The organism is Kitasatospora sp. cg17-2, assembly GCF_054031055.1.
On the sequence record NZ_CM132923.1, the window covers coordinates 346,029 to 403,699 of the forward strand.

Genomic DNA, 57,671 nt, shown 5'->3' on the forward strand with positions numbered 1-57,671 from the left:
CCCGCGCGCCGGGGGCCCCGGACCTGGGGTGCAGGCGGGTCGCGGTCCGCCGGTACCGGGCCAGCTCCGGGAAGAGCCGCTCCACGTCCACCGGCCGCTCGGGTGTCGTACGGGTCATTCCTGTCCTCATCATCATGCCTGCACGAACCTCATGAGTCCGCCCCGGCATTCTGACATCGTTCCAGCAGGTCAGCGGCCGTCGATGCCCCGACGGCCGCTGGGGCCTCGACCTGGATACGGGCGTCCCGGAGCGGGCCCGGTCACCGGGCCGCAGGGGGCCGGGCGGGCCGTCAGCTCCTACTTCGGCGGCGACACACGGCTCGTGTCGCCGCCGAGTTCGGCGTACAGCTCGGTCCAGCGGCGGTCGGTGTCGGTCGGCGGCCTGCCGTCGCAGTAGGTCCTGGTCCCGTTGGCCGTGTAGAAGCGCATCATCTCCAGCACCGCCCGCGGGTCGGAGTTCTCCCTTCCGGTGTACTTGGTGCCGGGGTCCTGGCTCTGGTGCTGGAGGCAGGACGGGGACGGCGTGCCGGGCTGTGCGTCGAAGCTCCCGTTCGGCTCGGCTCCGCACGCCGCCAGCGGCGCGGCGGCGAGGAGGACCAGGCACAGCAGGTGCGCGCGGCGGGTGGTCACGGTGATCGGCCTCCGGTGGGGACGGGTGTTCACAGGGTCGAGGGGAAGCTGCGGACGACCAGCCCCACCCCCACGGTGAGGATGAGCAGAGCCGTCAGCAGGGCGCTGTACGGGGCGACGCGGCGCAGTCGGCCGACGACGGGGCCGTCCGCCGCGCCCCTGAGCCGGTCGCCCAGGCGGACCAGCAGCAGGCCGACGGCGGTGAGGGTGGCGGCCATGCCCAGGCCGTAGGCGAGCACCAGGGCCGCGCCGAAGAGCGTCCGGCCGAGGGCGACGGCGCCCAGCAGGACCACCAGGGCGGACGGGCTGGGGACCAGACCGCCGGCGATGCCGAGGCCGATGAGGCTTCGGCGGCCCGGTGCCGCCGGGTCGTGGTGGTGATGGTGGCCGCCGCCGAACAGGCCGTGCCGGTGGCCGTGGTGGTGCGCGTGGCCGTGGCCGTGCGGGTCGTCGTGGTCGTGCGGGTCGTCGTGGTCGTGGTCGTGCGGATGGTGATGGTCGTGCGAGTGGCTGTGCCCGTGGTCGTGCGAACGAGCGGCGTGGGCGTGGCCGTGCCCGTGCCCATGGCCGTGCGGCTGTCCGTGGTGCTCGTGGTGCTCGTGGTGCCCGTGCTGCTCGATCGGCGCGGGCGACGCGGACACGTGCGCGAGCTCCCTGCGGGGCTCGGTGTCCACGTCCTCGTGGGAGTGCAGGTGCTGCTCGTGCGCTCCGGCAGCGCGGGACCGCCGGAGCGCGTCGCGCAACAGGCCGGCGCCGACAACGGCGACCAGGGCGCCGCTGACCACGCCCAGCCAGCCGAGCAGCACGTCGCCGGCCAGCGAGGAGAACGCGGTCAGGCACAGGCCGATGACGAGGACGCCGACCGTGTGGGTGGCCGTGACGGTCGCGCCGACGGTGACGGCGTCGCGGGTACTGCCGCGGCGGCCCGCGAGGTAGGCGGCCATCACGGTCTTGCCGTGCCCGGGCAGCAGCGCGTGCCCGGCGCCCAGGACGATCGACAGCAGGACGGCGAGCAGTCCGAGGGGGACGGTGAGGCGTCGGGCGGCGCCGAGTTCCGTGAGACGGGCGTCGAGACTGCTGAGCCAGGCCGTCGGCCCGGATCCCTCCGCCCTGACGGCCGCCCCCCGGTCGGGTGCCGCACCGCCGCCGGGGAGCGCGCGGAACCGGGCGCGGGTGACGCCGCTGGGGCTGTCGAGCAGGTCGCGGGGGTAGTCCCGCAGTTCCTTGGAGAGCGATCCGCTCGGGACGTCGGAGTCCTGGACCGTTGCCCCGTCCCCCCGGACGGTGATCTCGTTCCATCCGACCCGGTTCGGATCGCTCCCGCCGGCGACGCGCACGGTGGTGCCGTCGGCCGGGAGCCGCAGTTCGGCCCGCAGCAGACACTCCAGGCGGCTGGTGCGCAGGCCCGCGGAACCGTCCTCGTACTGGAACCGGGCGGAGTCCGTTCGCCAGCTCAGCGCCGAGGTCGCCGGGTCGGCCGTCACCCGCAGGTCCCGTGCGGTCCGGTCGCACTGCTCGGACGCCCAGGCGGTGCGCTCGGCGTCGTCGACGGTGCCGTCGCCGTCGCGGTCGACCTTCGGTTGCTCCTGGAGGGTGGGGATCTCGGCTGCGTCGGTGACGGCGAGGACCTCGATGTCGTCGCCGTGGACGGTGAAGCCGAGGTAGTGGTTGAGGGAGAAGTTCCCCAGCGGATGGGCGCCGGCGGCGGGTGCGGCAAGGGCGAGCAGGCACAGCGCGCCTGACACCGCCGCACCTGTCCGGGCGAGAAATCGTGGGACCGCCACGCTGGGCCTCCGGGGAAGGGGCCGGCCACCGTGGCGAAGCCCGGCCCGGCAGGAAGAGGGGAAGAGAGAAGGGGCCGAGAGGGCCCACATCACCTTCGGGCTGCCGGGCGGCCCGGATCGCTCACCGTTCCGAGCCGTCCGCCGGGACCACTCGCACGGAGCAGCGCTCCCGGACACCGGTTCCCATCGGTCGAACACACGGTCCTCGCCGCGCTGCCCCGATGCCTCCCACGCCACGCCTCCTTGTTGCATCTGGCTTGCAATTACTTTGACTAGGCAATACAGGAGGCACCACGGGGACGTCTGCACCTGCGCGAGTGACATCGCTGACCCATCGGAGTGAGGCCACCCAACCACGCCTGCACCGCTGACGAAGCCCTCGCGGGATCCGGTCCACAGTGCGCAGTGCAGCTGCTCAGCCGAATCCCCCGCTCCGCCGCCGCGTTCGGCCCGGAGCGGCCACCGTCCCTTCACGGAAGCGAGCACCCCACCCGCATGAACCTCACGGTCCGACCTGCCCGCAGAAGCTCCCTCGCCCGCACCGCGGCGATCCTCACCACCATGGGCCTCGCGCTCGCAAGCACCGCGATCCTCGGGTCCGGCGCCGGCGTCAGCACCGCCTCCAGCCACCGCGAGGCGCCGCTGATCGCCGCCGACCCGCAGGTCGACAACACCGACGTCTACGCCTTCACCAGCCCCGACAAGCCGGACACCGTCACCCTGGTCGCCAACTGGCTGCCGTTCCAGGAGCCCAACGGCGGGCCCAACTTCTACCCCTGGGCCGACGGCGCGCACTACGACATCAACATCGACTCCCAGGGCACCGGCAAACCCGACCTCACCTACCGCTGGACCTTCCACACCGAGGACCGGCGCGGCACCAACACCTTCCTCTACAACAACGGCGTGGTGAACAACCTCACCGACCCCACCCTGCTGTTCCGCCAGTACTACACGCTCCAGGAGCTGCGCCCCGGATGCGACCCGGTCACCCTGGTCGAGCACGGCACCGCCGCACCCTCCGACACCGGCCGCGCCTCCATGCCGAAGTACGGGCAGCTGCGGCAGCAGGCGACCGTCCAACTGCCGGGCGGCGGCCAGACGGTGGCCACCCAGGCGGCCGACCCGTTCTTCCTCGACCTGCGGGTCTTCGACCTCCTCTACGGCGGCAACCTCTCCGAGGTCGGCCAGAACACCCTCGCCGGGTACAACGTCAACTCCCTGTCCATCCAGGTGCCCAAGAGTCGCCTCGCCTTCAAGGGCGACTCGGGCCGCAACCCGGTCATCGGAGTGTGGTCCAGCACCGAGAAGCAGACCCTCAAGCTCAGCCCCGGCAAGGCCGAACCGACCGGCAAGTTCGTCCAGGTCTCCCGTCTGGGCAACCCGCTCGTCAACGAGGTCGTCCTGCCCGCCGGTCTCAAGGACGCCTTCAACTCCCTGCCGCCGTCGGAGGACCACAACCAGCCCGCCGTGGTCGCCAAGGTGCTCAACCCCGAGGTGCCGCAGCTGATCCAGGCGATCTACGGCCTCCCGGCCCCGGCCACCCCGCGGACCGACCTCCAGGAGATCTTCCTGACCGGGATCGCCAAGGCCGCCAACGGCCCGCTCGCCGTCGACCTCAACTCCCAGCTGATGAACCAGGACATCGACCCGAAGCACTTCGTGCCTGCCGAGGAGCTGCGGCTGAACATGTCCACCCCGGTCACCGCCAAGCCCGACCGGCTCGGCGTCCTCAACGGCGACTTCCAGGGCTTCCCCAACGGCCGCCGCCTCACCGACGACGTCGTCGACATCGCCCTCCAGGTCATGGAGGGCGCCACCCCGGGCCACCTGATCGGCGCCCTCGCCGCCGGCGACAAGGTCAACACCACCGACAAGCCCTTCGGCACCGCCTTCCCCTACCTCGCGCTGCCGTACGACAAGGCCGTCAACCAGGCCAACTGACCCACCCCGCCGGGCGGGTGGCCGACCACTCACCGTCGGCCACCCGCCCGGCCGCCCGCACGATCACCCGCACCGCCGAAGGGCCCTCATGCGCCGCCTGCCCCTGCTGCTCACCACCCTCGCCCTGTGCGGCGGCCTGGCCGCGTTCGGGGCACTGGACCGCACCGGGCCCGCCGCCCCCCACTCGGCCTCGGACATCGCCGGGCCTCCGGACGGCCGTTCCGCCCCCGACAGTTCGCTGACCCACGCCATCAGCGCCGACCAGCAGCGCCTGCGGCAACTGCCCACCGACGCGGCAGCGTGGGCGCGCCTGGGCGCCGAGTACGTCGAACAGGCCCGCCTCACCGCAGACCCGTCGTACTACCCCAAGGCCGACGAAGCCCTGCACCGCTCCCTCGCCCTGGCCCCGCAGGCGAACGCCGACGCCCTCACCGGCCTCGGCGCCCTCGCCAACGCCCGCCACCTCTTCGACCAGGCCCGGGAGTTCGCCGAGCAGGCCGTCACCGCCTCACCGGCACACTGGCCCGCCTACGCCATCCTCGCCGACGCCCGCACCCAGCTCGGCGACGACACCGGCGCCACCGAGGCCGTCCAGCAGCTCCTGGACCGCCGCCCGGGCACCGCCTCCTTCACCCGCGCCGCCTACGACCTCGAACAGCACGGCCGCGCCGACGAAGCCCGGGCGGCGCTCCGGCAGGCCCTCGACGGCGCCTACGACCCCGCCGACAAGGCCTTCTGCCAGTACCAGCTCGCCGAACTCGACCGGAACTCCGGCCACGCCGAGGACGCCCTCGCCGGCTACCGGCAGGCCCTGCGCACCGACCCCGACCACACCCCCGCCCTCGCCGGCCAAGCCCGCGCCGAAGCCGCCCTCGGCCGGAACGACGACGCCCTGCGCGACTACACCGCCGCCGTCGCCCGCGTCCCGCTCCCCCAGTACCTCCTCGAACTCGGCGAGCTCCACGAAGCCCTGGGCCACCCCGAACAGGCCCGGGAGCAGTACCGGCTGCTGGCCGCCGAGCAGCAGCTCGCCGCCGCCAACGGCGTCGTCGACGACCTCACCCTCGGCCAGTTCCAGGCCGACCACGGCGACCCGGCCGAGGCCGTCCGCCTGCTGCGCGCCGAATGGGCCCGCCGCCAGAACGTCCTCGTCGCCGACGCCCTCTCCTGGGCCCTGCACCGCACCGGCGCCGACCCCGAAGCCCTCACCCTCGCCCGGCAGGCCCAGGCCCACGGCTGGCACAACGCCCTCTTCCTCTACCACCTCGGCACGATCGAACTCGCCCTCGGCCGGAACGACGACGCCCGCACCCACCTCACCGAAGCCCTCACCACCGACCCCGCCTTCCACCCCCTCCAGGCCCCCCTGGCCCGCACCGCCCTCACCGCCCTCCGATGAGGCACGAGCAACTCCCCGGGCGACATTCGGAGCCTGTTGGCGGGCATCCACTCGCTCTCTATGCGATGTGCTCCCGAATCATTTCGCCGATCCGCCGGGGAAGTCCGGGAGAGAACAATGCGTGGCCCATTCCGGGAACCGGCTGGAATCGGGAATGAGGGATCTCCCCGGCGAGGGCACGGCCGTGCGGCAGTGGGCGCACGGGATCCTCCGTGCCGTGCACGACCAGTGTCGGGGCCTCGATCGAGGACAGCAGAGCAAGGCGGTCTTCGGTCATGTGACGTCCGGCCAGATCGTGGTTGAGGGCCGCACCATGGTTTCCGGTCCAGTCGAAGGAGGCTTCCACGAAGCGCCGAGCGGAATGCTCGTCGAAAGGAAGGACGTCGCCGTTGAGTACTCGCCACGTCTCCAGATTCGCCGCGACGTATTCGTCGCGAGTCCCCTGCGGGAAAGCGGCGCGCTGTGCGAGGTGCACCAGGAGCCGTGCCGCGGGTGGCGGCAGGTCACTGGGATCGGGCGCCCGCCCGGCCATAGCGCGCACCCAGGCCGGGCCCGCGCTGTGGCCCATCGGACCGGTCATCATCGCGGTCAGAGTCAGTACGCGTTCCGGGCGGTGCACGGCCAGCCACTGACCGATCGCGCCGCCCAGGGACGCCCCGACGATGTGCGCGGCGGCTATTCCGTGACCGTCGAGCACGGCCGTCGCATCGGCGGCCATGTCCGCCAGCGTGTAGGGATGGATGGCGAAGTCCACGCCGGTGGACCGGCCGGTGTCCCGGTGGTCGTAACGGACGACCTGGCGACCGTCGGCGACCAGCACCTCCACCAACTCGTCCGGCCATCCGATGCCTGGTGCGGCGGTCCCCATCACCAGCAGGACCGCCGGGTCATTCGAGTTTCCGACCCGTTCCGTCCACAGCCGTAATTCACCGGATTCGACAAATAATTCAGCACTCGAAGTCATGGGCGCCAACCTAGTGAACGAGGCGCCAGTTTTCCATACCCTCAATGGATATGACTTTTCATTACTATTCTGATAGAATACTGACTAGTTCACCGGCTCCGAATGAACTGAAATGACCCCTGCCTCTTGCCGTCGCCCAGGGCAAGCAGGCCGGTGACCTCGGCGATCACTGCCGGGGAGGGCTTGAAGCATCGGGCGGACATCCTCCGCCTCCCGCACCGGGGCCCCGCCATCAGCACCAGCAGGCTCGCACCGTCCTCACCAAGACGGGTCGGGGAGGAGTGCCGCCGCTCGGCGACGAACTGATAGCGCAACGCCAACGCCCACCCCTCGACGTCCTGGCCGCACCGTGTCGCGAACGCGCCCGCATCCGCATCCGCGGCGAAAAGGGCATCCGCTGGGCGGCCGCCTCCCGACGCGTGCCGCGTGATCGGTCACGTCTGCGGGGAACAGAACGAAACTCAATGGCGAGGCCGCCCACCTCGTGCTGGAGTGGGCGGATGGATCACGAAGAAGTGCTCGCCCTGTTCGACCGCCGGATGAGGCGCGACGCGCGGCCCGACAGTGCCGGAGCCCGCGTCGAGCGTGACGGCGACGTCGTGCGGCAGGTCGGCGAGGAACACGACTGGAACGGCGTCCTCTGGTCGGACCTCGACGATGCCACAGCGGATGCGGCGATCGCGGCGCAGGTGCGCTACTTCGGCACGCTGGGGCGCGAGTTCGAGTGGAAGGCATACGCCCACGACCGGCCCGGCGATCTCGGAAGGCGGCTGCGGTCGGCCGGGTTCACGGCTGAGCCCGAGGAGGCGGTGATGGTCGCCCGGATCCAGGATCTGCCGACCGACATCGCGCTGCCCGAGGGCGTCCGTCTGCTCCCGGTGACCGATCCCGCGGGAGTGGATCTCGTGGTGGACGTGCACGAGCAGGCCTTCGGCACCAGCGGCGCCGGTCTGCGGCAGCGGCTCCTCGCCCAACTCGCCCAGGACTCGGACACGGTCAGCATGGTCGTCGCGATGGCCGGCGACCTGCCCATCTGCTCGGCGCGGATGGAACTGAACCCCGGCACGGAGTTCGCGGGCCTGTGGGGCGGCGGCACCGTGACCGCCTGGCGAGGCCGGGGTATCTACCGGGCCGTGGTCGCCCATCGCGCCCGGATCGCCGCCGACCTCGGCTACCGCTACCTCCAGGTCGACGCAACCGACCAGAGCCGCCCCATTCTGCAACGACTCGGGTTCGCCGTCCTGACCACCACGACTCCGTACGTCTACCCGCCCCAGCGCAACGACCGCGAGGCGTAGCGCGGCAACACGACCATCGGGCACACTCGGTGGACCTTCTCGGTCACAGCACCAGAGACCGCTCCGGGGCGTAGGCGCAAGCCGCCGCGTCACGAGAGCACGAAGTCAGGCCGTCTCGACCGGACACGGCCAGGCCTGGACCGGGCGAAGCGATCGTGTGCTGTCCGGTCGATCCGGACCGGCCAGTGACCGGGCGGTTCCTCGGCGGCGAAGAAGGACCCCCTGCTGCTCACAGTGCACAATCAGCGGGTGACAAGTTCCCGTACCGCGTCGCTGACGGCGGGGATCTCGTCGGGACCGGCCCACTCGTGCGCGTCGTGCTCGGTGAGGATGACCGGGCCGGTCCGAGTGACGGTGACCTCGAAGGTCAGCTGCCGGGTGAGGGCGCCGCTGCCGGAGGTGTAGTCGAAGTGCCCCAGGTACTTCTCGACCGCGTCGATCCGCAGGCCGGTCTCCTCGTCGACCTCCCGCAGCAGGGCCTGCTGGATGCCCTCGCCCTTCTCGACCTTGCCCGACGGCAGCTCCCACAGGCCGGCCATGAACTCGCCGGCCGGGCGCCGCAGGAACAGCAAGCGGTCGCCGTCGGCGATCACGGCGGCCACGACGAAGCGTTCCACCCCGTCCGTCTCGGCGGCGGCGCGGATCGTGTCCTCGAACGTGGGGTCGGCGAAGGGAGAGTTCACAGCAGCTCCTTGTGGTGGTCGCTCACCTTGATGGCCGCCCGGATGTACTGCTCGGCCGGCGGACGATCCTGTTCACGATGCCAGACCGGGAGCTTGATCGTGTGCGCGTGGGTGTGCTCGGCGACCGGGAAGTCCCCTGCCCGGTAGCGGCGGTGAGCGTGCGGGTGGCCGGGGAACAGCATGGCCGGGCTCTGGTACAGCGGTAGCTGGTTCAGCGGGCAGGTGGAGCCCGGCCGGTCGAACTCGACCGCGCCCTCGGCGACCAGGGCCTGGTGGAACCGCTCGACGCTGAGGCCACCGAGCTCCTGCGGGCGGTAGGTGAGCGTCAACCCGTACCAGGACGGGACCACTCCCTCGGGCATCGGGATGACCTCCAGCCCGGGGATCCGCGCGAACTCCTCGGTCAGGTAGCGGGCGATCTCCGCCCGTCCGACGAGGTAGCCGTCGAGGCGGCCGAGCTGGTCGTGCGCTATGGCGGCGGCCAGCGGGTGGATCCGGAGCTTGAGGCCGGACCCGGTGACCGCGTACTTCCCGAGCCGGTGCTCGGCCGGGATCTCGGACCTGGCCCGCTTGTTGTAGTGGCCGAACATCAGGAGCTGGTCGTACGTTTCGTCGTCGTCCGTGAGGACGAACCCGCCCTCGCCGCCGGACAGCGGGTTCGGACTGTTGAGCGAGAACGCCCCGGCCATCCCGAAGGTGCCGACCTTCTTGCCGCCGTGAGACGCACCGTGGGCGTGGGAACCGTCTTCCAGCAGCAGGAGGTTGTGCGTCTTGGCGATGCCCTTGATGACGAGCATCGCGACCGGCCTGCCCCACAGGTGGGTGACATGACGGCGCGGCTGGGCGGTGCCGGAGCTGACGGCGACCGCATGCCGGACCCCGAAGTAGTCCTGAAGGGCGTCCTCCAGGTCGGCGACGATGCCCGAGCGGCCCGGGACGGAGATGGCCGAGCGGAGCTGGGCCATCTCCGTCGGGACTGAGGAACGTGGCCCGCAAACCTCGCCGAACTGTTGACCAGCCGAACGGGTGATTTCGGCGATGGCTCCGCACTCCGCGGCCCACTCACCCCGAGGCCGTTCGCCGCCGCCCCGGCCGCGGTCGGGGCGGCGGCACTCGAACGGGTTGTCGCCGCCCGGGCACTGGGCTCCGCCCCTGCCGGACGCCCTCCGCGGTCGCGTGGAGGAGACCCCGGAGCACGCACCAGGGTGATCGAAAAGTCCCTGTTCGACCCGGGCTCGCCCGGGCGGAAAACCGCTTGAACGTCAGAATCGAACAGCACCATCATCAGCCGCCAGCGGCCACTTGAGCGCCGTCCAACTTCACTGCTTCAAAGCACACTTGTCGCGCACGATGCCGATGCCCGGCTCCGTGCGCTCGAACACCCCCGTTGCCGACGGTCTTGACTCGAAGCCGCACCGAGCCTCCTGACCGACCGGCCGCGGCCACAACCGCCCCGACACCGAGGAGCCCCCTCATTGATCGACTTCGAGGTACTCACCGAACTCGCCGCCGGCGAGGGCATCGAACGCATCGGCGTCGGCGTCGTGGTCCGCGACGCCTCGGGCCGGATCCTGATGATCCGCCGGGCGCCGCACGACGCCCTGCCGACGCTCTGGGAGTACCCGGGCGGCTACCGGCGGGCGGGCGAGACGGTGCCGGGCGGCGCGGCCCGTGAGCTGGCCGAAGGGACCGGGCTCACCGGCCTGCCGCTGGAGTACGCACGGCACCTGGACTTCACCGACCCGCGCGGCCGTCGCGTCCGCCAGTTCGTCTTCACCGGCGTCGTGCCGGACGACACCCCGATCACGCTCTCCCACGACCACGACGACCACCGGTGGACGGCTACCGACGCCCTGCCACCGACCACCGGCGGCCGACGAACGGTGATCGAGTGGCTCGGCCGGCAGCTGAGCGTCCCCGGCTGGCGGCCGGTCGGCGCCCACCTCGCCGGCGTCGCCCGACCCACCACCTACGGCAGCCTTCTGATCACCGACCCTCGGGGCCGCATCCTCGGACTGCGCCCGACCGTCGACCCGGCCGCATGGGACCTCCCCGGCGGCGACGTCGGGAGCGGCCGGACACCGTTCGCCACTGCCCTGACCGAGACGGAGAAACAGACCGGGCTCGATCTCGCCGCCGAGAATCCCGAGGTGGTCGCCCGACGGCGCCTGGTGGCCGTCATCCACGAGCAGGCCGGTACGCGATACCCCGTGCCGGTCTGCGGATACGTCTTCGACGGCGGCGTCCTGACCCCCGACCAGCAGGCGCGGATCCACCTCGACCCGGCCGAGCACACCGAGTTCCGGTTCGAGACGGCCCACGACTGGCGGTCGCTCATGGAGCCGGACCACTACCACCGGCTCCGGCAAGTGCTGCGCGCCCACCGCTCCGGCGTCCCGCTCTGCCTGGAACGCCCCGCACCGGAGGGCGACGACTTCGAAGGTGTCCTGGTCTTCGTCACCGACTCCGCCGGTCGACTGCTGATGCACCTGCGCGAGGACCGGCCGGGCATGCCCTGGCCCGGCTACTGGACGCCGATCGGCGGCTGGCGCGAGGGTGACGAGAGCGCCCGGGAGAGCGCCGTGCGCGAGGTCCGCGAGGAGGCCGGCATCGAGATCACCGACCTACGACCCCTCCCCGACCCCCACCACGGCCTCGGACTCCCGCTCACCCGCGTCCTGCACGCCGTCCGGACCGACTCCGGGCCGGACCTGCGGCTCGGCGACGAGGGACTGGCCGTGCGCATGGTCCCCCTCGACGAGGTGCCGCTGCTCAAAGTCCCGCCCTACCTGCGGCACTACCTGCCGCTCCTTGCCACCGCTGCCGACCCGACCTCCGGGAGGACGGTATGAACCCCGAGGACATCCGCCCCGCCACGCCCCCGGCTTCCGCATCGGAGCCGCTCACGCTGGTCGTCGGCGTCCACCTCGTGCTGACCGAGGCCGACCGGGTGCTGCTCGGCCGACGGCGCAACACCTCCTACGCCGCCGGGATGTGGCACCTGCCGGCCGGGCACATGGAGTGCGGCGAACCGGTCACCCGCTCCATGACGCGCGAGGCGGAGGAGGAGCTCGGCATCACCATCGCCGAGGACGACCTCCTGCTCGTCCACGCCCTGCACCTCCTCGACACCGACGACGGCCGCAGCCGGCTCCAGTTGTTCTTCCGCCCCACCCGGTACAAGGGCCGGCTCCGGAACGCGGAGCCGCACAAGTGCGGGGAACTGCGCTGGTGGCCGCTGGACGGACTGCCGGGCGACATCGTGCCCTACACCGCCCACGCGCTCGCCGGGATCACCCGCGGCAGCACCCTGTCCACCGTAGGGTGGACCGGATGAGCGCCGCCGAAGTCCCGGCCGACGTCGACCGGTTGCTGCGCGTGGCGGCCGGGCGCTACGAGCTGCTGGGTGTGCGCTCCCTCTCCCGCACCGGCCGTCCGGCCGTCTGGGAGGTCGTCGGCGCCGACGGGAACAGGCTGTTCGCCAAGCGCCACCGGAACCCACTCATGCACGAGCGCGAAACCGCCGCCTACCGGCTCCTCGCACCGGCCCTCGGCGGCGGCCGGGCACCGTCCCTGCTGGCCGAGGACACCCGCGCGCTGCTCGTCATCACGTCCGCGCTGTCCGGCACCCCGGTCGCCGGCACCGACCTCACCGTCGCCGAGGAACGGGAGGTCTACCGGCAGGCCGGGCAGCTCGCGGCGGTCGTCCACGCGCAGCCGACGGTCGGCGCCCCCGTCGGCGAGTCCCTGCCCTGGGCCCACGAACGCTCCCGGGCGCTCACCCGCGCCCACGACGCCCGCCTCCCGGCGGAGGACATCGCGGTCCTGGCCGAGGCGACCCGCCACGAACCACCGCGCACCGCGCTCGCCTACTGCCACGGCGACTTCGGCCCGCGGAACTGGATCGTGCGCCGCGACGGAGCACGACTGACGCTCGGGGTGATCGACTTCGAACGCAGCCACGTCGAAGCGCCCGCCCGCCGCGACCTGATGCGGCTCACACTCCAGCTCACCCCCCGTCGGCCCGACCTGCGAGCCGCGTTCACCGCCGGGTACGGGCGCGAACTCACCCGGGACGAGCGGGCGGCCTGCCGGGCGTGGGCCGCGATCGACTGCCCCGCCGCCCTGCGCTGGGCCCTGGACCACCACCACGACGAGGAGATCCTCGGCTACGCCCGCACCGTACTCGCCCTCCTGCGCGAACCGAACCCCTTCGCTTGAACACCCCCTTCCCCACTACCGGTTGGAGTCCCCGTGCAGTCCCTGCGTCAGGCCGTGTGCGTCATCGTCCACGACGAGAAGGCGGGCAAGGTCGTCTGTATCCACTACGCCAACGAGACCTGGTCCGCGGTGCCCGCCTGGACCGTCCCCGGCGGCAAGGTCGAGGAGGGCGAGCGTCTGGACGAGGCCGCCGCCCGCGAGCTGCGCGAGGAGACGGGCCTGACGGTCTCCCCCGAGGAGCTGCGGCTGGTCCACACCATCCAGGTCAGGGCCGGCTGGGACGGCAAGGGTCCCTTCCTGCTCTCGGTGTTCGCCGCGACGTCCTGGAGCGGGGAGCTGACCAACCCCGAGCCCGACAAGCACCTCGCCGTCCTCTGGACGGACGCCCGAGCGCTGCCCACCCCGATGTTCTCCACCTCGCACGCCGCCCTCACCGCCTACCTCGCCCGCGACGGACGGGGGTTCTCCACCCACGGCTGGGACGGCTCGGTGGACCCGCGCTCCCTGGTCGGGGCCTGAGCTGCCCGGACGCCGCCTCCCTCCGACCGCCCACCTCACCCCGGACCCACCTCACCCCGGAGAGCACCCGCCGATGAACCCCACCAGCACCGCCCGGGCCGCCGTACCCGAGGACGCCGACGAGCTGCTGCGCCTGCGCGTCGCCGTCCTGGACGGCGGCCCGCTCACCGACGAATGGCGCACCACCTTCCGCGACGACATGCGCGAGCGGCTGGGCACCGACCCCCACCTGCTCGCCTACGTCGTGCCCACCGCCGACGGCCTCGCCGCGTGCGCCATCGGCATCGTCTACCGCGGCTACCTCGGCCCCTCGTTCCCCACCGGCCTGTGGGGCCGCATCCACACTGTCGCCACCGACCCCGCCCACCAGCGGCGCGGACACGGCCGCGCCGTCACCACCGCCCTCGTCGAAGCCCTCAAGGACCGCGGCTGCGGATCCGTCGAACTACGGGCCACCGCCGCCGGCGCCGGCCTGTACCGCACCCTCGGCTTCGAACCCCTCGACGGCTTCATGACACTGCGCCCCGGCCCCGGCGGGTGGACGCGGTGAGCGCCCTCGGCCTTGCCCTCGGCGCCGACTTCAGAGCCGACGCCGCGCGGGACCTCGGCTCAGGCCGACATCAGCAGGTCCTCCGACCGGGTCCGCCCCGCCGGAGTGTTCGCCCAGGCACTGCGCGGAGGCAGTTGGACGATGCGGCAGCGGCACCGGCCCACCTCCGCCGCCAGTGCCTCGGCCTCGGCATCGTTCAGGCTGAACACGAAGAGCCCGGGGACCAGCAGGGTGGCGACCGATCCGTCGCGGACGGCCCGCAGCAGGGCGTCCCGGGCGGGCAGTCCGTCCGCCGGGCGCCTGCCGTTGTCGATGTAGACCACCGGTTCGGGCAGCCCCGCGTCCCGGGCCAGCTCTTCCAGCGCCCGCCGGTGGCACTCCATCTCGAACGCGTCGGCGGGGTAGGAGCGGAGGTAGATGGCCGGTCGCGGCGCACACTCCGCCCCGTGAGGTGTCTCGGACGAGAACATCGCTTCCACCTGCCTGCTTCCGGATTCCGTGCGGGTGCTGCCGTACCTCGATCAGACCGCACCCATCGCTACGTATTCCATGAGGACCCCTACGCATACCTACACTTAGTGACGGATGTGCCTACGACTGCTACGCAGGGTGAGGCATTCGAGGTGAGCCGAAATCCGGGCGGCGCCGGGCCGGGAGACCGCACCGCGCCGCCCGGACCGTGAGGCGATCTCGCGCATGTCACGACACGTTCGTGAGCAGCGTGTAACCGTCGATCCTGGCGGTCGTCCCAGCCTGGTCGGCGACCGTGCCACCCTGCTTGACGAGCGTGAGCGTGTGGCGGCCGGCCGGCAGGCCGGAAGCCTCGGCGATCACAGCCTGGGCGGTCCGGGCCGGCGCCCTGGTGTCGACGGTGCCCCTGCGGATGCCGTCGACGGTCAGTGCCAGGAGCCCCTGGTCGGGGGCCTTCTCCCCGATGACGCGCAATCCGGTCCCGGTGAAGGTGAAGGTGACGCCCGCGCCCTCGGCGGTGGTGATGTGGGCGTCACCGAGCAGGTTGCCGGTTCGTCCGCTCGCGGTGGTCCAGGTTCCGGTGTAGGCGATGGTGACGGGAGCGAGGAGGTCGCCGGTCTGGCTGTCGTTGCCGGTGATCGGCTCGGGTGTACGGGCGTCGGCGTGGGCGGGTTCCAGGCCGGCGGCGGCCACGATCGCCCGCGCGGCGGCGGGCCACCGACCGTCGGTGACGGTAGTGGTACCGGTGACGGTGCTGCGGGTGCCGTGGTTGGTGACACGGCCGGTGTCGGTGTGGTTGTCGTGGACGGTGTTGTCGCTGATCGAGGCCTGCCAGAGATTGACCCAGGCGCCGGTCACGGCCGTGACGACGTTGTGGTGGGTGTCCCAGTACGTGGAGTCCTCGTCGTGGTAGATGCCGTGGCCGCCGACCAGGCTGACGACATTGCCGGCGAGGACCGAGCGGGTGGGGCCGAAGCCCTGGCTGCCCAGGGTGTAGATACCGGCGCCGTCGTGCAGGACGCGCATGACGTCGTGGACGTAGTTGTCCAGGATCCGGTTGTTCCCGGCGTAGGAGGTTCCGTGGCGCGGGCGGGCGGCGCCGTAGCTCTCGCGGTCGGCCCAGCACCAGCCCCAGCCGAGGGAGATACCCGTGTACGGCGTCCGGGCGACCTCGTTGTGGGCGACGGTGGTGTCGGTGGCGTAGCCGACGAGGATGCCGACGGCGTCCTCGTAGTCCTGGCCGACCCGGGTGATCGCGTTGTCGGCGACGGTGTTCCCGCGCGTCCAATGGGTCGGGTCGGTCTGCCAGAAGTCGTCGAACTCGCCGACACTGATGCCTCCGCCCGCGGTGTCGTCGACGCCGTTGCCGGTGACGGTGCTGTCCTGGGTGGCGGCGGCCAGTTCGACGCCGACGCCGCCGACGTGGCGGACCCGGTTGTCGGAGATGCCGATGCGGCTCCCCCGGACGACGCGCACCGCGCCGGGTGTGTGGACGGCGCGGGCCGGCGCACCGGCCCACAGGACGCCCGCCTGGTTGTCGCGGTAGCCGTCCGGCCCGGAGGGCTGCAGCCAGGTCGCGTACGAGAACGTGATGCCGCGCAGGGTGATGTCGTGCACGGGGGCGACCACGTCGGGGGTGACGGCGAAGGCGTCGACGGTCAGATAGCCACCGGACTTCTTGACGATCGTGACAGTGTGCCGACCGGGTCGGAGACCGGCCTTCGAGAACAGCGTCTGGCGGGCGAGGCGTTCGGGGACACCGGAGGGCAGCGTGACGGTGCGGTTGAGCGCGACGGTGCGTTCGAAGGCTCCGTCGACGTAGACGTCGATGTCGCCGGAGTCCTTGAAGCGCTCGCCGAGTACGGCGATTCCCGTACCGTCGAAGGCGATGGCGACGGACGCCCCGTTCACGGAGGTGTACTGGACGTCGTCGTCGAGGTCGCCGTACGGGCGCGCGGCACTCCGGTCCCACGAACCGCTGTAGGTGGCGCGGGGGTCGGTGCTGTTGACGGGGGTGACGGGGCCCGGCGTTCCGGCCAGTTGCACGAGCCCCTCCAGGACGGGGAGTTCCACGTCGGCGCTCGCCAGGTCCTCCCCCGGGCGGGGGATGTAGTAGAGCTGCCCGGCCGACCGGTCCAGGTAGAACTGGCCGGGCCGGGAGAGGTTCTCGTAGGCGTTCTCGATCCAGGCGATACCCGCCGCGGCCTCGTCGGCCTTGTCGGTGCCGCCGAATCCGCGGTAACCGCTCCCGCTCTCCGGGTACGCCAGACTCGCGTACGGCGGTCGGCCCGCGTCGCCCCAGCAGGGCTGCGCCATGACGAACTCGGAACCGCCGCCCTCCCGGGGCCCGATCCGGGCGACCGGGCAGCGGAGGTGCTTCCAGGCGTTCCGGCCGACGACCTCGACGTCCGCCGGGTTGCGCCAGGACGTGTAGCGCCCGTCCGAGGTGGTGAAGCCCGTGGCGGTCCTGGTGAAGCCGCCCGGGTCGGCCTCGGAGCGGGTCCGCTCGGCCCGCACTCCGTTGACGTACAGCTGCCGGGACTCGGTGCCGCTCGGCACGGCGGCGCGGTGGAGGCCGGTCCCGGCGTCGACGAGGGTCCAGCCGGTGACCTTCCGGGCGCCGCTGAGGACCGGTTCCTCGCCCGGGTACGCCTGCCAGTGGACGGTGTGCCCGCCGGTGCCGGAGTCCTGCGGTGCGAGCTCGAAGGTCCGGTCGAGCCGGTAGGTGCCGCCCCTGAGCAGGACCCGGATGTCGGAGGCCATCCGCGGCGCGAGCGAGCGCACGAGGTCGCGGGCACCGACCAGGGAGCAGGGGGCGACGGCCGTGCAGGCGGTTCCGGTACCGGTCGGGGACGCGTAGTAGTCCTTGGTGGCGGGCGCAGCCGCGAGAGCCTTCGTCGGACCCTCCGCCCCTGTCACCGCGATGACGACAGCGGCCACGACGATCGCGAGGACGCGACCCGCCGTCCTGCGGCGCCTTCGGGTCCCGAGCCCCGCGGTGGACGTGCTCCGGCGCCCTGCGGTGGACGTGCTCCGGTGCCTTTCGATGGACGTGCTCCGGCGCCTTGCCGAGCGCAGTGGATGTGAAGCAGGCACAGCGGCCTCCGAATCGGATGCGGCGAACGTCTCCGAGGGCGGCTTCCCCTGCGGTGAAGCAGACCGGCGTGCTCCTACGACCCGCCCCGCCGGACACCTCGGCCCGACGGGCATCCTGGGCCCGATCCCGAACCCGGTCAACCCGTTCGGTCGAAATTCTGCACAATCAATCCATCATTGATCATTCGATCAATGAGCCACTCGTGAGCACACCTCCCGCGCGGGTGACCCGCCCCCGGATCGCGACACCTTCCCCCGCCGCACCGAACAGCCCTTCAACGGCAAAGCGATGAAGAACACTGCTTGCAAGATTGCGCTTCAATTGTGAAACAGCAACGCAAAGATGCAGCATGGGCACTCCCAGTGACCACCCGAGCGACCCCGCCGAAGCAGGAGAAATCGCAGGTCGGACGAGGTCTGCCGGGATTTCCGACGACGATCGCGAACGGCCGCGATGAACTCCGGTCGAGCGTCCGGTGAAAACTCGCTCCAGACCTTGCACCGGAGTTGTACAGACAAGCTAGCTTCCCTGCCCATGAGACTCCTCCGACGAACAGCGGGCGCCTGCCTGGCACTGTTCCTCCTCGTCCTGGGCTGTGCGCAGCCCGCCGCGGCGCACATCTCGCCGCGCAACGCCGAACTCGTCCTCACCACCCAGGACGGCCGCACCAGCGGCCATCTGACGGTCCATCACGACCTGGTCGCGCCCGAGCAGGCCGGAGCCTGGGCGACCGGGCTGCTGAACCCCGGCTGCCCGGGCACCGGCACCGGCACCGCGGGTGACGCCGGCGGTGTCGCCGAGGGCGTCGTCGTCGAGCTCGCCTGGAGCTGCCGGGTCGAGCGGCTCGACCTCACCGCCCTGCTCCGGCAGGGCGAACTCACCCGGGTCGTCGTCGAGCTCGACGGCAGTGTCACCGAGGCCACCGCGCAGAACCCGGTGGTGTCCGCCGCCGGTTCGCCCGCCCGGCCGGGCGCCCCGTGGGCCGCCATCGCCCTCCTCGGGACGGTCGGCGTCCTGACCCCGGTCCTGCTGTTCACCCTGCGCCCCCGCCATCGCCCCCACCGTCACGGCCGCGGCCGCGGCCGGGCGGTCACGGTGGCCGTCGTGTCACTGTCCTGTCTGGCCCCGCAACTCGCCACCGCGCTGCCCGCCGCCACCGGCACGACCGCGGCGGCCACCACCACCACCGCCACCACAGCCACCGTCACCGTCACCGTCTCCGGCACGGTGTTCGCCGACCGCAACGGCAACGGCCGCCGGGACGCCGGCGAGGCCCCGATGCCCGGGGTCGACGTCACCGACGGCGCGCTGTGGACCACCACCGGCGCCGACGGCACCTACACCCTGGCGGTCGACCCGGCCCGCCGGGAGACCGATCTCGTCAGCGTGGTCTCCCCCAACGGGTACACCCCGGTGCTGCGCGAGGACTTCGTCCCGAGGTTCTTCCAGCAGGTGCCCCCGGGCCAGGGTCCGCACACCGGTCTGGACTTCGCCCTCGTCCCGGACCGCAACGCGGCGAACCCCACCGAGAAGTGGCTGCTGGTCTCCGACCCGGAGGCCAGCAACACCGCCGACGACAAGGCCGCGAAGACCCTGCCGCAGTGGACCGGCCAGGTGGATTCGATGTCCCGGGTCGACGGCGCCACCATGGCGATCTCGACCGGCGACCTCACGGTGACCGACTACGCGGCCGACCCGCGCCGGCAGGGCGGCTACGACATCCTGCGCCGGGGCCTGACCGACGGCAGGCTCGGGATGCCCTTCTACCCGGTGATGGGCAACCACGACTTCGGCGCCCCGGCCGGCTCCACCGGCTACCCGGGCAGCCTGGAGTACTGGCGCCGCAACCTCGGCCCCGAGTGGTACAGCTTCGACCGCGACGGCCGGCACATCGTCGTCCTGGAGGACAACTACGACTCCGCCGGCCTCAGGCCGCAGCTGGACTGGCTGCGCGAGGACCTGCGGCGGCACGCCGTCGGCAAGCAGGTGCTGGTGTTCGCCCACCGCTCGCTGTTCACCCGCTGGGGCCCGGGCGCCGGGATGCAGCCGACCGTCGACGAACTCGCCCGCTACGACGTGCGGATGTTCGCCGCCGGGCACGACCAGCAGGCGGAGTTCCGCCGGGGCGCGTTCGCCCGCTCCGTCGAGGTCAACAACCAGGGCACCTACGGCATCGACGGCTCGCACCCGGACTTCAAGGTCCTGGACTTCGCCGGCATCACCGACCGGCCGAGGACCGCGGCCAACGAGGACACCGGCTATGTGACGGGCATCCACCGCCAGTTCGACGTCAAGGACGTGGTCACGCTGGTCACCCCGGCCCAGGGCGGCGTCTACGGCGACGGCGGACCCGTCCCGGTCGAGCTCTACACCGAGGACGCCGGCCGTACCCCCGACACCGCCGCGCTGACCGTGCGGGACGCCCACGGCACGGAGGTGCGCCGACGCGAGCGGATCGGCTTCGGCGGCTCCCCCGGCCGCACCGGCACCCAGAACTGCTACCGGGCCCCGGACGGCCGGACCGAGCCGTGCCCGAAGGCCCGGGTGTCCTGGACCTTCGGCGTCGACCAGGTCGGCAAGCTGCCGCCCGGCGACTACACCGCCGAGCTGACCGTGACGGACACCCGCGGCCGGGCCTGGCCCGCCGTGCGCAACACCTTCACCGTCGTCCCTGAGCAGCAGCTTGCCGACCCCGTCCGCGGCCGGGACTGGCTGCGGCAGGGCGGCGACGAGACCGGCCGCTCCACGAGCGGCGACGACCCGGGCAAGACCCTCGACGTGCGCTGGACGGCCAACACCGGCGAGCAGTTCAACCTCAACGGCGCCGTCATCACCGGTGACACGGCCATCGTCACCTCCCGGGCGTTCGACTCCCCGCACCACCTGGTGCTGGCGTACCGGCTCTCCACCGGCCGCGAGCTCTGGCGGACGTACGTGGACGGCGACGTCGAGTCGGCTCCGACCCTGAACGACGGCAAGGTCTACCTGACCACCGCCGTCGGCCGGATCTACGCCCTCAACGCCGCCGACGGCACCGTCGCCTGGCAGGCCGTCGAGCTGGAGGAGCAGCACGGGGCGACCGTTCGCCGCTACGGCCGGGCCGGCGGTCCGGTGAGCGTCTTCCCGCTGACCGGCGGCGCCCGCACCGTCGCCGTCTACCAGGACTGGAACCGGATCCAGTGCCGCGACGCCCGGACCGGTGAGGTCCTCGGCGGCTTCACCGGCGCCACCAACTGGGGGCAGTTCCACAGCACCGCTGTCCGGCTCCCCGGGACGGACACCGCGTACCTGCAGACGGACTCGGGCGCGACGGTGGTGGCCGTCGACCTGGCCGGCTGCCGCCAGCTGTGGGTCAAGGACACCGCCGGCGGGATCGACACCCACTCCTCCCCCGCCCTGACCGCGCCGGCCACCGGCTCCCCGCAGCTGGTGACGGTCACGGCCGACGGGGTGCGCGGCCACGACCCCGCGACCGGGGCGGTGCTCTGGCAGGCGAAGCTCGGTGAGGGCGTGTGCGAGCCCGGCAAGGCGCCGCTGACGGGTGCCGCGATCCGCGGCACCGTCGCCTACGTCGCCGGCCGGGACGGCCTCGTCCGGGCCTTCGACACCGCGGCGGCGGATCCGTCGAAGCCGCTGTGGGAGACCCCGGTCGGCTATCTGCCCGGCCGCAGCCCGCTGGACGACAAGGTCCGCGTCGCCATGGGCTGCACGGCCGGGGCGGGCTCGCCCACCGGGCAGGCGCTGGTCACCGAGAGCTCGGTATACGTGGGCACCCGGGACGGCCGGCTGATCGTCCTGGACCGGGTCAGCGGGAAGCCCGCCGCCGAGTACCGTCTCGGGGCGAGCCTGACCTCGGCGTTCGCCGTCAGCGGTGACTGGCTCCTGGCCCTCACCGACAACGGCACCGTGCACGCGCTGGCCGCCCGCCGGGAGCGGACCCCCGGGCGCCGCTGACCGTCCCCCGTGCGGGCCCGCCCCTCCCCGCACCGGGCGGGCCCGCACGGAGACCCAGGGCGGGCCCGCACACACGGAGACCAGGGCGGGCCCGCACAGACGGAAGCCCCGGGCGCCGCACCCTGGCGCCCGGGGCCTCCGGCCTTTCGGGGAGGGTCGTTCGGCCGCTATCCGCCGCCTGCGGGACACGCCGCCGTCGAGCCGCGGATCCGCAGCTCCGGATCGATCAACACCTCTCCCCCGGGCACCGCCCGGCCGCTGATCATCAGCTGCAGCGCCTGCGCGGCGTGCCGACCCAGGGTCTCCGTCGGCTGCCGCACCGTGGTCAACGGCGGCGCGGTGAGGTCCAGGAACGGCGAGTCGTCGTACCCGACGACCGACAGGTCGCGCGGCACCGACAGGCCGCGCCGGGAGGCGGCGGACGCCGCTCCGAGGGCCATCCGGTCGCTCGCCGCGACGATCGCGGTCGCCCCGCCGGCGATCAGATCCGCTCCCCCGCTACGCCCGCCGTCCACCGTGAACAGCTGCCGCGCCAACAGCGGACGCTCACCGTCCAGACCGTGCTTGCGCAGCGCGGCACGGAACCCGTCCGCTCTGCGGTCCGCCAGGAGGTTGCCCGCCGGGCCGGCGAGCATGGCGATCCGCCGGTGGCCCAGGGCGTGCAGGTGGTCCACCGCCAGCTCGGCCGCCCGCCGGTCGTCCGTCGAGTACGTGGGTGCGGCGGCGCCCCCCGCCCCGCCGTTGACGTTGACGAAGGGCACCCGGCGCTCGGTGAGCATCCGCTGGGCCGTGTGGTCCGCCCGGGCCATCGTGTTGCTCGCCGAGAGGAACACCGCGCCGACGATGCCGGCGCCCACCGTGGACTCGACGAAGATCCTCTCCCTGGCGCTGCCGGGCACCGCCAGGGAGAGCACGATGTGGAGGCCGAACGGCGACAGCTCGGCCTCGATCCGCTCGGCCAGTCGGGTGAACACGTCGTTGGCCAGCTCCGGCACGACGACCAGCACCAGTTCGCCCTCGGTCCGGCGGGAGACGTTGAGCGCGGTCATCGCCCGCTCGACCGCTTCCCTGGTCCGGGTGGAGACGCCGGACTTCCGGTTGATCACCCGGCTGACCGTCGCCTCGCTGACCCGCGCCAGCCGCGCCACCTCGGACAAGCCGATCCGCTCCGCCGCCCGTCGCTCCGCCACGTCCGACACCCCCTGGTCTCCGGAGGGCGGTGCCGTCGCTCCGGACGGCACCGCCCCTGTTCGCACCTGCTCAGGACCGCCGGACCCGCGCGATCCCGCAGCGGGGCACCGGCAGCCGGAACAGTCCGCTCGGCCGGATCCCCGTCCCGTCCCGCACGGTCGTGCCGTCCGGTCCGAACACCTCGATGTCGAGCGTCCCTAGACCGGTCGAGGTCCAGCCGAAGTCGAGCACCAGGTGGTCCTGCGCGGTGCCGTTCAGCAGCAGCAGCTCGGTGTCGTCCGCCCCGACCGGCACGGACCCCGCCCCGTAGACGCCGACGACCCGGACGCCCTCGTCGCTGCGGGCCGCGATCCACGGGTAGTTCTCGACCGGCAGGCCGGCCCGCAGCTCGCCCCGCAGGGCCACACTCTTCACGCTCTCCCACTGGGCGAGCACGAACTCCAGTACCCTGCGGTGCGGTTCGGGCAGGCTCGCGAGCCGGACCGAGATCTGCGGCACGCTGAAGAAGGCGTTCAGCAGCTGGCGCGAGGCCACATGGGGCTCGCCCGACGGGTCCCACATCATCATGTCGGAGTGCACCACCCGGTCCGCCGCCAGCAGGCGGGCGTCGACGATCGAGGCGCGGTTGGAGATCGCGTCGGCCGGGCAGTCGTTGGCCCGCAGCACGTTGCCGTAGGGGGCGATCGACGGGCTGACGTAGGGCTGGCGGAACTCGATCAGGGCGTCCGGCCGGCCCAGCTCGGCGAGGGCCGTGACCAGGTCGCCCATCCAGGTCTGCATGGCCACGCCCACGTCGGCGATGTCGCCGGTGGACGGCGCCGCCTTGTAGACCATCGCCTCGTCCAGGAAGTCGATCTTCAGCCCGTCCACGCCGTAGTCCCGGACCAGCCGGACACACGCCTCCACCAGGAACCGACGGGCCTCCGGCAGCCGGGGGTCGACGACGTTGGTGGCCAGGACGCCCTTGAACTCGGGTGCGAGATGGGCGAATTCCTCGAAGCAGTCGGCCTTGGGCCCGAGCAGCAGCGGGGCCACCCAGAGCACCACCTTCAGGCCGAGCGCGTGCAGCCGCTCCACGTGCGCGCGGAAGTCCGGGAACTTCTCCTCGTCCGGCACCCAGTCGCCGCAGCCCGCGTAGCCTCGGCCGTGGCCGTAGCGCTGCCAACCGTCGTCGACGAAGAGCGACTTGAGGCCGAGGGCGGCCGCGTGGGCGCCCTCCTCCTCCAGTCCCGCCGCATCCACGTCCTGGCCGAAGGAGTACCAGGTCGAGTAGACCGGCTCGGTGGCGAACCGCGGGACGGGCATCGACGGGACCTCGACCAGGTCGCCGAACCAGCCGCGGACCGCGCCGATCGCCCCGGTGTAGTCGCCGCCGGGGGCGGCAAGCGCCAGGCGCACCCGCTGCCCGGCGGTGGCACGCAACAGGGTGAGATGGACGACGAAGGCCTTCTCCTCCTCGGAGACGCCGAACCGCATCCGCACCTCCTCCACCAACTCGCCGAGGCCGAAGGCCAGCAGGCTGCGCCCGGCGTTGTCGTAGAGGCAGCCGACCGGCGCCGAGTTGACCAGGCTGGTGACGTCCTTGCACATCCAGTCCGGCAGGACGGTGCGGTGGTAGCGGGAGTTCGCGTTCCAGAAGCCCACCGCGTCGGCGAGCGGCACCTGGAGGGTGACGAGCAGCGGACCGTCCGCCCCCGCCTCGAACTCCACGACCCGGACCGGGCCGTCGTCCCGGATCCCGGCCACGGCCGCCGATTCGGTGACGGCCAGTCGGATTCCGTACGGGCTCTCGGACCACACGGTCACCTGGTCGGCAACGGATTCCTGAAGCATGGTGGTCTCTCTGCTTTCGTTTCGGGAGCGGTCGTGTCGGGTGCTGCGGTTCCGGGTGCGGTCACTGCTTCACAGCACCGGCGAGCATGCCGGCGATGAAGTGCCGCTGGAGGAAGAGGAACAGGCCGGCGGCCGGGAGCGCGGAGATCGCGGTGCCGGACAGGAGCTGGCCGTAGTCGGTGTCGATCAGGCCGTGCAGGCTCGCCAGCGACACCGGGATGGTGTAGGCGTCCGAGGTGCGCAGCAGGACCAGCGGCCAGAGGAAGTCGTTCCACGAGGCGAGGAAGAGGTAGATCGCGAGCGCCGCCAGGGAGGGCCGCATCGCGGGCAGGACGATCCGCCGCAGGATGCCGAACTCGCCCACCCCGTCCAGGCGTCCGGACTCCACCAGCTCGCGCGGGAAGCCCTGGAGGGTCTGCCGCATCAGGAAGATCCCGAACGGCAGGGCGAGGTTGGGCAGGACCAGGCCTGCCATCGTGTTGAGCAGGTCCGCCTTGACCATGATCTTGAACAGCGGCACCACGGTGAGGTTGAACGGCACCGCGAGCATCACCATGACCAGCGTGAACGCCAGGCCCGCGCCGCGGAACCGGTACGTCGCGAAGGCGTAGCCGGCCAGGGTGCACACCACGCCGCCGACCAGGGTGTAGATCCCCGCGGCCAGCACGGAGTTGAGGACCGCCCGGCCGAAACCGGCCTCGCCGAACAGGTGGGAGACGTTCTCGCCCAGGTGCTCGCCGGGCAGCAGCGGCGGGTTGCTGGAGAAGATCTCGGTCGTGCTGTGCGTCATGGCGACGACGAGCCAGTAGAACGGGAACACGAACAGCAGGGCGGCCGCGGCCACGGTGATCGTCAGGGCGAGCGCGCGCGGGTCGAGCGGACCGGCGGCGCGGGGCCGCGGGGACGGGCGGGCCGCGGCGCGGCGGCGGGCGGCGCTCACCGTTCCCGCCCCAGGACCTTGACCTGGACCAGCGCGATCACCGCGATGATCGCGGTCAGCACCCAGCCGATGGCCGAGGCGTAGCCGAAGTCGAAATACGTGAAACCGTTGAGGTACATGTACAGACCGATCGTGGTGGTGGCCCCGTCCGGACCGCCGTTGGTGAGCACGTACGGCTCGTCGAACAACTGCAGGGTGCCGGCGGTGGCCATGACCGTGGTGAGCACGATGGCGGGCCGCAGGCCCGGCAGGGTCACGTGCCGGAACTTCTGCCAGGCCCCGGCGCCGTCGGTGGCCGCGGCGTCGTAGAGCTCGTCGGGTATCGACTGGAGCTGGGCGAGGAAGATGACCGAGAAGTAGCCGGTGTAGTGCCAGAGCATCGCCAGGACGACGGAGAAGCGGGCGGTCAGCGGGTCGCCGAGCCAGTTGACCCGGGGCAGGCCGAGGTCCGCGAGCAGGGCGTTGACGGTCCCGAAGTCGTTGGCGAACAGCGCCCCGAACAGGATGCCGTACGCCACCAGGCCCATCACGATGGGCAGGAAGAACACCAGCCGCAGCGTGCGGCGCACGCGCAGCAGCGCCGAGTTGAGGGCGACCGCGAGCACCAGGGCGAGCAGCAGCATCACCGGGACCTGGACCGCTACGAAGAACGCGGTGTTGCGCAGGGCCTGGTAGAAGAGCTCGTCGCCGAACAGCCGGGTGTAGTTGTCGAGTCCGACGTAGGTCTCCTCGCTCCCGGTGGTGAAGGAGAGCCAGGCCGAGTACCCGAAGGGGTAGAGCTTGAAGGCGAGGAACAGCAGGGCCATCGGGAGGAGGAAGACGTACGGTGCCTGGCGTTCGCCGAGGCGGGGCCGGCGCTCGGGCCCGGGCCTGGACCTGGCACGGGTGGCCGTCCGCGGTGCGTGGTTGGACATGGGTACTCCGATGAACTCACCGGGGCCCGGGCCGGACGGCTCGCCGCCCGACCCGGGCCGATCGGTCACTTTGCGGGGTTGCGGCCGGTCTGCTGGGCGACCTGGGCGGCGGCCTTGTCGAGGGCGTCCTTGGGCGTGGCGCCCTTCAGCAGGACCTGGGTCTGCGCGGCCGTGTACGCGCGCAGTGCCTTCGGGTAGTCGGAGGAGTAGTTGGAGCGGCCCTTGGAGGTGGCCAGCAGGGAGACGATCAGCTCGTTCGGGGCCTGGCCGCCGTAGTAGTCGACGGCCTTGACGAAGCCCTCGGAGCGCTGCATGGGCCGGTTCGCCGGGAACAGCCCGCCGGCCGCGAACATCGCCTGCTGCGCGTTGAGGTCGGTCATCGCGTACTTCACGAACTTGAACGCGGCGTCCTTGTTCTTCCCGGCCTTGGCGAGGGTCAGGTAGGAGGAGCCGACCAGCCCCGACCGCGCCCCGCCGGTGTCGACCGCCGGGAGCGGCGCGATGCCGACCTTGCCCGACAGGGCCGGCGCCTTCTCCGGCAGGGCGCCCGGCACCCAGGACGCGGCCGGGATCGCCGCCACCTTCGACTCCGCGAACGCCGCGAACACCTTGCCGATGTCGCCCGGCACGTCCGCGATCAGGCCCTTGTCGTGCATCTGCTTGATCAGGTCGAGTGCGCGGACGCCCTTGGCGTCGTTCATCGCCACCCGGCCCTGGCCGTCGAAGTAGAAGCCGCCCTGGAGGATCTCCAGGAACTGCCACAGGTTCGCCGAGTCCGTCACCGTGGCCGACTCGTCCAGGGCCAGCAGCGGCACCCCCGACTTCTCCTTGACCTTGACGCCGGCCGCGATCAGCTGGTCCCAGGTCTTCACCTCGTCGACGTTCACGCCCGCCGCCTCGAAGAGGTCCCGGCGGAACATCAGGACCGAGGTGTACTCCTCGAACGGGACCCCGAACACCTTGCCGTCCGCGTCGCCGCCGGACGCCCAGGCGGCGTCCGAGAAGTCCTTCGCCAGGTCGCCCGCGCCCAGTGCGCCCAGGTCCTGCAGGCCGTCCTTGAACTTCTCCAGGTAGCTCGGCATGTAGTCCACCCCGATGTTCATCACGTCCGGCAGACCCGCGCCCCCCGCCGCCATACCCGTCGTGATCTTGTCCCAGATCGCCGGATTGCCGACGTCCTCGATCTTCACCTTGATCCCGGGGTTCGCCGCCTCGAAGCCCGGCACCGCGGCCTGCAGCTCCTTACCGGGCCCGGTCCACGTCCACACCGTCACCGTCTTCCCGCCGTCGGCCCCGGCCCCCGCCTCCGACGAGGAGGACGCACAGCCCGTCACCACCGACAGCACCACCACACCTGCGACCACACCGGCTGCCGATCTCAGCACACCCCGACGCGACACACCCACCACAACCAACCCCTCTCAACGGAACCACGAACTCCCTGCCAGAGCGCGGGCCTTACCGGACGCGTCCCTGATGGAGCTGAACACTAAACGTCTATGACGCAAGGATGCAATGACCTTGCAATCCATCGATGCAAGATTGCGACCTTTCTTGCCGGGGCAACGACAGCAGGCCCCCCGCCGGCGACATGCGCGGCAAGGGGCCTGGCGTACTTCGGGCAGTGCCGACGGGACACCGCGCATCGGCAACGAGGCCCGGACGACCGGACGGACGACCGGACGACCGGACGGCCTGGCTCGGCCCGCGCGGCGGGAACGCCGGGCGCGGCTGTCGAGCCTGCCGCCACCTGCGGGGTTCCCGGTACCACGGGCCCTGCCGCGGTCCCTCCAGCACACCGACCTCGGCGGTGCGTAGTCAATGCGGGCCACTACCTACGTTCACCCTCGGCCACCGGAACGGGCGCGGAGGCCACCCTCCGCACCCGCCTCCGCCCGCCTCCGCCCGCCTCCGCCCGCCTCCGCCCGCGAGGCGCAGCGGCCCCGCCGGTGCCGTTACGCGGCACTCCAGGTGAACTGCTCCCAGTTGCCGACCGACCAGCCGCTCACCCTGAGCGCGGCGTCCGGCTCGTCACCGCGGACGGTCACGTACCGGCCGCTGGAGAGGGCCTGGAGGGCCGCCTTGCCGTTGCCGAGGTCCACCCAGCGGAACTTCTCCCAGTCGCCGACGGCGGTGGAGTTCGCCAGCAGCGGGTTCCCGGCCCGGTTGGCCCAGGCCACCGCGTACTTGCCGGTGGAGCGGGCCTTCAGCGCCACCAGGCCGCCGCCCGCGTCGACGACGTCGAACTTCTCGGTGTCACCCACGGTCGCACTGGTCGCCTGCAGCGGGCTGTCGGTGAGATCGGTGTGCGCCGCGACCTGCTTGCCGTTGGACGCGGCCTTCAGGGAGACGGTCCGCCCGACCGGCGCACTGCTGCCCGCCGCCACCGCGGGCATCAGGGCCGCGCCCTTGCCGGCCCCCAGGCCGAAGGCGACGGTGCCGTTGGTCACGGGCAGGTTCCGCACCCACACCGGGCCCTCGGCGGTGACGTCGTACAGCCCGACACTGGTGACCCCGGTCCAGCCCGGCGGCAGCGTCCAGGTCTTGGAGGCATACCCGTTGGTGCTGTAGGCGGCGATCAGCCTGTCCTGCCAGAGGGCGGGGAAGAAGGTGTCGTCGGCGGTGCCGTGGCCCTCGGTGCCGACCTCCCGGCTCGTGCTGTTCCTGTAGAACCACTGCGGGAACGCCCGGACGGCGTCCTGCTCGACGCCGTTCCAGTCCTGCTGCTTGAGGTGGTTCTCGGCGCCGCCGAGCGGGGTGGTGGAGCGCAGGTAGGGCGCGTTGCCGGTCAGGGAGCTGTGCCAGCTGGCCGGCTCCAGACCGAGATGGGCGTCGGGCTTGTAGTTGCTGCTCCGGTCGAACTCGGTGGTGACGTCGACCCCCTGGGAGCGCCAGTACCGCAGAACGGTGCGCTGGGCCGCGGTCTCCTGCTCCCGGGTGAAGCCCAGGTACGGGCTGATCACCTGGTTGAGGCGGTTGGGGTCGACCTGGTGGAACGCGTCGATGTGCAGGGTGCCGGCCTGCCGCAGCTCCGGGACCATCGCCAGCAGAGCATCGATCCGGGTCTTCGAGCGGCCCTTCAGCCATTCCTGCCGGTAGGAGATGGCGTAACTGGTCTGCCCTGACCACACCTTGCCGGGGATCGGGTTGCCCGCGGTGTCCTTGGCGACGATGTCGTCGGCGAGGTAGGCGTCCCACAGCGGGCTGTCCTGGTAGGCGTCGAACATGTTGACGTGCAGGCTGACGGTGGTGTGGTACTTCTTCGCCTCCCTCATCAGCCAGCGCAGGCTCTCCAGCGCGGTGGCGTCCTCGGGCCGCTTGAGGTCCTCGTTCACCGCCGCCCAGGCCGGGTACTTGGAGTCGTGGCCCTCGTACTGCCAGCCGACCAGGTAGACGATCTTGTCGGCCCCGAGCATCAGGTTGTCGAGCTTCCTGATGTCGTCCAGCGCCTGGGCGAAGGTCCGGTACACCTTGGACTTGTGCGACGGATCGGTCGCGTCCTTCTCCGCCAGGAACATCTTGGTGAACGGCGTCCGGGTGTAGTCCCGCACGTACGGGCGCTCGGGGTAGTGGTTCACCGTCGAGTCGTACGGGTCGCCCTTGGGGTTCGCGGGGTCCCCGATGTCGCCGACCGGCGCGTTCGCGGCGGGCAGCGGCGCGCCCTGGGTGACGGTCAGCCGGGCGTCCGCCCAGTTCGCCTCGTCGGAGGTGTTGCCGTCACCCGCGTCGGTGACGACCAGCCTCAGCTTCTGCGCGCCGGTGAGGTCGACGTCGACACTCCTGGCGGCCGAACTGCGGTTCAGCACACCGCTGTCGAAGACCTTGGTGCCGTCCTTGAAGACCTGGAAGACCACGGTGCCGGCGGTCACCCCGGCCTGGGTGCTGAGGCCGACCACCGACTGGAAGCGCGTCGCCGCTCCGGCCACGTCGTAGACCGTCTCGAAGTCGGAGTGGGCGCCCAGGCCCGTCAGGTACTTGGTGCCGCCGACGATCAGCGGGCCGTTGTCGATGTTCCGGTTCAGGTGCGTGTAGCTGTAGCCCTGCGAGTTGGACTGCCAGTACAGGCCGCTCAGTTGGACGGTGGTGGTGGCCGCGGTCGCGGGCGCCGTGAGCGCCGGGGACCAGGCCAGGGTGGCTACGGCCGTGGCCAGGACGAGTGCGCGTCTGCGCATGACCTCTCCTTGTACGGGGTGCGGGGGCCGGGTCGGGGGTCGGTGAACGGGTCGGACGGCCGGCCGTCGCGGCGGCCGGCCGTCCGGTGGGAGGGTCACGCTCTAGACGGCGGTCCAGGTGAACTGCTCCCAGCCGCCGACGTCCCAGCCGGTGGCGCGCAGCGGCGCGTTCGGGTCGTCCCCGCGCGCGGTCACGTAGCGGCTGTCGCCGAAGGACTGGAGGGCGACCCGGCCGCTGCCGAGGTCGACCCAGCGGAACTTCTCCCAGTTGCCCTGGAAGCCCGACCTCGCCAGCAGCGGGTTGTCCTGCTTGTCCGCGGGCGCCACCACGAACTTGCCGTTCGCGCGGTTCTTCAGACCGACGTAGCCGTTGCCGAAGTCGACCACGTCGAACTTCTCCGTGTCACCGGCGGCCGTCGCGGTGGCCCGCAGGGGGGCGTCGGTCTGGTCGGTGCCGGCGGTGACCAGCTTGCCGTTCGAGGCCGCCCTGAGCGTGACCGTCTGCCCGACCGGCGCGTTGCTGCTCGCTCCGACGGTCGGGACGATCGTCACCCCCTGCTCGGCGCCCAGGCCGAAGGTGACCGTGCCGTCGACCACCGGGACGGACCGCAGCCAGCGCGGGCCCTCGGGCGCCACGTCGTACAGGTCGACGGTGGTGATGCCGGACCAACCGGGCGGCAGGGTCCAGGTCCTGGAGCTGTAGCCGGCCGAACTGAACGCGGCGATCGCCTTGTCGCGCCACAGCACCGGGTAGAACACATCGTTGCCGCTGCCGTGGTTCTCGGTGCCGACCTCCCGGCTGGTGTTGTTGTTGTAGTACCAGCGGGTGAGGTCGCGGACCGCGACCCCCTCCACCAGGTTCCACTTGTTGTTCTTGACGTTGTCCTCGTTGGACCGTGTGACGGTCTGGGCCCGCAGGTCGGGACTCGTGGTCTTCCAGATGCTGTCGGACGGGTAGTTGGTGCGCCAGCTGACCGGCTCCAGACCCAGGTGGTAGTCCGGCCGCCGCTGGGGCTGGTAGTCGTACTCGGTGGTGACGTCCAGGCCCTTGCTGCGCCAGTAGCGCATGATGGTGCGCTGCGTCGCCAGCTCCTCCTGGAGGGTGAAGCCGTTCTTGGGGCTGATCGGCGTCGTCGGGTAGAGCGGCGAGACGGAGTGGAAGGCGTCGATGTGGACGGTGCCGGCGTCCTTGAGCTCCGGGATCATCGCGAGCAGGCCGTCGATGCGCTGCTGGGCGCGGCCCTTGAGCCACTCCTGCTTGTAGTCCACCTGGTAGCTCTGCTGGCCGTCCGCGAGTTCGCCGGGGCGCGGGGTGCCGTCGAGGTTCTTGCCGATGATGTCCTCGGCCATGTACGTGTCCCAGAGCGGGCTGTCCTGGTAGGCGTCCAGCATGTTGATGTGCAGGCTGACCTTGGTGTGGTACTTCCTCGCCTCCCTCATCAGCCAGCGCAGGCTCTCCAGCGCGGTGGCGTCCTCGGGGCGCTTGAGGTCCTCGTTGACCGCGGCCCAGGACGGGTACTTGGAGTCGTGTCCGTTGTTCTGCCAGCCGACCAGGTAGACGATCTTGTCGGCACCGAGCATCATGTTGTCGAGCTTCTTGATCGCGTCCAGCGCCTGCGCGAAGTTCAGGTAGACCTTGCTGGTGTTGTAGTCCGGTCCGAGCTTCTGGGACAGGTAGATCTTGTTGATCGGCACCTGGCTGTAGTCGTTCATGTACGGGCGCTCGGGGTAGCCGTTGACCGTCGCGTCGTACGGGTCGCCCTTGGGGTTGGCCGGGTCGGGCCCGACGTCACCCACCGGCGCGCTCGCCGCCGGCAGGGCGACCCCCTGGGTGACGGTCAGCCGGGCGTCCGCCCAGTTGGCGTGGTCCGCGCTGTTCCCGTCACCCGCGTCGGTGATGACCAGCTTGAGCTTCTGCGCCCCGGTCAGGTCCACGTCCACGGACTTCGCCGCCGAACTCCGGTTCATCACCCCGCTGTCGTAGACCTTGACGTCGTCCTTGAACACCTGGAACACCACGGTGCCCGCGGTGACCCCGGACTCCGTGTTCAGACCGACCACCGACTGGAAGCGCGTCGCGGCGCCGCCCAGGTCGTAGACGATGCCGGAGTTCGAGTGGGCGCCCAGCCCCTTCACGTACTTCGTCCCGCCGACCATCAGCGGGCCGCCGTCGATGTTCCGGTTGAGGTGGGTGTAGCCGTAACCCTGGGAGTTGGACTGCCAGAACAGGCCGCCGTCCCCCAGGTAGAGCGTGGAAGTCGCGGCCGAGGCCGGCGCGGTCACCGTCAGCGAACAGGCCAGGCCCGCGACGGCGGTGCACGCGGCCAGCATGCGTCTACGCATGATGTCGTCCTTTCATGGGCGGAAGCGCCCCGTTCCCGACCGGTGCCCGGAAGCCGGGCAGCGGTCGATGTGACCGGAACATTAAGCTCCTGTGTCGCAAGGATGCAATGGTCTTGCAATTTGCAGATGCAAATTTGTGTTCGTTCTTGTGCGCAACGGTGACGTCCGACGACTGCGGAAGGGCCGCGCCCCCGATCGGCCGGGCCCCGCGACCGCACTCCGACCGCACCCCCGCGACGGGAAACGCGAACAGCCGTGCACCCGGAGGGGGCACGGCTGCTTCGACCTCGGCCGCTAGACAGGGCCTCCGCGAAGAGGCGGCTCCTCGGTGCCGGCCGCCGCCGCGAGGACGAACGCACCACGGGCCGTCAGCATGGTCCGCCGCCGCTCGGCCTCCTCCTCGTCCGGACCGAACACCCACAGGCCGGGCACCAGGACGAGCCGCACCGCACCGGTGTCCGCGGCGGCCAGCAGACGCGCCAGCGCCGCACCGGGACCGGCGACCGACCCGGGACGGTCGAGGAACAGCGCCGGTCGCGGCAGCCCCAGCCGGTCGGCCAGCTCCTCCAACTGACGCTGCTCGACGGCGGCCCGCCGTTCCTCCCCCGGGCGGCGGCACAGATAGACGGCCGTACCGGCCACCTCCCCCGCCCCCGGAACCGCACCCGGAACCGCGCCCGAGCCCGCATCCGCACCCGTCCGCCGTACGACAGCCATCGCGGCACCTCCAGTCCCGTCCGAAGGGACCCGCGCTCGCCCGCGTCGGCACCGCGCCCGCGGACTCCGGGCCCCGCTCCGATTCAGCCAGGCCCGGTCGCGCGACACGAGGGCGGCGGGGGCACGACTGGGGCTCGCGCGGGTCACGGCACGGGTAGTCGGTAGGTAGTGGGCGGGTCCGGGACAGGTAGTCGGCCGCACGATCGGGACCCGAACCGGCCGGCCGTAAAACTTCGCCTGCCCGATCCGTTGATTTACGTTTACTTATGTTGAATTATGAGGAGCCACTCACCGCCCCGGACGGTCGTCCCCGGCGGTGGGTGCCGTGGCGCCGCCGCACTGCCCCAGCCGGTGGCGCCGCACCCAGGCCCCGTCGGGTCCGGAGCATTCAGAACTCGGCCGTCGCGACGGAGCGGTGGTCCGAGCCCCGGTGCCCGGCGGGCGCGGAGCTCCGTGAGGGTCGGAGCGGTCCGCGGCCTCGGGGTCGACGGCTTCGCGCGGCATGCCGAAGCCGTCGACCCCGAGCACGGAGTCGACGGCCTGCGGGCACGCGGGGACCGGTCCCTACGGACGGGCCTGCGGCTTCTGCCGCTTGCGGGGCTTCTCCGCCCAGCCGCCCGTGGAGCTGCGGATGCGCAGCTCGGGGTCGATCAGCACCTCGTCCTCGTTCACGTGGTTGCCGCCGATCAGCACGTGCAGGGCCTGCGCGGCGTGCTGGGCGAGCCGCTCGGTCGGCTGGCGCACGGTGGTCAGCGGGGGCGCGGTGAGGTCGAGCATCGGGGAGTCGTCGTAGCCGACCACCGAGAGGTCGCCGGGCACGCTCATGCCGCGCCGGAAGGCGGCGTTGACCGCGCCGAGCGCCATCCGGTCGCTGGCCGCCACGATCGCCGTGGCGCCCCGGTCGATCAGCAGGTCGCCGCCGCGCCGACCGCCGTCCACGGTGAACAACTGCCGTTCCAGCAGGGCGTTCTCGTCGTCCAGGCCGTGCTTGCGCAGCGCGGCGAAGAAGCCCTCGATCCGCCGGTCGGCCAGCAGGTTGCCGGGCGGGCCGGCGAGCATGCCGATCCGCCGGTGGCCGAGCGCCGTCAGGTGGTCGATGGCGAGCTCGGCGGCGCGCCAGTCGTTGGTGGAGAAGGTGGCCGCCGGGATGCCGCCCGCCCCGCCGTTGACGTTCACGAACGGGACCCGGCGGTCCCGGAGCATCTGCTGGGCCGAGTGGTCGCCGCGCGAGAGCGTGTTGCTGGCCGACAGGAAGATCGCGCCCGCGATCCCCGCCCCCACGGTCGCGGCGGCGAAGTCACGCTCCTTGGAGCTTCCGGGAAGCGCCGCGCAGACCAGCGTGTGCAGTCCGAACGGCGACAGCTCCGCCTCGATCTGCTCGGCGAGACGGGTGAACACGTCGTTGGAGAGCTCCGGGACGATCGCCAGGACCATCTCGCCCTCGGTCGGCCGGGTCATGTTCAACTCGGCCATGGCCCGCTCGACCGTGGCCCGGGTCTTCGTCGACACCCCGGGCCGCCGGTTGATCACCCGGCTGACGGTCGCCTCGCTGACCTCCGCCAGCCTCGCGATCTCGGCGAGCCCGATCCGCGTCGTCGCTGACTGACCACTCACACCCACGTCGACCCCTTGCGCTTCTCTCCTGTGGACCGGAGCCCGGTCTGGAACCCTATCGTGGCCGCCTCCGGCTCAGGGCGCCGGGAAGCGGTCGATGTTCCGCTCGACCCAGGTCCGCAGGTGCGCGAGCGGAGCGCAGGCGTCGCGGCCGAGCCCGGTCAGGCTGTACTCGACCCGCAGCGGGACCTCGGCGAAGACCTCGCGGTCCACCAGGCCGTGCTCCTCCAGCCGGCGCAGGGTCTGGGTGAGCACCTTGGGGCTGACGCCCTGCAGCCGCGCGCGCAGGGCACCGAAACGCTGCGGTCCCTGCTCCAGCGCGCCCAGGGCGAGGGCGCTCCACTTGTTGGCGAGCAGGTCGAGCATGTCGCGGCACGGGCAGGCGGCGGCGTAGACGTCCTTCGGGGCACCGCAGTCGGCGGACGCCGCCGGAGCCAGGGGCAGAGTCGCTTTCGTCGTCATATCGCCATAGTACCCAGAAGGAACTAGTAGCCCTTGCGGGTTACCACTACCTGTTGCGTACCGTCCAGGTGACGGCCCCCGGGAGCCGGCGCCGGCCAGGTGCACCAGCCGTACCAGGGCCGTACCCGAGCCGCGCCCGCCCGCACCCGGGACCGGGACCAGGACGACACCCCGCACCGAAGGACACCGTGATGAGCAAGTACGAGATCCCCGCGACGATGCGCGCCGTGGCCTACCGCGCGAGCCTGCCCGTCGAGGACCCGGACAGCCTGCAGGACGTGGAGCTGCCGGTGCCCCAGCCCGGTCCGCGGGACCTGCTGGTCCGGGTGGAGGCGGTGGCGCTGAACCCGGTGGACCACAAGGTGCGCCAGAACGTCGATCCGCAGGGCGACTGGAAGGTGCTCGGCTGGGACGCCGCCGGCACGGTGGTCGCGGTGGGCGCCGAGGTCGAGCTGTTCGAGGTCGGGGACGAGGTCTACTACGCCGGGGCGATCGACCGCCCGGGCGCCGACGCCGAGTACCACGCCGTGGACGAGCGGATCGTCGGGCAAAAGCCCGCCTCGCTGTCCTTCGCCGAGGCGGCCGCGCTGCCGCTGACCGCGCTGACCGCCTGGGAGGGGCTGTTCGAACGCCTCGGCCTGGCCACCGTCGCCCCCGACCGCAGCGGCACCCTGCTGGTGACCGCCGCCGCGGGCGGGGTCGGCGCGATGGTCTCCCAGCTGGCCCGCGCGCTGACCGGGCTGACCGTCGTCGGCACGGCCTCCCGCCCGGAGAGCGCGGAGTTCGCCCGCCGGATGGGCGCCCACCACATCGTCGACCACCGCGAACCGCTGGCCGGACAGCTGGCCGAGGTGGCCCCGGACGGGGTGGACCTGGTGTTCAGCACGGTCGGCACCGACCGCAACCTCCCGGCCTACGCCGAGGCGCTGAAGCCCTTCGGGGCGATCGTGGCCGTCGACGACTTCGGCGCCCTGGACATCGGCGTGCTCAAGTCCAAGAGCATCTCGTTCCACTGGGAGTTCATGTACACCCGCTCGCTGCACCGCACCGCCGACCTGGAGGCCCAGCACCGCATCCTGGACCGGGTGGCCCGGCTGGCCGACGACGGTGTGCTCACCAGCACGGCGACGACCGACCTCGGCCCGGTGAACGCCGCCAACCTCCGCGAGGCCCACCGCCGCCAGGAGTCCGGCAGCACGATCGGCAAGACCACCCTCACCGGCTTCGCCGGATGAGCGTGCGCAACGGCAACCGCCGCCGGTAGCGCGAGCGGCGACCATCCCCACGACGACGACTCCCGAGGCCGACCCGGCCCCGGGGGTCGTCCTCCGCGGTGCCCGAGCAGCTGTTCAGGCCTTCATTGTGTTGACTTATGTTGATTAATGTTTGAGCATGATTGATCTATCGACGGAGGCAGTCCGTGGGCCCCGGATCCGGGCGAGGGAGAGCCAGGACCGGACCCGGCCGCCTTCCTCGACCAAGGGTCGCCGGAGGCGGCCGTACCGCACCCGCTGGAGGTCTCGTCATGAGTAAGTACCTGGTCACGGGTGGCGCCGGCTATGTCGGCAGTGTGGTCGCCGCCCACCTGCTGGAGGCGGGGCACCAGGTGACCGTCCTGGACGACCTCTCGACCGGTTTCCGGGAGGGCGTGCCGGCCGGTGCCGAGTTCGTCGAGGGCCGGATCCAGGAGGCGGGCCGGGTCCTGGACGGTTCCTTCGACGGCGTGCTGCACTTCGCGGCCTCCTCGCAGGTCGGCGAGTCGGTCGTGGACCCGGAGAAGTACTGGCGCAACAACGTGGCCGGTTCGCTGGAGCTGGTCTCCGCGATGCGCGCGGCGGGGGTGCGCAAGCTGGTGTTCTCCTCCACCGCCGCCACCTACGGGGAGCCGGAGTCGGTGCCGATCGCCGAGACCGCCCGCACCGCGCCGACCAGCACCTACGGCGCCACCAAGCTGGCCGTGGACCACCTGATCACGAGCGAGGCCGTCGCCCACGGCCTGGCCGCCGTCTCGCTGCGCTACTTCAACGTGGCCGGCGCGTACGGCAGTTCCTCCGGGACCACGCTCGGCGAGCGGCACGACCCGGAGTCGCACCTGATCCCGCTGGTCTTCCAGGCCGCGCTCGGGCAGCGCGAGCACATCGCGGTGTACGGCGACGACTACCCGACCCCGGACGGCACCTGCATCCGCGACTACATCCACGTCGCGGACCTGGCCGACGCGCACCTGCTGGCGCTGGACGCGGCGAAGCCGGGCGAGCACCTGATCTGCAACCTGGGCAACGGCAGCGGCTTCTCGGTCCACGAGGTGATCGAGTCGGTCAAGCGCGTCACCGGCCGCGAGATCCCGGTGGTGGTCTCCGGCCGCCGCGCCGGCGACCCGGCGGTCCTGGTCGCCTCCGCCGAGCGCGCCCACCAGGCCCTCGGCTGGACCCCGCACCGCTCCGACCTGGACAACATCGTCGCCGACGCCTGGAAGTTCACCCTGGAACGCCACTCGTGACCACGCTCCACCACGTCCGCGGCAGCGCACCCCAGAACCGGCGGGCCGCACCGACCGGGCCGACCTGATCGACGGACCCACCGCCCGCGACCGGCGCGGGACCGGTCCGGCGGTGCCCGGCGCGCCCGAGCGGCCCGTGGCGGCCAGGTCTAGGGTGGAGCCGTCGGCGCCGCCGGGAGTGGTACCGGCCTTGCACGGCTGGAGGTACCTCGCATGCCGGTCGGTCGGGTGCCGCAGGGCGGGCGCGGCACGGGTTCCGCGTTCGTGGGGCGCGACGCCGAGCTGCGGCACCTGGTGGGCCTGCTCGAAGCACCTCCCTCCGTGGTGATCGTGGAGGGCGAGGCGGGGATCGGGAAGTCCCGGCTCGTCCTGGAGGCGTCCGCGCTGCTGCGGGCCGACGGGGTGGGCGTGCTGGAGGGCGGGTGCCATCCGCTGCGCGAGCCGCTGCCGTTCGGACCGGTGGCCGACGCGCTGCGCGAGGCCGTTCCGCGGGCCGCGCAGGCGGGTCCGCTGCCCCGGGTGACGGGCGCGCTGGCGGCCCTGGTGCCGGATCTCGCGGACCTCCTCCCCGAGCCCGCCGGCGAACCGGAGGCGGTGGGGCAGCGCCCGACGGTCGCCGCCGGGGTCCGTGCCGTGCTGGCCTCGGTCGCACCGGTGGTGCTGGTGGTGGAGGACCTGCACTGGGCGGACGAGGCGACCAGGGACCTGCTGCTGCTGCTCGCCCGGGACCTCCCCGCGCAGGCCGCGCTGCTGCTCACCTACCGGGCCGGGGACCTGCCGCCCGGCGTGCCGCTGCTCGGTGCCCCGTACAGCCCCCCGGCGGGCACGGCCGGCACGGAGATCGCCCTGGCCCCGCTGGCCGAGGCGGACCTCGCGGCGATGGCGCGCGGCGCACTCGGCGCGCGGGCCACGCCCGAGCTGGTCAGGGCCCTGCTGCACCGCAGCGGCGGCCTGCCGCTGGTCATCGAGGAGGACCTGCTGACGCTCGCCTCCACGGACGTGCGGACACCGACGGAGCTGGGGGTGTCCCGGAGCCTGCGGGAGATCATCGGGCAGCGCCTGGACCGGCTCCCGCCCGCGGCGGCGGCCCTGGCCGGAGGAGCCTCGGTGCTGGCGGTGCCGGCCTCCGAGCGGTTGCTCGGGCGGATGGCCGGACTGCCCGAGGAGGAGACGGCCGACGCGCTGACCGGCGCACTGGCCGGGTCGGTGCTGCACGAACTGGGCCCGGACCACTACGGGTTCGCCCATGTGCTGGCGGGCCGGGCGGTGTACGAGTCGCTGCCCGGGCCGGTGCGCACGCGACTGCACCGCAGGGCGGTGGAGGCGCTCCGGGAGCTGCCGGAACCGCCGCTGGTGCAGATCGCCCACCACACCCGCCGGACCGGGGACGTGGCGGAGTGGCTGGAGCAGGCCGAGGCGGCGGCCGTCCGGGCGGAGTCGATGGGAGACCTGGGCACCGCCGCCGACCTGCTGCAGCAGGTGCTGGAACAGCCGGGTCTGGCGCCGGAGCAGGTGGCCCGGGCGGCTCTCGCGCTGGCCCGGGCGACGCAGTACGGCACGGACTACGGGCGCACCGTCGCCTCGATGCGGCGGATCCTGGCCACCCCCGGGTTGCCGGCCGCCACCCGGGGCGTGATCCGCAGAAACCTCAGCATGGTCATGTACAACCAGGGCGGGGACCGGGCCGGCTTCGCGGAGCTGAGGAAGGCCGTGCCGGACCTGGAGCAGGGGCCGCCGGAGCAGCTGGCCCGCGCCCTGGCGATCCTCGCCTCCCACGCCCCGGACGGCGGCACCGCGGCCGAGCAGACGGCGCTGCTGGAGCGGGCGACGGCGCTGGTCGCGGACAGCGAGGACGAGGACAGCCGCTCGGTCGTGACCTCCAACTACCTGAACGCGCTGGGCGAGCACCACGATCCGCGGGCACCGGCCCTCCTGGCCGGGCTGCCCCGGGTGCACGACAACCCGCATCTGGTCCGCTCCACCGTGATGACGCTCAGCAACGCCGTCGAGTTGACCCTCAACGGGGGCGACGACGAGGCGGCGGCCGACTACCTGCGGGAGGCCGGCGCGCTGGCGGCGCGCAACGACATGTCGCTGATGGTGATGTACACCGACTCCTACCGGCTGCTGCTGAGCTGGCTGGCCGGCGAGTGGGACGGCTTCGACCGCGAGGTGGAGGACTTCCGCCACCGGTACGTGCCGAACCCCCTGGTCACCGGAGGCCTGCTCGGCACCGCCCAGGGGGTGGACGCCGCGGCGAAGGGCCGTCACGCGCAGGCCGTGGCCCATCTGGAGACGGCGCTCGCCCAGGACGGGGCGACGACGACGAGCATCCCACCCGCCGCCGCCCTGGCCCGCGTCCGGCTGGCCGCGGGCGACGTCGACGGCGCCTGGCAGGCCCTCACTGGTCCGCCCGACATGCTCGGGTTCGTGGTGCGGCGCGAGTGCTGGACCCACTCCTGGGACCTGGTGCCCACCGCCGTCGAGATCCTGCTCGCCCGCGGCGAGCGGGCCGAGGCCGAGGAGCTGGCCGGGCAGCACGCCGCGGGCATCGTGGGCCGGTCGGCCCCCGGAGCGGTGGCGGAGGCCGCCCTCTGCCGGGGCCTGCTCGCCCTGGCGGAGCGGCCCGCGGAGGCGGCGGCGGAATTCGACCGGGCGCGGGCGCAGTGGCTGGGCCTGGGCCGCCCCTACCCGGCCGCACTCGCGGGCGAGCGGGCCGGCGCCGCCCTGGCCGACACCGACCCGGCGGGCGCGACCGCGCGGCTGAACACCAGTGGCGAGGTCCACCGGCGGCTCGGGGCGACCAGCCACGAGGCGCGCTGCCTGCGCCGCCTCAAGGACCTCGGCCAGGTGCCCGCCCCGCACATCGGCCGCCGGACCGGCTACGGGGACCGCCTCTCCCCCCGCGAGCAGCAGGTCCACGACCTCCTCGTCCACGGCGCCACCAACAAGGACATCGCCGCCGCCCTGTTCCTCTCCCCGCGCACCGCCGAGCACCACGCCGCCGCCGTCCTGCGCAAGCTCGGCACCACCCGCGAGCAGCTGGCCCAGCCTCAGGACCCCCTGTTGCCGTAGCGGCGGGGCGGTCCCGGCGGCGGTGCCCTCGCCCGGCCGGGGCTCGTCGCCGTGGAGAACCGCCGTGTCGGAGCCCGGTGGCATGCTCACCGGCCATGGACACCCAACAGTTCTGGCAGCTGATCGAGGAAGCCCGTTCGCAGGTGCCGACGCCCGACCACGGCGACTCCGTCGTCGAGCGGGCGACAGCGCTGCTCGCGCTCCGCCCGGTCCAGGAGATCGTCGCTGTTCAGCGGATCCTCGGGAGCCTGATGGCCGACTCCTACCGAGCGCCCCTGTGGGGCGCCGCCTACCTGATCAACGGGGGATGCTCCGACGACGGGTTCGACTACTTCCGCGGCTGGCTGATCACCCAGGGCCGGGAGACGTTCGAGCGCGTCATCGCCGATCCCGACGCGCTCGCCGGTCTTCCGGCGGTCCGTGCTTACGCCAGGGACGGGCTCGACATCGAGTGCGAGGACGCCCTGGGACTGGCCTGGTACGCCCACCGGGCGGCGACCGGCGAGGACCTCCCCGGCGAACCGTCCACCTGCCGCCTTCCGGAGCTGGACCCGGACTGGGACTTCGACTTCGAGGACGGCGACGAGCTGGGCCGTCGGCTGCCCCGTCTGGCGAAGCTCTACGCGGACTAGCGTCACGGACGGAGGGGTCGTCACCGACCCACGTGCCGATCCCGACCGGGGGGAGACCGGGCGGCCGGCGCGCGGCAGGGCACCGTGCGCCGACCGCCTCGGGCATCGGCCGACGGCGTCGGTCAATGGCATCAGTCGATGGCGTCGAGGACCTTGCCCAGGTCGACGAACTTGAAGCCGGTCGCCTCGCGGTCGCCGTCGCCGGGGGTCTCCTTGCCGTCCTGGACGACCAGCAGGCCCTTCGGGTACTTGGAGCCGAGCGGCTCGTTGAGGGCCGCGGCGCCGTCGCAGACCTCGGAGCCGTCGAGGGTGGTGGAGGCCGCCGTGATGCGGAAGGCGCCCTCGAACTCGTTGTCGTCGTCACGCTCGCGGTCGTAGGCGACGAAGGTGTTGTCGCCCTGGCTGGAGGCCAGGAGGTAGCCGTCGCCGTCCGGCTCGGTGACCAGGGTGAGCCCCTCGACGTCGGCCGTCAGACGCTTGCCGCCGTAGCCCGGGTCGGCGCCCGGAGCGCACTCCTCGGTCCCCGCGTCGTACGTGCCGGGCACGCCGTACTCGCGCACCTTGTCGATCAGCTCCGGCGTGCCGGTGAGGCCCGCGTCGATGCGCCAGATGCCGACGTCCTCCTGCCCCGCGTACAGGGTGCCGTCCGCGGGGTCGACGACCATGCCCTCGACCTGGGGCAGTTCGCCCGGTTCGGCACAGGGCGTCCAGGAGGTGCCGTTCGGCAGCCGGAAGGAGGACGGCAGGTCGATCGTGCGCACCTGGCGGTAGTCCACCGTGCCGTTCGGGGTGGCGATCAGCTCCAGCAGGGCGATGCGGGTGCGATTCCGCTGGCTGACCACCGCGTAGGAGCGGCCGGTCTTCCGGTCCGTCCAGGTGGCCAGGCCGTAGGCGGTCTTCTGGCCGTTGATCTCGGCCTGGTCGGCGGAGAAGACCGGGCGCGCGGCGGGGTCGGTGATGTCGGTGAGGGGGCCGCCGGCCCTGTCCCGGTCGATGCGGTAGATCCGCAGCCGGTCGTTGCCCCGGTCGCTGACCACCGCGATGTCGGCGCGGGCGCCGGACAGTTGCAGGCCCTGCACCAGGTCGACGTTGTTGAAGCGGCCGGGGGCGTCGTCGGCGCCCGGACCGGCGGGCGCGGGGATCGACTGCACCTCACGGGCGTCCAGGTCGTAGACCCGCAGGCCGCCCTGCTTCGCGGTGGCGACCACCAGGCTGCGGCCCGGGTCGGCGCTGTTGCGCCAGATCGCCGGGTCGTCCGCGTTGGCGTCGCCGCCGGCCTCGTCGTCGTACAGCGGCGCGGTCTCGGCCTTGGGCCGGACACTGCCGATCGAGGAGGCCCGGGCCGGGAGGGAGACGGAGGCCGCGAGGGCCGTGCAGAGCACGAGCATGGAAGTGCGAGCGACAAGTCGTATCGTCATGGTTCTTCCTTGATGAGGGGTTTGCCCTGACGAGGAAGAAGTTCGCGGACGCATCTGTCATGCCCACATCCAGATGGTATCCGATACCTGAACTCGCCGCGAAGAGTCCGGGGCGCCGGATTCGCCCGGGCGGACGCCGGCCCGAAGGTGGCCGATTCCCGTCCGTCCGGCCCCCGGAGATCGAAGTCGTCGGCGAAGTCCTGTGTGAATTCGTTGGTTTCTGTTTAGTCTTGTGCTCACTGGCGGGCCGCCCTCGGGGCCCCACGCTGCAGTGCCGCAGCAGACTCTCCCTCCACTTCCCACCAGAGAACGCTGGTTGACGACCCACATGCAGACACTCCCCTCCCCACCGGACGCGGCCGTGCGGCCCGACCGGTCGTTCAGCACCCCGGCGGTCGTCGCGTCCTGCATCGGCTTCGTCCTGATCGGAGCCCTCCAATCACTGTACGGACCGGCCCTGCCCGCCCTCCGCCAGGAGTACGGGCTGTCGCCGTCGGGTGCCGGACTCGCGCTGAGCGCCCACTTCGTCGGGGGCGTCACCGGGGTCCTCGGCTTCGACCGGGCCTTCGGCCGGATCGGCAACCGCGCCCTGCTCGGCCTCTCCTACACCCTGATGGCACTCGGCAGCGTCGCCTTCGCGTTCTCCCCCGGCTGGCCGCTCGCACTCCTCGGCGCCCTGGTCACCGGCTTCGGCTTCGGCGGCATCGACTACGGCCTCAACCAGCTCTTCGCGACCGGCTTCGGGCGGCGCGGCCCCGCCATGCTCAACATCCTCAACGCGCACTTCGGCATCGGTGCGATCGCCGGCCCGGCCCTGATCGGCCTGTTCGGCGCCGACCGCTACCCGGCCGTCTTCACGGCCTTCGCCGTGCTGGCGGCGCTGCTGCTGATCCCGCTCGGCGGCGTGCGCGACCGGCACCCGGGGGACTTGCCCGCCGACGCGGCCGCGGACCCCGCGAACGCCGCGGGCCCGCGGGCCCGGCGGACCGCCACCCTGCTCACCGTCTTCGTGGTGCTCTACGTCCTGCACGTCGGGGTGGAGGCCGGGGTCGGCGGCTGGGAGCCGACCCATCTGGAGGCCGTGGGCCACAGCGCCGCGTTCGCCGCCTCGGCGACCTCCGTCTACTGGCTGATGCTGACGCTGGGCCGCTTCCTGGTGGCGCCGCTGACGCTGCGCTGGTCGGAGCCCGTCATCATCGCCGTCAGCTGCGCCGGCACGGCTCTCTGTCTGCTGGCCGCCGTGCAACCCGGCCTGGCCCCGTACGCGTACGCGGGCGTGGGCCTGTTCATCGCACCGATCTTCCCCACCGGACTGCCCTGGCTGCGGCGCGCCGTGCCCGCGGCCCGGCGGGCCGGAGCTCTGGTGATCGCCGCGTCGATGGTCGGCGGGGTGGCGGCCGGCCCGGCCCTCGGAAAGGTCATCGAGCTGTTCGAGGTACGCGCGGTGCCGGCCGTGCTGTTCGTCCTGGCCGCGGTCTGCCTGGCGGCCACCTGGTGGCTCACCCGGGCCACCCGCGCCGCGGCCGGGGCCTCCGGCGGCCCCGCCTCGCCGCTCGGCTGACCCGCCCGCCCGCACCGCACCGCCGGGTGGCGACCTGCTCCGGTGCGGCACCGAGGGCGCCGGACAGCGTCCCGAGGGGCATGTGCGGGATCCTGATCACCGCAGCCTCCCACGTCGTGCCTCAGGCGGACGGCCGGTGCCGCCGCAGGGCCTCGTCGACGGTGGCGCGGACGGTGAACAGCGCGTCCGTCTCGGTGAGTTCCAGGGTCCGCACGGTCCGCGGCGACGGGGCGACCAGCACCAGCGGAACGCCCTCGGCCAACGCGCGCCGGCGGGTGGCAAGGAGCAGGTTCAGGCCGGTGGAGGTGAACAGCTCGACACCGGACAGGTCGACGGCGAGCAGGGCCGGGCGGCCGTCGAGGGCGTCCGTGAGCGCCCGGGCCGCGACGGGCTCGCTGTCCAGGACCAGGTCACCGGCGAAGACGCAGACGACGGCGTCACCGATCCGGACGGTCTCCGATCTCAGGCCGGCGGGCACGGGGCCCTCCTCAGGCCGGGGAGGCCGACTGGACGGGCGCACCGACGGCAGCGACGCCGGTGGCGGGCTCGGGGAACGCGGCCGCGATCCGCTCCAGCCCCTGCCACAGGTCGAGCGCCCGCTCGCGCAGTCCGACGGCGCTGCTGCCCGTCTCCACCGCACCGAGGTAGGCGTCGATACCGGTGACGGCGTGGCGCACCTGCCGTCGCAGCAGCTCGACCCGCCCCGCGTGCTCGCCCTGCTGGCCAGGGGCGCCGATGTGCTCGGCCACCAGGTGTTCGAGCCGCGCCAGTCCTTCCCTGCTGATCGGGTCCACGCGCACCACCTCCGGTCGGACGACCGCCGCGCGGATCCGCTGCGGGAGCGGCACGGGGCGGCTGTCCCTCCACTGTTCGCCCGTTCGGCAGACCTGTCAACCATTGCACGAATTCGCTGTCGTGTTTTGCCGGTCGTGAAAGATCTGTCCGGTAAAGATCCGCCCTAAGGTGGAGGGATGGAGAACGGCGCGGACACCGAACGGCAGTGGACCTTCCTGACCAATCACGCCCGCGTGCTGGTCCAGATCGCCCGCGACCCCGGCATCCGGGTGCGGGACATCGCGAGCCAGTGCCTGCTCACCGAGCGCGGCGTGCAGCGCATCATCACCGACCTCGAACAGGCCGGGTACTTGAGCCACGAGCGCCGCGGGCGCACGAACCACTACAGCGTCATCGCCAGCAAGCAGCTGCGCCACCCCGCCGACGCCGGTCCGACGGTCTCCGAACTCCTCGCCACCCTGCTGCGCTGGCCCGCCGACGGGCACCGCACCGAGGCGCCCCCCGCACCGGCGCCCGAACCGCCCGCCGTGCACTGAGGCGGGTGCCCGGCGGCCGGAGCCCTGCCGGTCCGGGACACGCCGGTGCCCGTCGGCCGGAACGGCGGACGGGCACCGGCAGCGCGGGGTGCGGCGGCTACCAGCGGTACCACCGGCCCCGGCCGCCGGTGGCGTTGGTCCCCCGGGCGATGAAGCCGAGCAGCCAGAGGGCGAGGACGACCAGGCCGACCCACCACAGGACCTTCACGGCGAAGCCGAGCCCGAACAGGAGGAAGACGAGCAGCAGGACCAGGATCAGACCGAGCATCGTACGGACTCCTCACACTGTGGGAATGGTTCGCGGCTCGGGTGCCCCGGTCCCGCAGGATCATGCACCGCTCCGGTCGCACCGCTTCCGTCGGGCACCGCTCCCGTCGTGCACCGCTTCCGTCGTGCACCGCTCCGGTCGTGCACCGCTTTCCGCCGGACCGCCCGGCCGCCGGCCCGGTGGAACGGGGAGCGCCCACGGCCCGGGCGCACGAACGAGCCGGTGCCGGGCTTTCCGGTTCCGGTAAGGACTGGGGTAGCCTCCCAGGCGGTACGTGCCTGTGTAGCCGGTCGGCCTCGGTGCCCCCGGCGCCGGGGTGGGCTCTAGAGAGGCGACGTTCGATGGCTGGCACAGCAACGCCCGACGGCTCGCGCGGGAGCGCGAGTCCTTCCGCCACCCAGGTCGGCGTGCCGGAACTGCGGCTCCTGCTCGCCGGTCTGACGGCGGTGCGCGACGGGGACTTCGGGACTCGGCTGCCGGACGACGCGGACGGTCTGCTCGGCGAGATCGCGACCGTGTTCAACGGCATGGTCGACCAGTTGTCCCGCTTCACCTCCGAAGTGACCCGGGTGGCCCGGGAGGTGGGCACCGAAGGGCGGCTCGGCGGTCAGGCGCAGGTGCCCGCCGTCTCCGGGACGTGGGCCGACCTCACCGACTCGGTCAACGCGATGGCCGGCAACCTCACCACCCAGGTCCGGGACATCGCCCAGGTCGCCACCGCGGTCGCGAAGGGCGACCTCTCGCAGAAGATCACCGTCGACGCGCGCGGCGAGATCCTGGAGCTCAAGAACACCGTCAACACCATGGTCGACCAGCTGGGCAGTTTCGCCGGCGAGGTCACCCGGGTCGCCCGCGAGGTCGGCACCGAGGGCATCCTCGGCGGCCAGGCCGACGTGAAGGGCGTCTCGGGGACGTGGCGCGACCTCACCGACTCGGTGAACTCCATGGCCGGCAATCTGACCGGCCAGGTCCGGGCGATCGCCCAGGTCGCCACCGCGGTGGCCGACGGCGACCTCTCGCAGAAGATCACCGTCAATGCCCGCGGCGAGATCCTCGAACTCAAGAACACCATCAACACCATGGTCGACCAGCTGAGTTCGTTCGCGGGCGAGGTCACCCGGGTCGCCCGCGAGGTCGGCACCGAGGGGCGCCTCGGCGGCCAGGCCGACGTGCAGGACGTCTCCGGGACGTGGCGCGACCTCACCGAGTCCGTCAACGTGATGGCCGACAACCTCACCGCGCAGGTCCGTTCGATCGCCTCGGTGACCACCGCCGTCGCCCAGGGCGATCTGACGCAGAAGATCCGGGTGGACGCGCGTGGCGAGATCCTGGAGCTGAAGGAGACCATCAACACGATGGTCGACCAGTTGTCCGCCTTCGCCGACGAGGTGACCCGGGTCGCGCGGGACGTCGGCACCGAGGGCAACCTCGGCGGCCAGGCCACCGTCCGGGGCGTCTCCGGCACCTGGAAGGACCTCACCGACAACGTCAACGTGATGGCCTCCAACCTCACCGGCCAGGTCCGCTCGATGTCCGACGTGGCGACCGCCGTCGCCCGCGGCGACCTCTCCCGGAAGATCACCGTGGAGGCCAAGGGCGAGGTCGCGGCCCTGGCCGACGCCATCAACACCATGGTCGACACCCTGTCGGTGTTCGCCGACGAGGTCACCCGGGTCGCCCGCGAGGTCGGCACCGAGGGCACGCTCGGCGGGCAGGCCCGCGTCCCGAACGTCGCCGGGACGTGGAAGGACCTCACCGACAACGTCAACTTCATGGCCCACAACCTCACCAGCCAGGTCCGCAACATCGCCCAGGTCACCACCGCGGTGGCCAACGGCGACCTCACACGCAAGATCGACGTCGACGCGCGCGGCGAGATCCTGGAACTCAAGACGACCATCAACACGATGGTCGACCAGCTGAGCTCCTTCGCCGCCGAGGTGACCCGGGTGGCCCGCGAAGTGGGCAGCGAGGGACGGCTCGGCGGACAGGCCGAGGTCGAGGGCGTCTCCGGCACCTGGAAGCGCCTGACCGAGAACGTCAACGAACTGGCCGGCAACCTCACCCGTCAGGTGCGCGCCATCGCCGAGGTCACCAACGCCGTCACCGCCGGCGACCTCACCCGCTCGATCACCGTCGACGCCTCCGGCGAGGTCGCCGACCTCAAGGACAACATCAACTTCATGGTGGAGTCCCTGCGCGAGACCACCCGCGCCAACGAGGACCAGGACTGGCTCAAGACCAACCTCGCCCGCTTCTCCGCGCTGATGCAGGGCCGGCGGGACCTCGGCGTCGTCGCCGAGTCCATCATGGACGAGCTGACCCCGCTGGTCTCCGCGCAGTGCGGCGCCTTCTACCTCGCCGAGGAGACCGACGACGGGACGGTGCTGCGCCCGGTCGCCTCCTACGCCTTCCCCGGCGACGCGTCCCGCTCCGGCGACCCGTCCCGTCCCGGTGGCGCGTCCGGGCCCGGCCCGTTCCGGCTCGGCGAGTCCCTCGTCGGCCAGTCCGCCCGCAGCCGCCGCACCATCGCGGTCGACCAGCTGCCGCCCGGCTACCTGTCCGCCACCTCCGGCCTGGGCCGCACCGACGCGCTGGCCCTGATGGTGCTGCCGATCATCGTCGAGGACCAGGTCCTCGGGGTGATCGAGCTCGCCGCCGTCCAGCCGTTCACACCGGTGCACCGCGACTTCCTCGGCCAGCTGATGGAGACCATCGGCGTCAACGTCAACACCATCGTCGCCAACGCCCGCACCGACGAACTGCTCGGCGAGTCCCAGCGGCTCACCGCCGAACTCCAGGCCCGCTCGGAGGAGTTGCAGGCCCGCCAGGAGGAACTGCAGGTCTCCAACGCCGAGCTGGAGGAGAAGGCGGAGCTGCTGGAGGCGCAGAAGAGCGACATCGAGGCGAAGAACCTGGAGATCGAGCAGGCCCGCCAGGAGCTGGAGGACCGCGCCCACCAGCTGTCCGTCGCCTCGAAGTACAAGTCTGAGTTCCTGGCCAACATGAGCCACGAACTGCGCACCCCGCTCAACAGCCTGCTGATCCTCGCCCAGCTGCTCGCCCAGAACCCCACCCGGAACCTCACCGCCAAGCAGGTCGAGTACGCGGGCATCATCCACTCCGCCGGCTCCGACCTGCTCCAGCTCATCAACGACATCCTCGACCTCTCCAAGGTCGAGGCCGGCAAGATGGACCTCAACATCGAGACGGTGCCGCTGGCCGCCCTGGTCGACTACGTCGAGGGCACGTTCCGCCCGATGACCGGCCAGAAGAGCCTGGCCTTCGCCGTGCGCACCGGCGACGGCGTCCCCGCCGAGCTGCGCACCGACGACTACCGGCTGCGCCAGGTGCTGCGCAACCTGCTCTCGAACGCCGTCAAGTTCACCGCGCAGGGCGGCGTCGACCTGCGCATCGAGGCCGCCACCGAGGCGGAGCTGCCCGACGGGGTGCGCCGGGACGGCCAGGTGGTCGCCTTCCGGGTCACCGACACCGGTATCGGCATCGCCCCGCAGCACCTGGAGACGGTGTTCGGCGCCTTCCAGCAGGCCGACGGCACCACCAGCCGCAAGTTCGGCGGCACCGGGCTCGGCCTGTCGATCAGCCGCGAGATCGCCTACCTGCTGGGCGGCGCGATCACCGTCGGGAGCACCCTCGGCCAGGGCAGCACCTTCACCCTCTACCTGCCCACCGCCCGGCCCGACCTGTCCGAGCCCGCCCAGGCGACCGCCGCGGCCGTCGAGCCCGTCGGCGGTCCGCCGCGCGCCGACGGCCCCGCGGTACCGCTGCCCGCCCGCCGCCTGCTGGTCGTCGAGGCCCGCGCCAACGGGCTGCTCGGCCTCGTCGCCGAGAACGCCCTCGCCGAACTGCCCCGCACGGACGGCCGCGAGGTGGAGATCGTCACCGCCGTCGGCATCCACGAGGCCGCCGCCACCCTCGCCGACGGGCCCTGCCACTGCCTGGTCCTCGACCTCGACCTGGCCGACGGCGCCGCGCTCGCCCTGCTGAAGGACATGGACGGCGACCCGGCCCTGCAGTCCGTCCCCGTGCTCGCGCACCGCAGCCGCGTCGTCGCCACCGACGACGAGCTGCTCACCCGCGGTGCGACCCGGCCGCTGGAGATCCTCTCCAGCCTCGACGAGCTGCGCGAACGCGTCGCCCTGCACATGAGCGCCGAGCGCCCCGAGGACATCCGCCCGCGCACGGCCCGCACAGCGCCGGCCTGGGACCCCGACGCCGACCCGAGCCTGGCGGGCCGCACCGCGCTGGTCGTGGACGACGACGACCGCAACCTCTACGCGATCACCGGGATCCTCGAACTGCACGGGATGAACGTGCTGCAGGCCGAGAACGGGCGCGCCGCACTGGACGCCCTGACCACCCACGCCGCGATCGACGTCATCCTGATGGACGTGATGATGCCGGAGATGGACGGGTACACGGCCACCGCCGCGATCCGCGCGATGCCCGAGCACGAGCGGCTGCCGATCATCGCGGTCACCGCCAAGGCCATGCTCGGCGACCGGGAGAAGAGCCTCGCCGCCGGAGCCAGCGACTACATCACCAAACCGGTCGACGCCACCGACCTGATCGACCGGATCAGGGACCAGCTCACCGCCCGGGCACTGAACCCCGGACACAGCTGACCCGCCCCCCGTCCGTCAGGAGACCGCCGTGCACCAACCCCACGACCAGCCCGCGGACCATACCGCGGGGACCCTCCCCCTCACCGGAACCCCCACGGTCGGACCGCAGCGCGAGCCCGCGGACGACCGGCCCGCGGACGACCGGCCGGACGACATCCGACCGGCCCCCACCGCGGTCACCCGCCTCGCCGCCACCGTGGAGAACCTCCGCGCGGAACTCGCCCGCGCCCGGGCCGACGCCGCCGGCCGGTCCCTGGTCGAGATGGCCGCCGGCGTGCTGGTCGAACGGCTGCGCTGCGGCCCCGCGGAGGCGGCCGCCCAGCTGACCGCGCTCGCCGAACAGGCCGACGTCCCCGTGCTGGAGTTCGCCGCCGAACTCGTCAACCAGGTCGCCGCCGACCGGATCTCCGCCATCGCCCGCGAGTTCGTCTCCTCCTCCGTGGACCGTTCCGAGGAGGCCGCGGACCGGACCGAGGAGGCCGCGGTCCGGCTGCGCGCCGCCGAGGCGCACAGCCTGGCCGCCGGCGACAGCGAGTCGGTGGCCCGCTCGATGCTCGCGACCGCGCTGCGCCCGCTGGGCGCCGTCGCCGTCGCGATCTGGGCCGCCCACCCCGACCAGTCGCTGACCCTCGAAGGCAGCGCGGGCTTCGGCGAGGCCGAGGCCCGCCGCTGGCGGTACGTCCCGCCCGGCGTGTCCACCCCGGCCCGGCGGGCGCTCGACGAACGGGAGACGGTGGTCTTCCCCTCCCTCGTGCACGCGGCGCTGCCCACCGTCGGCCAGCACGAGTACACCGGCGGACGCATCGCGGTACCGGCCGGGACCGGCGGGCGGCTGATCGGCGTGCTGGAGATCTGCTGGCCCACCGACCTGCCCCCTCGCTCCCAGTCGCTCCAGCGCCAGTTCGAGGCACTGGCGGAACTGTGCGCCACCACCCTGGAGACCTGGACCGAACCCACCGGCCCCAAGCGGACCGACCGCGAGTTCGACGAGCTGCAACGGCTCACCGACGGCGTCCTCGACCCGTGCCTGGTCCTGCGGCTCGCGCCCGGCAACGCCGAACTGCCCCTGGAGTTCGCCGTCCGGCACGTCAACCCCGCGTTCGTCGACTTCGCCGGCCGGCCGAACAGCGCGGTCACCGGCGCGCGCCTGCTGGAGGCCTACCCGCTGGCCGCCGAGGCCGGCGGCCTGGCCGAGAAGGTGGAGCACGTCTTCGCCACCGGCGAGCCGTTCCGCACCGCGGACATGCGCCTGGCCGCCACCGTCGACGGCATCCCGCTGCTCGCCCGGGCCCAGGTCAGCATCAGCCGGCACGGCCGGCACGTCGTGGTGATCTGGCGGCTCGACGACGGCACGCCGAGGGTGGCCCGGCTGCTCCAGCACGCGCAGCGCCTGGGACGGATCGGCGGCTTCGAGGAGAACGTCCAGACCGGCCAGATCGCCTGGAACGAGACCCTGTTCGACCTGCACGGCCTGCCCCCCACCGCCCGGCCGATCGCCCTGGACCGGCTCCCCGAGCACGCGCACCCCGACGACCGCCCGGCGATCGGCCGGTTCCTGCGCACCCTGCTGCACCACCGGCGCCCCGCCGCCACCGCGTTCCGGCTCCAGCGGTCCGACGGCGTCGCCCGCCACATCCGCGTCGTCGCCGAACCGGTGCACGACGAGAACGCGGCGCTCACCACCGTGCGCGGCGCCTACCAGGACGTCTCCGCCCAGCACTGGACCGAGGTCGCCCTCGCCGCCACCCGCGACCAACTCGCGCACAGCGAGCAGCAGGCCGCCGAACGCAGCCGCCTCGCCCTCCAGCTGCAGCACGCCATCATGCCGCCCGCCCGCGGCCCGCTCACCCTGCACGACCTCCAGGTCGCCGTGCGCTACCGCCCCGCGGAGAAGGACCACCTGATCGGCGGCGACTGGTACGACACGCTCGCCCTGCCCTCCGGCGAGATCCTGCTGTGCGTCGGCGACGTCGCCGGGCACGGCATCGAGGCCGCGACCGGCATGGTCGCCCTGCGCAACGCCCTGCGCGGCCTGGCGGCCACCGGCGCGGGTCCGGCCCAGCTGCTGACCTGGCTCAACAGCGTCACCCACCATCTCACCGACAACGTCACGGCCACCGCCGTGTGCGCGCTCTACCATCCCGGGACCCGGCGGCTGCGCTGGGCCCGGGCCGGCCACCTGCCGCCGGTCCTGCTGCGCGAGGGCCGGGCCCGCGCCCTGCCGCAGCCGGGCGGGATCCTGCTGGGCGCGCTCGACCACGCCGACTACGAGGAGTCGCACCTCGACCTCCGGGTCGGCGACACCCTGGTGATGTTCACCGACGGCCTGATCGAACGCCGCGACGAATCCGTCCAGGCCTCGCTGAACAGTCTGCTGTCGCTCAGTGAGAAGACCTCCCTCGCCAAGGACGGCGCACCCGACTCGCTGGAGAGCCACCTGGACCACCTGTTGCGCTACAGCAGCGCGGACACCGACGACGACACCTGCCTGGTCGGCATCTCGGTCGACCGGACCTCCTCCGGCGCGCCGGAGGGGTGAGCGCAGGGGACCGGCCCGCGGCTCCCCCGAGGCTCCTTCACGAAGGGCTGTTCACGAAGGGCATTCACAAGGGGGCTCCACGGAGAGGCTCCATGTGGACGCTTCGTGAAGAGTTCTTCACGAAGCCTCCACGCAAGGAGCAGGAGTGGAAATCGCGGGAGCGGGTAACGGGGGACGGACCGCGCCGTGTGCGTCCGGTCATGAGGACATCCGTGGAGGGGACGACCATGCCAGCCGAGAACAACCCAGCAGCCGCCCTGCGGGAGGCCGCCACCACGGCCGGGGCCGCGGCCGGTGCCACCGCCCGGCCGGGACCGGTCGACGACCGTAGCGCCGTGTGCGTGCTCGTGGGCGACCTCGACATCGAGACCCTCCCCCCGGCCGAGCAGGCCCTCGACGAAGCGCTCCGAACCTCTCCGCTGGTCCTCGTGGTCGACCTCGAACAGGTGGGCTTCTGCGACTCCTCGGGCCTGAACCTGCTACTCAAGGCCCGGATGAGTGCCAAATCCGCCGGCGCGGAGCTGCGCCTCGCAGCGGCCTCCCCCACCGTGCTGCGGCTGCTGGAGCTGACGGGCGCCGACACGGTGTTCCCGCTCCACCCGACGGTCGGGGCCGCGCTCGCCGCACCCCGGTGACCGCGGCCGAGCGCGACCGAACACGGCTGAACACAGCTGAACACCGGTGACGGACGAGTGGCGTGGCGCGCTCGGGGCGCACGTGCATGAACCGGAGCCGGGCGGGAAACAGAGCGGCGAAGAGCGCCGAACCGAAAGGGCACCCGTTCATGAACACTCGCCGGGACACCCTGGACGAGACGCGCGCCGAGGCCGGACCCGTCAGGTCGATGCTGCCGGCCGGCGGGCGCCAGCGCCGCCGGATGCCCCTCGCCGGGCAGCACAAACCCGTCGCGCGGGCCAGGGAGTTCACCCTCGCCGCACTGACCGACTGGGCGTGGCCCGAGGCCGGTGACGTCGTCCTGCTGGTGGCCGAACTCGCCGCGAACGCCGTGCTCCACACCGACGGCCCGCTCGAACTCGTCCTCGACCTCTCCCCCGCGCGGCTGCGGATCGAGGTCAGCGACACCTCCCCGCTCCTGCCCGCGCCGCGCCGTCCGCACCGCCCCGGCCTGCCGGGCGGGCACGGCCTGTACATCGTGCAGCAGGCCTCCGACCGGTGGGGCTCGGTGCCGCACGAGCGGGGCAAGACCGTCTGGGCCGAGATCGACGCCCGGCCCGTCGCCGAACGGTTCCGCACCGCGGGGTGACTCGACCGCGTGCGGGCGCCGTGCTGCGAAGGCCCGTCGGTGTGAAGGGCCTTCGGTGCGCGGTGTCGGTCGTGCGCAGTGTCTGTCGTGCGCGGTGTCGGTGGTGCGCGGTGTCCGTCGTGCGCGGTGTCTGTCGTGCGCGGTGTCGGTGGTGCGAAGGGTCGGTGGTGTGAAGAGCCGTCGCCGGGGCAGACGGCGGCTGTCACAGCCGACCGGGAGGGGCAAGGCATGGAACACGTGTCCGCACGCGTGGTGATGCGACTGATCACCGATGCGACGCACAGCCGGGAGTTCGGTGTCGAGTGCCACTACGGCCCCGACGACCCCTACGCCGTCCGCCTGCACTTCGGCGCGGCCGCGCAGGACGCGGTCTGGGTGCTGTCGCGCGAACTGCTGCTCCGCGGGCTGCGCGGGCCCGCCGGCGAGGGTGACGTCCACATCGAGCCCGGTGCGGACGACAGCCTGTTCATCGCCCTGCGCGGCAAGGACGGCATCGCGCTGCTGGAGGCCCCGTCCGCCGAACTCGCCCGGTTCCTCACCGCGACCGAGGAACTCGTCCCCACCGGTCGCGAGCCCTCGCACCTGGACTGGGACAGCTGGCTCACCGACCTGCTGTCCGCCTGAGCCCTCGGCCCGACCGACCCCGAGCCCGGGACACCGACACAGGTGTGCACCTCCCGCCGCCGGGCAGACGCTCCCACGACCCGCGAACGGAGGCGACACGGTGACGAGCACGGCCGGCCCCGCCGCCGGGCGCCGGATCGGGGAGGTGTGTCGGCGCGTGTGGCGGCAGGGGCACGAGATCGAGCTGATGCAGCGCTCGCTGGCCTTCGCCGCCCTGTTCTTCGTCACCCTGGTCCCGCTGCTCATGGTGATCGCGGCGGCCTCCCCCGCCCGGGGCGACGGCATCGCCCAGTGGATCACCGACGGTCTCGGGCTCACGGCCCGCGGCAGCCGGTCTGTCGGCGTGCTGTTCGGCTCGCGCGGACAGGTCCTCAGCACCACCACCGGTCTCGGCCTCGCCGCCCTCGCCGTGTTCGGTGTCTCCCTCACCGGCTCGATGCAGTCCGCCTACGAGCGGATCTGGGGTCTTCCGGCGGGGCCGTGGCACGGCGTGTGGCGCCAGGCCGTGGCCCTGGCCGCCGTGACCGCCTACCTGGTGCTCGCGGCCTGGAGCGGCGTGCCGGGGCACGGCACCGATGCCCAGCCCGCCCTGCGCATCACCACCACCGTGCTCGGCGGCGTCCTGCTGTTCTGGTGGCTGCCCCGCCTGCTGCTCGGTCCCCGGGCGCCGTGGCGCAGTCTGCTGCCCGGCGCGATCGCCACGATGACGGCCCTGGCCGGGCTGCGGCTGTTCTCCCGACTGGTCTTCGCGCCGCTGCTGGTGTCCAACGCCGTCTCCTACGGCACCGTCGGCACGGTCCTGGTCGTACAGGCGTGGCTGATCGGGGTCGGCTTCACCGTCTACGGCGGGAGCGTCGTCGGCCGGGCCCTGCAACCGCCCCGTGCGGCCGACCACCCGGACGGTGCCCCGACGAGCGGCGCCCCGGAGGCCGGCAGGCCGGACAGCCCCGTCGAGGGGGCCGGGCCGACGGCACCGCGGCACCGTCGGCCCGTCTGACGGGCGGCCCGCCGGTCGGCGAATCCGGGATCCCGGGGTTCCGGAGTTCCGGATTGATTGCCCCGGGATCCACCGGTTTGCGATCCACCGGTTTACGATCCCGGATCGGGGACAGCCGGGGAGCATGGAAGATCTGGAACCCACGACCCGCACCGTCGTGATCACCGGGGCGAGCGCGGGCATCGGCCGCGCCTGCGTCGCGGCCTTCGCCGCCCGCGGGGACCGTCTCGCGCTGATCGCCCGGGGCCGGGCCGGACTGGACGCCGCGGAACGCGAGGCCAGGCTCGCGGGCGCCGCCGAGGTCATCACCGTCGAGACGGACGTCGCCGACGCGCAGGCCGTGGAGACGGCCGCCCGGCTGGCCGAGGAGGAACTCGGCCCGATCGACGTCTGGGTCAACACCGCCTTCGCCTCCGTCCTCGCCCCCTTCACCGAGATCACCCCCGAGGAGTTCCGGCGGGCCACCGAGGTCAGCTACCTCGGCTACGTCTTCGCCACCCGGACCGCCCTGGCCCGGATGCTGCCCCGGGACACCGGTGTGGTCGTCCAGGTCGGCTCCGCCACCGCCTACCGCGGGATGCCGCTCCGGAGCGCCTGCAGCGGGGCCGAGCACGCCGTCCAGGGCTTCAACGAGGCGCTCCGCTGCGAACTTCTCGCCTCCGGCACCCGGGTCCGCACCACGATGGTGCAGATGCCCGCCGTGAACACCCCGCAGTTCGACTGGGTCCGCTCCCGCCTCCCGGAGCGGGCGCAGCCGGTGCCGCCGGTCTTCCAGCCCGAGGTGGCCGCCCGCGCCGTGCTGTTCGCGGCGGACCACCCGGGGCGGCGGGAGTACTGGGTCGGCGCGAGCACCGTGGCCACCCTGGTCGCGAACGCCGTCGTGCCGGGCCTCCTGGACCGGTACCTGGCGCGCACGGCGTTCTCCTCGCAGCAGGACGGCCGCGGGCGCCGGACCGGGGATCCGGACAACCTGTTCGCCCCGGTGGACGCCGGGCGGGACTTCGGGGCGCACGGCCGGTTCGACGACCGGGCCCACGACCGCAGTCTCCAGCAGCGCGCCTCGCACGCGTTCGGCGGCCTCACCGCCGGGGTGCGCCGGGTCGCCGGACGGGTGGC

Annotated in this window: 45 protein-coding genes (2 of these 45 cut by a window edge); 22 read left to right on the forward strand and 23 right to left on the reverse strand. The window is 72.5% G+C overall.

What is annotated here, in order from left to right; all coding sequences use genetic code 11:
* The 3 genes from ACW14Y_RS01345 to ACW14Y_RS01355 form a co-directional block, all read right to left on the reverse strand.
* Window positions 1-118, reverse strand: the 5' end (the start) of a protein-coding gene (locus tag ACW14Y_RS01345) for a hypothetical protein (RefSeq protein ID WP_456985574.1). The gene continues 893 nt to the left of window position 1, outside the view; 118 of the gene's 1,011 nt are visible here — the first part of the coding sequence; its start codon is at window positions 116-118; the stop codon falls past the left edge of the window.
* Window positions 119-297: 179 nt separating this feature from the next.
* The gene (locus ACW14Y_RS01350; protein ID WP_456985575.1) at window positions 298-630 is read right to left on the reverse strand and encodes a hypothetical protein; all 333 of its coding nucleotides are present in this window, start codon (window positions 628-630) and stop codon (window positions 298-300) included.
* A gap of 29 nt (window positions 631-659) precedes the next feature.
* The gene (locus ACW14Y_RS01355) at window positions 660-2,375 is read right to left on the reverse strand and encodes a nickel/cobalt transporter (protein ID WP_456985576.1); all 1,716 of its coding nucleotides are present in this window, start codon (window positions 2,373-2,375) and stop codon (window positions 660-662) included.
* A 534-nt stretch (window positions 2,376-2,909) separates the two neighbouring features.
* Between ACW14Y_RS01355 and ACW14Y_RS01360 the strand changes: the two genes are divergently transcribed.
* A complete protein-coding gene (locus ACW14Y_RS01360; protein ID WP_456985577.1) occupies window positions 2,910-4,358 on the forward strand; it encodes a DUF4331 domain-containing protein in 1,449 nt (482 codons plus the stop codon).
* Window positions 4,359-4,446: 88 nt separating this feature from the next.
* Entirely contained in the window at window positions 4,447-5,757 is a 1,311-nt protein-coding gene (locus ACW14Y_RS01365; protein ID WP_456985578.1) for a tetratricopeptide repeat protein, read from the forward strand.
* 58 nt (window positions 5,758-5,815) lie between these two features.
* On the opposite strand, the gene ACW14Y_RS01370 is transcribed toward ACW14Y_RS01365, so the two are convergent.
* Window positions 5,816-6,721 (reverse strand): alpha/beta fold hydrolase, encoded by a 906-nt coding sequence (locus ACW14Y_RS01370; RefSeq protein WP_456985579.1) that lies wholly within the window; start codon window positions 6,719-6,721, stop codon window positions 5,816-5,818.
* A gap of 500 nt (window positions 6,722-7,221) precedes the next feature.
* Here ACW14Y_RS01370 and ACW14Y_RS01375 point away from each other — a divergent pair, with 500 nt between their 5' ends.
* On the forward strand, window positions 7,222-8,019 hold the full coding sequence (locus tag ACW14Y_RS01375; protein ID WP_456985580.1) for a GNAT family N-acetyltransferase: 798 nt from the start codon (window positions 7,222-7,224) through the stop codon (window positions 8,017-8,019).
* Window positions 8,020-8,261: 242 nt separating this feature from the next.
* Here the strand turns inward: ACW14Y_RS01375 and ACW14Y_RS01380 are convergent, their stop codons facing one another.
* The gene (locus ACW14Y_RS01380; protein WP_456985581.1) at window positions 8,262-8,702 is read right to left on the reverse strand and encodes an NUDIX domain-containing protein; all 441 of its coding nucleotides are present in this window, start codon (window positions 8,700-8,702) and stop codon (window positions 8,262-8,264) included.
* Window positions 8,699-9,667 carry a DegT/DnrJ/EryC1/StrS family aminotransferase gene (locus ACW14Y_RS01385; protein ID WP_456985582.1) on the reverse strand — a complete coding sequence of 323 codons (969 nt, stop codon included), beginning with the start codon at window positions 9,665-9,667 and terminating at the stop codon, window positions 8,699-8,701. The genes ACW14Y_RS01380 and ACW14Y_RS01385 overlap by 4 nt, the downstream gene beginning before the upstream one ends.
* Window positions 9,668-10,177: 510 nt before the next feature.
* Here ACW14Y_RS01385 and ACW14Y_RS01390 point away from each other — a divergent pair.
* The 5 genes from ACW14Y_RS01390 to ACW14Y_RS01410 all read left to right on the forward strand — a co-directional run bounded on the left by ACW14Y_RS01390 (window position 10,178) and on the right by ACW14Y_RS01410 (window position 13,992).
* Window positions 10,178-11,554: an NUDIX domain-containing protein gene (locus tag ACW14Y_RS01390; protein ID WP_456985583.1), complete on the forward strand. Its 1,377-nt coding sequence runs from the start codon at window positions 10,178-10,180 to the stop codon at window positions 11,552-11,554.
* Entirely contained in the window at window positions 11,551-12,039 is a 489-nt protein-coding gene (locus tag ACW14Y_RS01395) for an NUDIX hydrolase (RefSeq protein ID WP_456985584.1), read from the forward strand. The genes ACW14Y_RS01390 and ACW14Y_RS01395 overlap by 4 nt, the downstream gene beginning before the upstream one ends.
* Window positions 12,036-12,923, forward strand: coding sequence for an aminoglycoside phosphotransferase family protein (locus tag ACW14Y_RS01400; RefSeq protein ID WP_456985585.1), 888 nt, complete (start codon window positions 12,036-12,038; stop codon window positions 12,921-12,923). The genes ACW14Y_RS01395 and ACW14Y_RS01400 overlap by 4 nt, the downstream gene beginning before the upstream one ends.
* A gap of 33 nt (window positions 12,924-12,956) precedes the next feature.
* Window positions 12,957-13,442 (forward strand): NUDIX domain-containing protein, encoded by a 486-nt coding sequence (locus ACW14Y_RS01405; RefSeq protein WP_380312775.1) that lies wholly within the window; start codon window positions 12,957-12,959, stop codon window positions 13,440-13,442.
* Between the two features lie 73 nt (window positions 13,443-13,515).
* Window positions 13,516-13,992, forward strand: a complete 477-nt coding sequence (locus tag ACW14Y_RS01410; protein ID WP_380394653.1) for a GNAT family N-acetyltransferase — start codon at window positions 13,516-13,518, stop codon at window positions 13,990-13,992.
* Between the two features lie 59 nt (window positions 13,993-14,051).
* On the opposite strand, the gene ACW14Y_RS01415 is transcribed toward ACW14Y_RS01410, so the two are convergent.
* The 3 genes from ACW14Y_RS01415 to ACW14Y_RS01425 form a co-directional block, all read right to left on the reverse strand.
* Window positions 14,052-14,462, reverse strand: coding sequence for a hypothetical protein (locus ACW14Y_RS01415; RefSeq protein ID WP_380394651.1), 411 nt, complete (start codon window positions 14,460-14,462; stop codon window positions 14,052-14,054).
* Between the two features lie 229 nt (window positions 14,463-14,691).
* Window positions 14,692-17,382 carry a hypothetical protein gene (locus tag ACW14Y_RS01420; RefSeq protein WP_456985586.1) on the reverse strand — a complete coding sequence of 897 codons (2,691 nt, stop codon included), beginning with the start codon at window positions 17,380-17,382 and terminating at the stop codon, window positions 14,692-14,694.
* 358 nt (window positions 17,383-17,740) lie between these two features.
* Complete coding sequence (locus ACW14Y_RS01425; RefSeq protein WP_456985587.1) at window positions 17,741-17,911, reverse strand: hypothetical protein; 171 nt, start codon at window positions 17,909-17,911, stop codon at window positions 17,741-17,743.
* A gap of 183 nt (window positions 17,912-18,094) precedes the next feature.
* Here ACW14Y_RS01425 and ACW14Y_RS01430 point away from each other — a divergent pair, with 183 nt between their 5' ends.
* On the forward strand, window positions 18,095-21,514 hold the full coding sequence (locus ACW14Y_RS01430) for an outer membrane protein assembly factor BamB family protein (protein ID WP_456985588.1): 3,420 nt from the start codon (window positions 18,095-18,097) through the stop codon (window positions 21,512-21,514).
* 167 nt (window positions 21,515-21,681) lie between these two features.
* Here ACW14Y_RS01430 and ACW14Y_RS01435 read toward each other — a convergent pair whose 3' ends face one another.
* The 10 genes from ACW14Y_RS01435 to ACW14Y_RS01480 form a co-directional block, all read right to left on the reverse strand.
* Window positions 21,682-22,704, reverse strand: a complete 1,023-nt coding sequence (locus ACW14Y_RS01435; RefSeq protein WP_380443868.1) for a LacI family DNA-binding transcriptional regulator — start codon at window positions 22,702-22,704, stop codon at window positions 21,682-21,684.
* 70 nt (window positions 22,705-22,774) lie between these two features.
* The gene (locus ACW14Y_RS01440; protein WP_380394302.1) at window positions 22,775-24,538 is read right to left on the reverse strand and encodes a glycoside hydrolase family 36 protein; all 1,764 of its coding nucleotides are present in this window, start codon (window positions 24,536-24,538) and stop codon (window positions 22,775-22,777) included.
* 61 nt (window positions 24,539-24,599) lie between these two features.
* Window positions 24,600-25,478 carry a carbohydrate ABC transporter permease gene (locus ACW14Y_RS01445; RefSeq protein ID WP_380309817.1) on the reverse strand — a complete coding sequence of 293 codons (879 nt, stop codon included), beginning with the start codon at window positions 25,476-25,478 and terminating at the stop codon, window positions 24,600-24,602.
* Entirely contained in the window at window positions 25,475-26,392 is a 918-nt protein-coding gene (locus ACW14Y_RS01450; protein ID WP_456985589.1) for a carbohydrate ABC transporter permease, read from the reverse strand. The genes ACW14Y_RS01445 and ACW14Y_RS01450 overlap by 4 nt, the downstream gene beginning before the upstream one ends.
* Window positions 26,393-26,457: 65 nt before the next feature.
* Window positions 26,458-27,777, reverse strand: coding sequence for an ABC transporter substrate-binding protein (locus ACW14Y_RS01455; RefSeq protein ID WP_456985590.1), 1,320 nt, complete (start codon window positions 27,775-27,777; stop codon window positions 26,458-26,460).
* A gap of 570 nt (window positions 27,778-28,347) precedes the next feature.
* Window positions 28,348-30,564, reverse strand: coding sequence for an NPCBM/NEW2 domain-containing protein (locus ACW14Y_RS01460; RefSeq protein ID WP_456985591.1), 2,217 nt, complete (start codon window positions 30,562-30,564; stop codon window positions 28,348-28,350).
* A gap of 102 nt (window positions 30,565-30,666) precedes the next feature.
* Entirely contained in the window at window positions 30,667-32,907 is a 2,241-nt protein-coding gene (locus ACW14Y_RS01465) for an NPCBM/NEW2 domain-containing protein (protein ID WP_456985592.1), read from the reverse strand.
* 294 nt (window positions 32,908-33,201) lie between these two features.
* Window positions 33,202-33,549, reverse strand: coding sequence for a hypothetical protein (locus ACW14Y_RS01470; RefSeq protein WP_456985593.1), 348 nt, complete (start codon window positions 33,547-33,549; stop codon window positions 33,202-33,204).
* A 639-nt stretch (window positions 33,550-34,188) separates the two neighbouring features.
* Window positions 34,189-35,238, reverse strand: coding sequence for a LacI family DNA-binding transcriptional regulator (locus tag ACW14Y_RS01475; protein WP_380307936.1), 1,050 nt, complete (start codon window positions 35,236-35,238; stop codon window positions 34,189-34,191).
* 75 nt (window positions 35,239-35,313) lie between these two features.
* A complete protein-coding gene (locus ACW14Y_RS01480; protein ID WP_380307934.1) occupies window positions 35,314-35,700 on the reverse strand; it encodes a winged helix-turn-helix transcriptional regulator in 387 nt (128 codons plus the stop codon).
* Between the two features lie 191 nt (window positions 35,701-35,891).
* Here ACW14Y_RS01480 and ACW14Y_RS01485 point away from each other — a divergent pair, with 191 nt between their 5' ends.
* The 4 genes from ACW14Y_RS01485 to ACW14Y_RS01500 all read left to right on the forward strand — a co-directional run bounded on the left by ACW14Y_RS01485 (window position 35,892) and on the right by ACW14Y_RS01500 (window position 41,907).
* A complete protein-coding gene (locus tag ACW14Y_RS01485) occupies window positions 35,892-36,935 on the forward strand; it encodes a zinc-binding alcohol dehydrogenase family protein (protein WP_456985594.1) in 1,044 nt (347 codons plus the stop codon).
* A 290-nt stretch (window positions 36,936-37,225) separates the two neighbouring features.
* Window positions 37,226-38,200 (forward strand): UDP-glucose 4-epimerase GalE, encoded by a 975-nt coding sequence (gene galE / locus ACW14Y_RS01490; RefSeq protein ID WP_456985595.1) that lies wholly within the window; start codon window positions 37,226-37,228, stop codon window positions 38,198-38,200.
* 213 nt (window positions 38,201-38,413) lie between these two features.
* Window positions 38,414-41,275: an ATP-binding protein gene (locus ACW14Y_RS01495; protein WP_456985596.1), complete on the forward strand. Its 2,862-nt coding sequence runs from the start codon at window positions 38,414-38,416 to the stop codon at window positions 41,273-41,275.
* A 95-nt stretch (window positions 41,276-41,370) separates the two neighbouring features.
* Window positions 41,371-41,907, forward strand: a complete 537-nt coding sequence (locus ACW14Y_RS01500) for a DUF4240 domain-containing protein (RefSeq protein ID WP_456985597.1) — start codon at window positions 41,371-41,373, stop codon at window positions 41,905-41,907.
* Between the two features lie 131 nt (window positions 41,908-42,038).
* On the opposite strand, the gene ACW14Y_RS01505 is transcribed toward ACW14Y_RS01500, so the two are convergent.
* Window positions 42,039-43,325 (reverse strand): phytase, encoded by a 1,287-nt coding sequence (locus tag ACW14Y_RS01505; protein WP_380307924.1) that lies wholly within the window; start codon window positions 43,323-43,325, stop codon window positions 42,039-42,041.
* Between the two features lie 328 nt (window positions 43,326-43,653).
* Here ACW14Y_RS01505 and ACW14Y_RS01510 point away from each other — a divergent pair, with 328 nt between their 5' ends.
* Window positions 43,654-44,886, forward strand: a complete 1,233-nt coding sequence (locus ACW14Y_RS01510; RefSeq protein WP_456985598.1) for an MFS transporter — start codon at window positions 43,654-43,656, stop codon at window positions 44,884-44,886.
* Window positions 44,887-45,007: 121 nt separating this feature from the next.
* Here ACW14Y_RS01510 and ACW14Y_RS01515 read toward each other — a convergent pair whose 3' ends face one another.
* A complete protein-coding gene (locus tag ACW14Y_RS01515; protein ID WP_456985599.1) occupies window positions 45,008-45,364 on the reverse strand; it encodes an STAS domain-containing protein in 357 nt (118 codons plus the stop codon).
* Between the two features lie 10 nt (window positions 45,365-45,374).
* Window positions 45,375-45,734, reverse strand: a complete 360-nt coding sequence (locus tag ACW14Y_RS01520) for a hypothetical protein (protein WP_456985600.1) — start codon at window positions 45,732-45,734, stop codon at window positions 45,375-45,377.
* 123 nt (window positions 45,735-45,857) lie between these two features.
* Here ACW14Y_RS01520 and ACW14Y_RS01525 point away from each other — a divergent pair, with 123 nt between their 5' ends.
* Window positions 45,858-46,217 carry a helix-turn-helix transcriptional regulator gene (locus ACW14Y_RS01525; RefSeq protein ID WP_380307916.1) on the forward strand — a complete coding sequence of 120 codons (360 nt, stop codon included), beginning with the start codon at window positions 45,858-45,860 and terminating at the stop codon, window positions 46,215-46,217.
* Between the two features lie 97 nt (window positions 46,218-46,314).
* Here ACW14Y_RS01525 and ACW14Y_RS01530 read toward each other — a convergent pair whose 3' ends face one another.
* Window positions 46,315-46,485, reverse strand: a complete 171-nt coding sequence (locus ACW14Y_RS01530) for a hydrophobic protein (RefSeq protein WP_380307914.1) — start codon at window positions 46,483-46,485, stop codon at window positions 46,315-46,317.
* A 341-nt stretch (window positions 46,486-46,826) separates the two neighbouring features.
* Between ACW14Y_RS01530 and ACW14Y_RS01535 the strand changes: the two genes are divergently transcribed.
* The 7 genes from ACW14Y_RS01535 to ACW14Y_RS01565 form a co-directional block, all read left to right on the forward strand.
* Window positions 46,827-51,131, forward strand: coding sequence for a HAMP domain-containing protein (locus ACW14Y_RS01535; RefSeq protein ID WP_456985601.1), 4,305 nt, complete (start codon window positions 46,827-46,829; stop codon window positions 51,129-51,131).
* 28 nt (window positions 51,132-51,159) lie between these two features.
* Entirely contained in the window at window positions 51,160-53,670 is a 2,511-nt protein-coding gene (locus tag ACW14Y_RS01540; RefSeq protein WP_456985602.1) for a SpoIIE family protein phosphatase, read from the forward strand.
* Window positions 53,671-53,897: 227 nt separating this feature from the next.
* On the forward strand, window positions 53,898-54,305 hold the full coding sequence (locus tag ACW14Y_RS01545) for an STAS domain-containing protein (protein WP_380307908.1): 408 nt from the start codon (window positions 53,898-53,900) through the stop codon (window positions 54,303-54,305).
* 149 nt (window positions 54,306-54,454) lie between these two features.
* Entirely contained in the window at window positions 54,455-54,934 is a 480-nt protein-coding gene (locus ACW14Y_RS01550; RefSeq protein WP_380443885.1) for an ATP-binding protein, read from the forward strand.
* A 228-nt stretch (window positions 54,935-55,162) separates the two neighbouring features.
* The gene (locus ACW14Y_RS01555; RefSeq protein WP_456985603.1) at window positions 55,163-55,558 is read left to right on the forward strand and encodes an SsgA family sporulation/cell division regulator; all 396 of its coding nucleotides are present in this window, start codon (window positions 55,163-55,165) and stop codon (window positions 55,556-55,558) included.
* Between the two features lie 100 nt (window positions 55,559-55,658).
* Window positions 55,659-56,555: a ribonuclease BN gene (locus ACW14Y_RS01560; protein WP_456985604.1), complete on the forward strand. Its 897-nt coding sequence runs from the start codon at window positions 55,659-55,661 to the stop codon at window positions 56,553-56,555.
* Between the two features lie 124 nt (window positions 56,556-56,679).
* A protein-coding gene (locus tag ACW14Y_RS01565; protein WP_456985605.1) for an SDR family oxidoreductase crosses the window boundary here: on the forward strand, window positions 56,680-57,671 show its 5' portion. 118 nt of this gene lie beyond the right edge of the window; 992 of the gene's 1,110 nt are visible here — the first part of the coding sequence; the start codon lies at window positions 56,680-56,682; its stop codon lies beyond the right edge, outside the window.

Coding starts and splice junctions, on each gene's coding strand:
- ACW14Y_RS01360 (WP_456985577.1), top strand. CDS start 2,910: ATGAACCTCACGGTCCGACCTGCCCGCAGAAGCTCCCTCGCCCGCACC.
- ACW14Y_RS01365 (WP_456985578.1), top strand. CDS start 4,447: ATGCGCCGCCTGCCCCTGCTGCTCACCACCCTCGCCCTGTGCGGCGGC.
- ACW14Y_RS01370 (WP_456985579.1), bottom strand. CDS start 6,721: ATGACTTCGAGTGCTGAATTATTTGTCGAATCCGGTGAATTACGGCTG.
- ACW14Y_RS01375 (WP_456985580.1), top strand. CDS start 7,222: ATGGATCACGAAGAAGTGCTCGCCCTGTTCGACCGCCGGATGAGGCGC.
- ACW14Y_RS01385 (WP_456985582.1), bottom strand. CDS start 9,667: ATGGCCCAGCTCCGCTCGGCCATCTCCGTCCCGGGCCGCTCGGGCATC.
- ACW14Y_RS01395 (WP_456985584.1), top strand. CDS start 11,551: ATGAACCCCGAGGACATCCGCCCCGCCACGCCCCCGGCTTCCGCATCG.
- ACW14Y_RS01400 (WP_456985585.1), top strand. CDS start 12,036: ATGAGCGCCGCCGAAGTCCCGGCCGACGTCGACCGGTTGCTGCGCGTG.
- ACW14Y_RS01410 (WP_380394653.1), top strand. CDS start 13,516: ATGAACCCCACCAGCACCGCCCGGGCCGCCGTACCCGAGGACGCCGAC.
- ACW14Y_RS01415 (WP_380394651.1), bottom strand. CDS start 14,462: ATGTTCTCGTCCGAGACACCTCACGGGGCGGAGTGTGCGCCGCGACCG.
- ACW14Y_RS01425 (WP_456985587.1), bottom strand. CDS start 17,911: ATGCTGCATCTTTGCGTTGCTGTTTCACAATTGAAGCGCAATCTTGCA.
- ACW14Y_RS01430 (WP_456985588.1), top strand. CDS start 18,095: ATGAGACTCCTCCGACGAACAGCGGGCGCCTGCCTGGCACTGTTCCTC.
- ACW14Y_RS01440 (WP_380394302.1), bottom strand. CDS start 24,538: ATGCTTCAGGAATCCGTTGCCGACCAGGTGACCGTGTGGTCCGAGAGC.
- ACW14Y_RS01450 (WP_456985589.1), bottom strand. CDS start 26,392: ATGTCCAACCACGCACCGCGGACGGCCACCCGTGCCAGGTCCAGGCCC.
- ACW14Y_RS01460 (WP_456985591.1), bottom strand. CDS start 30,564: ATGCGCAGACGCGCACTCGTCCTGGCCACGGCCGTAGCCACCCTGGCC.
- ACW14Y_RS01465 (WP_456985592.1), bottom strand. CDS start 32,907: ATGCGTAGACGCATGCTGGCCGCGTGCACCGCCGTCGCGGGCCTGGCC.
- ACW14Y_RS01480 (WP_380307934.1), bottom strand. CDS start 35,700: ATGACGACGAAAGCGACTCTGCCCCTGGCTCCGGCGGCGTCCGCCGAC.
- ACW14Y_RS01485 (WP_456985594.1), top strand. CDS start 35,892: ATGAGCAAGTACGAGATCCCCGCGACGATGCGCGCCGTGGCCTACCGC.
- galE (WP_456985595.1), top strand. CDS start 37,226: ATGAGTAAGTACCTGGTCACGGGTGGCGCCGGCTATGTCGGCAGTGTG.
- ACW14Y_RS01495 (WP_456985596.1), top strand. CDS start 38,414: ATGCCGGTCGGTCGGGTGCCGCAGGGCGGGCGCGGCACGGGTTCCGCG.
- ACW14Y_RS01500 (WP_456985597.1), top strand. CDS start 41,371: ATGGACACCCAACAGTTCTGGCAGCTGATCGAGGAAGCCCGTTCGCAG.
- ACW14Y_RS01505 (WP_380307924.1), bottom strand. CDS start 43,325: ATGACGATACGACTTGTCGCTCGCACTTCCATGCTCGTGCTCTGCACG.
- ACW14Y_RS01510 (WP_456985598.1), top strand. CDS start 43,654: ATGCAGACACTCCCCTCCCCACCGGACGCGGCCGTGCGGCCCGACCGG.
- ACW14Y_RS01525 (WP_380307916.1), top strand. CDS start 45,858: ATGGAGAACGGCGCGGACACCGAACGGCAGTGGACCTTCCTGACCAAT.
- ACW14Y_RS01530 (WP_380307914.1), bottom strand. CDS start 46,485: ATGCTCGGTCTGATCCTGGTCCTGCTGCTCGTCTTCCTCCTGTTCGGG.
- ACW14Y_RS01535 (WP_456985601.1), top strand. CDS start 46,827: ATGGCTGGCACAGCAACGCCCGACGGCTCGCGCGGGAGCGCGAGTCCT.
- ACW14Y_RS01545 (WP_380307908.1), top strand. CDS start 53,898: ATGCCAGCCGAGAACAACCCAGCAGCCGCCCTGCGGGAGGCCGCCACC.
- ACW14Y_RS01550 (WP_380443885.1), top strand. CDS start 54,455: ATGAACACTCGCCGGGACACCCTGGACGAGACGCGCGCCGAGGCCGGA.
- ACW14Y_RS01555 (WP_456985603.1), top strand. CDS start 55,163: ATGGAACACGTGTCCGCACGCGTGGTGATGCGACTGATCACCGATGCG.